The sequence below is a fragment of the Synechococcus sp. W55.1 genome, from assembly GCF_047461655.1.
In the GTDB taxonomy this organism is placed as follows: domain Bacteria; phylum Cyanobacteriota; class Cyanobacteriia; order Thermostichales; family Thermostichaceae; genus Thermostichus.
Genome location: NZ_JANSHN010000027.1, coordinates 1 through 40,920 on the forward strand (window position 1 = coordinate 1; position 40,920 = coordinate 40,920).

Annotated in this window: 40 protein-coding genes and 1 CRISPR repeat array; of the genes, 17 read left to right on the forward strand and 23 right to left on the reverse strand. The window is 58.1% G+C overall.

Annotated elements, in window-relative coordinates; translation table 11 throughout:
• The first annotated feature begins 42 nt into the window (after positions 1-42).
• Positions 43-3,740: direct repeats of the CRISPR family, unit length 36 nt; unit sequence GTTCCCCCTTCGGGGGGATCCCTAGAAATTGGAAAC.
• A gap of 9 nt (positions 3,741-3,749) precedes the next feature.
• Together nadD and ruvA are read right to left on the reverse strand one after the other, a co-directional pair.
• Positions 3,750-4,358, reverse strand: a complete 609-nt coding sequence (nadD, locus tag NW816_RS12165) for a nicotinate-nucleotide adenylyltransferase (RefSeq protein WP_414409330.1) — start codon at positions 4,356-4,358, stop codon at positions 3,750-3,752.
• On the reverse strand, positions 4,355-4,969 hold the full coding sequence (gene ruvA / locus NW816_RS12170; protein ID WP_011432196.1) for a Holliday junction branch migration protein RuvA: 615 nt from the start codon (positions 4,967-4,969) through the stop codon (positions 4,355-4,357). Before ruvA ends, nadD begins: the two co-directional genes overlap by 4 nt.
• 166 nt (positions 4,970-5,135) lie before the next feature.
• On the opposite strand from ruvA, the gene NW816_RS12175 reads away from it, so the two are divergent.
• The 3 genes from NW816_RS12175 to lspA all read left to right on the forward strand — a co-directional run bounded on the left by NW816_RS12175 (position 5,136) and on the right by lspA (position 7,106).
• Positions 5,136-5,939 (forward strand): ABC transporter permease, encoded by an 804-nt coding sequence (locus NW816_RS12175; RefSeq protein WP_414409331.1) that lies wholly within the window; start codon positions 5,136-5,138, stop codon positions 5,937-5,939.
• Positions 5,940-6,095: 156 nt separating this feature from the next.
• Entirely contained in the window at positions 6,096-6,320 is a 225-nt protein-coding gene (locus tag NW816_RS12180; protein WP_148202686.1) for a hypothetical protein, read from the forward strand.
• A gap of 261 nt (positions 6,321-6,581) precedes the next feature.
• On the forward strand, positions 6,582-7,106 hold the full coding sequence (gene lspA / locus NW816_RS12185; RefSeq protein WP_414409332.1) for a signal peptidase II: 525 nt from the start codon (positions 6,582-6,584) through the stop codon (positions 7,104-7,106).
• A 107-nt stretch (positions 7,107-7,213) separates the two neighbouring features.
• Here lspA and NW816_RS12190 read toward each other — a convergent pair whose 3' ends face one another.
• Together NW816_RS12190 and NW816_RS12195 are read right to left on the reverse strand one after the other, a co-directional pair.
• Positions 7,214-8,260 carry a threonine aldolase family protein gene (locus NW816_RS12190; RefSeq protein WP_414409333.1) on the reverse strand — a complete coding sequence of 349 codons (1,047 nt, stop codon included), beginning with the start codon at positions 8,258-8,260 and terminating at the stop codon, positions 7,214-7,216.
• 47 nt (positions 8,261-8,307) lie between these two features.
• Positions 8,308-9,354 (reverse strand): carotenoid biosynthesis protein, encoded by a 1,047-nt coding sequence (locus NW816_RS12195; RefSeq protein WP_414409334.1) that lies wholly within the window; start codon positions 9,352-9,354, stop codon positions 8,308-8,310.
• Between the two features lie 277 nt (positions 9,355-9,631).
• Here NW816_RS12195 and NW816_RS12200 point away from each other — a divergent pair, with 277 nt between their 5' ends.
• Positions 9,632-10,480 (forward strand): M23 family metallopeptidase, encoded by an 849-nt coding sequence (locus NW816_RS12200; RefSeq protein ID WP_414409335.1) that lies wholly within the window; start codon positions 9,632-9,634, stop codon positions 10,478-10,480.
• A 101-nt stretch (positions 10,481-10,581) separates the two neighbouring features.
• Here NW816_RS12200 and NW816_RS12205 read toward each other — a convergent pair whose 3' ends face one another.
• Both NW816_RS12205 and NW816_RS12210 read right to left on the reverse strand, forming a co-directional pair.
• Complete coding sequence (locus NW816_RS12205) at positions 10,582-11,247, reverse strand: hypothetical protein (RefSeq protein WP_414409336.1); 666 nt, start codon at positions 11,245-11,247, stop codon at positions 10,582-10,584.
• Positions 11,248-11,504: 257 nt separating this feature from the next.
• Positions 11,505-12,053, reverse strand: a complete 549-nt coding sequence (locus NW816_RS12210; protein ID WP_011432186.1) for an NUDIX hydrolase — start codon at positions 12,051-12,053, stop codon at positions 11,505-11,507.
• Positions 12,054-12,193: 140 nt separating this feature from the next.
• On the opposite strand from NW816_RS12210, the gene trpE reads away from it, so the two are divergent.
• From trpE to NW816_RS12230, 4 genes are all read left to right on the forward strand, one after another.
• A complete protein-coding gene (trpE, locus tag NW816_RS12215; RefSeq protein WP_414409337.1) occupies positions 12,194-13,714 on the forward strand; it encodes an anthranilate synthase component I in 1,521 nt (506 codons plus the stop codon).
• A 3-nt stretch (positions 13,715-13,717) separates the two neighbouring features.
• Entirely contained in the window at positions 13,718-14,548 is an 831-nt protein-coding gene (locus NW816_RS12220) for a phytanoyl-CoA dioxygenase family protein (protein ID WP_414409338.1), read from the forward strand.
• Positions 14,549-15,087: 539 nt separating this feature from the next.
• Positions 15,088-16,251 (forward strand): chlorophyll synthase ChlG, encoded by a 1,164-nt coding sequence (gene chlG, locus NW816_RS12225; protein WP_414409339.1) that lies wholly within the window; start codon positions 15,088-15,090, stop codon positions 16,249-16,251.
• Between the two features lie 185 nt (positions 16,252-16,436).
• On the forward strand, positions 16,437-16,898 hold the full coding sequence (locus tag NW816_RS12230; protein WP_414409340.1) for a hypothetical protein: 462 nt from the start codon (positions 16,437-16,439) through the stop codon (positions 16,896-16,898).
• A gap of 385 nt (positions 16,899-17,283) precedes the next feature.
• Here the strand turns inward: NW816_RS12230 and NW816_RS12235 are convergent, their stop codons facing one another.
• From NW816_RS12235 to NW816_RS12250, 4 genes are all read right to left on the reverse strand, one after another.
• Entirely contained in the window at positions 17,284-18,672 is a 1,389-nt protein-coding gene (locus NW816_RS12235; RefSeq protein WP_414409355.1) for an MFS transporter, read from the reverse strand.
• A gap of 79 nt (positions 18,673-18,751) precedes the next feature.
• On the reverse strand, positions 18,752-19,492 hold the full coding sequence (locus NW816_RS12240) for a Uma2 family endonuclease (protein WP_414409341.1): 741 nt from the start codon (positions 19,490-19,492) through the stop codon (positions 18,752-18,754).
• Positions 19,493-19,532: 40 nt separating this feature from the next.
• Positions 19,533-20,927 (reverse strand): aspartate ammonia-lyase, encoded by a 1,395-nt coding sequence (locus NW816_RS12245; protein WP_414357182.1) that lies wholly within the window; start codon positions 20,925-20,927, stop codon positions 19,533-19,535.
• Between the two features lie 33 nt (positions 20,928-20,960).
• A complete protein-coding gene (locus NW816_RS12250) occupies positions 20,961-21,281 on the reverse strand; it encodes a hypothetical protein (protein WP_414357184.1) in 321 nt (106 codons plus the stop codon).
• A gap of 261 nt (positions 21,282-21,542) precedes the next feature.
• On the opposite strand from NW816_RS12250, the gene infC reads away from it, so the two are divergent.
• From infC to raf1, 4 genes are all read left to right on the forward strand, one after another.
• Positions 21,543-22,100: a translation initiation factor IF-3 gene (gene infC, locus NW816_RS12255; protein ID WP_414409342.1), complete on the forward strand. Its 558-nt coding sequence runs from the start codon at positions 21,543-21,545 to the stop codon at positions 22,098-22,100.
• 15 nt (positions 22,101-22,115) lie between these two features.
• Positions 22,116-22,580, forward strand: coding sequence for a thioredoxin-dependent thiol peroxidase (gene bcp, locus NW816_RS12260; RefSeq protein WP_011432174.1), 465 nt, complete (start codon positions 22,116-22,118; stop codon positions 22,578-22,580).
• Between the two features lie 126 nt (positions 22,581-22,706).
• Positions 22,707-24,644 (forward strand): serine/threonine-protein kinase, encoded by a 1,938-nt coding sequence (locus NW816_RS12265; protein WP_414409343.1) that lies wholly within the window; start codon positions 22,707-22,709, stop codon positions 24,642-24,644.
• A 164-nt stretch (positions 24,645-24,808) separates the two neighbouring features.
• Entirely contained in the window at positions 24,809-25,936 is a 1,128-nt protein-coding gene (gene raf1, locus NW816_RS12270; protein WP_414409344.1) for a RuBisCO accumulation factor 1, read from the forward strand.
• A gap of 86 nt (positions 25,937-26,022) precedes the next feature.
• Here the strand turns inward: raf1 and proB are convergent, their stop codons facing one another.
• Positions 26,023-27,138, reverse strand: coding sequence for a glutamate 5-kinase (proB, locus tag NW816_RS12275; protein WP_414409345.1), 1,116 nt, complete (start codon positions 27,136-27,138; stop codon positions 26,023-26,025).
• Between the two features lie 52 nt (positions 27,139-27,190).
• Here proB and psb29 point away from each other — a divergent pair, with 52 nt between their 5' ends.
• Positions 27,191-28,006 carry a photosystem II biogenesis protein Psp29 gene (gene psb29 / locus NW816_RS12280; RefSeq protein WP_414374951.1) on the forward strand — a complete coding sequence of 272 codons (816 nt, stop codon included), beginning with the start codon at positions 27,191-27,193 and terminating at the stop codon, positions 28,004-28,006.
• Between the two features lie 9 nt (positions 28,007-28,015).
• On the opposite strand, the gene NW816_RS12285 is transcribed toward psb29, so the two are convergent.
• The gene (locus NW816_RS12285) at positions 28,016-28,720 is read right to left on the reverse strand and encodes an esterase/lipase family protein (protein ID WP_414357197.1); all 705 of its coding nucleotides are present in this window, start codon (positions 28,718-28,720) and stop codon (positions 28,016-28,018) included.
• Positions 28,721-28,723: 3 nt separating this feature from the next.
• Positions 28,724-29,278, reverse strand: a complete 555-nt coding sequence (locus NW816_RS12290; protein ID WP_414357199.1) for a GNAT family N-acetyltransferase — start codon at positions 29,276-29,278, stop codon at positions 28,724-28,726.
• 167 nt (positions 29,279-29,445) lie between these two features.
• On the opposite strand from NW816_RS12290, the gene NW816_RS12295 reads away from it, so the two are divergent.
• A complete protein-coding gene (locus NW816_RS12295; RefSeq protein ID WP_414409346.1) occupies positions 29,446-30,165 on the forward strand; it encodes a DUF554 domain-containing protein in 720 nt (239 codons plus the stop codon).
• Positions 30,166-30,620: 455 nt separating this feature from the next.
• Here NW816_RS12295 and psaC read toward each other — a convergent pair whose 3' ends face one another.
• Complete coding sequence (gene psaC / locus NW816_RS12300) at positions 30,621-30,869, reverse strand: photosystem I iron-sulfur center protein PsaC (protein WP_414350136.1); 249 nt, start codon at positions 30,867-30,869, stop codon at positions 30,621-30,623.
• A gap of 236 nt (positions 30,870-31,105) precedes the next feature.
• On the opposite strand from psaC, the gene NW816_RS12305 reads away from it, so the two are divergent.
• On the forward strand, positions 31,106-31,474 hold the full coding sequence (locus tag NW816_RS12305; protein WP_414357203.1) for a hypothetical protein: 369 nt from the start codon (positions 31,106-31,108) through the stop codon (positions 31,472-31,474).
• A gap of 26 nt (positions 31,475-31,500) precedes the next feature.
• Here the strand turns inward: NW816_RS12305 and NW816_RS12310 are convergent, their stop codons facing one another.
• The 6 genes from NW816_RS12310 to NW816_RS12335 all read right to left on the reverse strand — a co-directional run bounded on the left by NW816_RS12310 (position 31,501) and on the right by NW816_RS12335 (position 37,323).
• Positions 31,501-31,863: a DUF3493 domain-containing protein gene (locus NW816_RS12310; RefSeq protein ID WP_414374954.1), complete on the reverse strand. Its 363-nt coding sequence runs from the start codon at positions 31,861-31,863 to the stop codon at positions 31,501-31,503.
• A gap of 3 nt (positions 31,864-31,866) precedes the next feature.
• Positions 31,867-32,508 carry a hypothetical protein gene (locus tag NW816_RS12315; RefSeq protein WP_414409347.1) on the reverse strand — a complete coding sequence of 214 codons (642 nt, stop codon included), beginning with the start codon at positions 32,506-32,508 and terminating at the stop codon, positions 31,867-31,869.
• A 125-nt stretch (positions 32,509-32,633) separates the two neighbouring features.
• On the reverse strand, positions 32,634-33,935 hold the full coding sequence (locus NW816_RS12320) for a gamma-glutamyl phosphate reductase (protein ID WP_414409348.1): 1,302 nt from the start codon (positions 33,933-33,935) through the stop codon (positions 32,634-32,636).
• A 137-nt stretch (positions 33,936-34,072) separates the two neighbouring features.
• Positions 34,073-34,525, reverse strand: a complete 453-nt coding sequence (locus NW816_RS12325; RefSeq protein ID WP_414409349.1) for a hypothetical protein — start codon at positions 34,523-34,525, stop codon at positions 34,073-34,075.
• 57 nt (positions 34,526-34,582) lie between these two features.
• Positions 34,583-35,887, reverse strand: a complete 1,305-nt coding sequence (locus NW816_RS12330) for a mannosyltransferase family protein (RefSeq protein WP_414409350.1) — start codon at positions 35,885-35,887, stop codon at positions 34,583-34,585.
• Positions 35,884-37,323 carry an NAD(P)/FAD-dependent oxidoreductase gene (locus tag NW816_RS12335; protein ID WP_414409351.1) on the reverse strand — a complete coding sequence of 480 codons (1,440 nt, stop codon included), beginning with the start codon at positions 37,321-37,323 and terminating at the stop codon, positions 35,884-35,886. Before NW816_RS12335 ends, NW816_RS12330 begins: the two co-directional genes overlap by 4 nt.
• Before the next feature lie 148 nt (positions 37,324-37,471).
• Here NW816_RS12335 and gshA point away from each other — a divergent pair, with 148 nt between their 5' ends.
• Positions 37,472-38,608 carry a glutamate--cysteine ligase gene (gene gshA / locus NW816_RS12340; protein WP_414409352.1) on the forward strand — a complete coding sequence of 379 codons (1,137 nt, stop codon included), beginning with the start codon at positions 37,472-37,474 and terminating at the stop codon, positions 38,606-38,608.
• Positions 38,609-38,681: 73 nt separating this feature from the next.
• Here the strand turns inward: gshA and NW816_RS12345 are convergent, their stop codons facing one another.
• Together NW816_RS12345 and NW816_RS12350 are read right to left on the reverse strand one after the other, a co-directional pair.
• Positions 38,682-39,428, reverse strand: coding sequence for a TVP38/TMEM64 family protein (locus NW816_RS12345; protein WP_414409353.1), 747 nt, complete (start codon positions 39,426-39,428; stop codon positions 38,682-38,684).
• Between the two features lie 81 nt (positions 39,429-39,509).
• Complete coding sequence (locus NW816_RS12350; RefSeq protein ID WP_414357213.1) at positions 39,510-39,860, reverse strand: phenylpyruvate tautomerase MIF-related protein; 351 nt, start codon at positions 39,858-39,860, stop codon at positions 39,510-39,512.
• Positions 39,861-40,031: 171 nt separating this feature from the next.
• Here NW816_RS12350 and NW816_RS12355 point away from each other — a divergent pair, with 171 nt between their 5' ends.
• A complete protein-coding gene (locus tag NW816_RS12355; protein ID WP_414357217.1) occupies positions 40,032-40,415 on the forward strand; it encodes a RidA family protein in 384 nt (127 codons plus the stop codon).
• A gap of 17 nt (positions 40,416-40,432) precedes the next feature.
• On the opposite strand, the gene yidD is transcribed toward NW816_RS12355, so the two are convergent.
• Positions 40,433-40,702, reverse strand: coding sequence for a membrane protein insertion efficiency factor YidD (yidD, locus tag NW816_RS12360; protein ID WP_414409354.1), 270 nt, complete (start codon positions 40,700-40,702; stop codon positions 40,433-40,435).
• Positions 40,703-40,920: the final 218 nt, after the last annotated feature.

A 40,920-nucleotide genomic window follows, 5' to 3' on the forward strand; every position in this document is an offset into this window, starting at 1 on the left:
GGTCTTGCATTCCTTGCCCTGCTTGGGTTTAATAGGGGTGGAGTTCCCCCTTCGGGGGGATCCCTAGAAATTGGAAACTCGAGGCTGAGATTGACGGTCAGCACTTTACCACTGGCCAGGTTCCCCCTTCGGGGGGATCCCTAGAAATTGGAAACTGCGTTGCCGCAGAGCCTCCAACCGTAGCCATTCACGTTCCCCCTTCGGGGGGATCCCTAGAAATTGGAAACCCGCAAGCAGGTGGAAGCCATGCGGCAGTGGCTGAAACTCGAGGTTCCCCCTTCGGGGGGATCCCTAGAAATTGGAAACGATGTCTTAATGAAGCAGCTTAATGAGTTGAAGAAAAGTTCCCCCTTCGGGGGGATCCCTAGAAATTGGAAACTCAGCGTAGCCCTCCTCAATGGTCAACCACTTGTTGCGTTCCCCCTTCGGGGGGATCCCTAGAAATTGGAAACCTTTAGCCTTGTTGAGGCTAATAACCGAAGGCCCAAGTTCCCCCTTCGGGGGGATCCCTAGAAATTGGAAACTGTAAGTAGTACTCCCCTATATACACTCTCGGATTACTCAAGGTTCCCCCTTCGGGGGGATCCCTAGAAATTGGAAACTTCACAATAAAATGTGACTAGAATGTAACCTTGACCAGTTCCCCCTTCGGGGGGATCCCTAGAAATTGGAAACCATCCCGGATGTATTCACACCGGGATGCACGTATAATGTTCCCCCTTCGGGGGGATCCCTAGAAATTGGAAACAACCGCTGGATTGAACAGATTGAGTCTGTAATTCGTGCCAGTTCCCCCTTCGGGGGGATCCCTAGAAATTGGAAACTGGCTGTTAACAACCCAGCCTTGGAAGCAAATGCGAGTGCGTTCCCCCTTCGGGGGGATCCCTAGAAATTGGAAACTCGAAGGTCAATTTACGCCCGCCAACACCATCGCTGGTCCAGTTCCCCCTTCGGGGGGATCCCTAGAAATTGGAAACTCGAGATAGCCGGTTGGCTGCTTGCTCCCCCGGATGCAGTTCCCCCTTCGGGGGGATCCCTAGAAATTGGAAACATCTCTCAGGTAATCTTCCCTTCCAATAAGCCCTAATGGGGTTCCCCCTTCGGGGGGATCCCTAGAAATTGGAAACTTCTTTGGCTGCCGCCAGGATGGCCTGGGTGGTCTCGTTCCCCCTTCGGGGGGATCCCTAGAAATTGGAAACGTCCAGGGCTTGGCTGAGGTGGGCTCCTGGGTCATTGTTCCCCCTTCGGGGGGATCCCTAGAAATTGGAAACGTCGCTGTTTCAATCTCTCTCGATACCTCCGCGTTCCCCCTTCGGGGGGATCCCTAGAAATTGGAAACTACGCCTGGTTCTGGTTGGCAAACTCAACTCGGTCAATCTCGTTCCCCCTTCGGGGGGATCCCTAGAAATTGGAAACTATAAACAAGTGCAATCAGTAGATTCTTAACTGCTGTTCCCCCTTCGGGGGGATCCCTAGAAATTGGAAACTTTAGGTATAAAAGGACAGGTATTTTTAGGATCTTTATGGGAGTTCCCCCTTCGGGGGGATCCCTAGAAATTGGAAACGACCAGTAAGTTTTGTTGATCCCTTTACTGGCCTACCACACCGTTCCCCCTTCGGGGGGATCCCTAGAAATTGGAAACAATAGGCTGCATATGAATTTTCTTGCTGAAACCCGGGGTTCCCCCTTCGGGGGGATCCCTAGAAATTGGAAACCTTCTCGTTGTGAGCTTCTCCGTGATCTTACTCGGATCGTTCCCCCTTCGGGGGGATCCCTAGAAATTGGAAACTATTTCCTGGGTGTCTTGGTGGGGGAGGTTAAATCGTGCTGGTTCCCCCTTCGGGGGGATCCCTAGAAATTGGAAACCAACACCATCCAACGCCCCTTGTAGAAGAACGTCTTCATGTTCCCCCTTCGGGGGGATCCCTAGAAATTGGAAACCTGAAAAATCACCCAGCGCCCCCTGTAATAGAACGTTCCCCCTTCGGGGGGATCCCTAGAAATTGGAAACTTTTGTTAAAAGTGTAGACAGTGTACGAATACCATACTGACTGTACAGTTCCCCCTTCGGGGGGATCCCTAGAAATTGGAAACTTGCTACTAAATTAGGACCAGCAATTTGATTTTTATAAAGGTTCCCCCTTCGGGGGGATCCCTAGAAATTGGAAACACTAAGGGTTTTGGTTCATAGTGGGGTTTAGGCAGTGTTCCCCCTTCGGGGGGATCCCTAGAAATTGGAAACTAGTTAGCCGAGTCCATCGTTGGGTATGGTAATTCCAGTAAGTTCCCCCTTCGGGGGGATCCCTAGAAATTGGAAACAATCTCCAAGAGTTTTGTAGTTATCCTTCATGACGATGGTGTTCCCCCTTCGGGGGGATCCCTAGAAATTGGAAACAACTTGGGTGGTTCAACAACCGGTTTGGAACCAGGAAGTTCCCCCTTCGGGGGGATCCCTAGAAATTGGAAACACCTAAAGGTCTGGAGTTTAGTTTCACAGACGCAGATGGTTCCCCCTTCGGGGGGATCCCTAGAAATTGGAAACAAGTTGATCTACCACGCGTACTGCGCGACAGATCCGGTTGTTCCCCCTTCGGGGGGATCCCTAGAAATTGGAAACGATTTCACTCTCAGTGTAGAACGTGACGCTGACATAAGTTCCCCCTTCGGGGGGATCCCTAGAAATTGGAAACAAGCTTCATTAGTCTTTATCATTCTAGGTGAGATAAGTTCCCCCTTCGGGGGGATCCCTAGAAATTGGAAACTTTTTCGGTAATAACCTTAGCGGGAATACGGGAGTAAAGTTCCCCCTTCGGGGGGATCCCTAGAAATTGGAAACCCTAATGCAAGACTAACCCCCTAACCCCCAAGCACCCAGGTGCAGTTCCCCCTTCGGGGGGATCCCTAGAAATTGGAAACAGGAGAGGTTAGATTATTCTTCTAAAAAGAAGGTAACGTTCCCCCTTCGGGGGGATTCCTAGAAATTGGAAACCATCAAGAAAGAACACGACACTAATATACCCAGTACCGGTTCCCCCTTCGGGGGGATCCCTAGAAATTGGAAACTGAGATATACAACTGAATATACAACCAATCCCAATGTTCCCCCTTCGGGGGGATCCCTAGAAATTGGAAACCGCCGTGTTAGGCGTACCCACTTTTGTTTGCTGTGGTTGTTCCCCCTTCGGGGGGATCCCTAGAAATTGGAAACTTCGCCTTGGCCCGAATCACTCCTTCGATTTGCTCGATGTTCCCCCTTCGGGGGGATCCCTAGAAATTGGAAACCTCGTGAATGGTTGCACGCGGAGCAGCGCCGGCAACGCCGTTCCCCCTTCGGGGGGATCCCTAGAAATTGGAAACGGAGTCGAAATATGCCCGCCCGAGAGGGGGGCTTGTTGGACAGGTTCCCCCTTCGGGGGGATCCCTAGAAATTGGAAACAGTGTCCATCGAGTAGTGGAGGTTGCCAATCTCCCTGTTCCCCCTTCGGGGGGATCCCTAGAAATTGGAAACTGCAGGTGTACCAGATGGTGGACGACCCGAATGTACATGCGCAGGTTCCCCCTTCGGGGGGATCCCTAGAAATTGGAAACACTCCTCTGTAAATACCTTCACTCCCTTGAATAGAGAAGGTTCCCCCTTCGGGGGGATCCCTAGAAATTGGAAACTGGGTGGTTCGTAATGAGGGCGGGGCAGCGGACTAAACACGTTCCCCCTTCGGGGGGATCCCTAGAAATTGGAAGAAATTGGAAACTAGGGCTGCAGATAGAGGCGGTGCTGCCGGATGTAGTGCTCCACGGCAGGGGGCACCAGGTAGCGGATAGACCTTCCCTTTTGGATTTGCTGCCTTAGGTAAGTGGAAGAGAGCGTCAGGGTGGGAGCTTCCAGGATTTGGGCTTGGATAGGCAACTTTTCGGCTACCGCCTGCAACACCTGGGCAGCATCGCCGGCATCCACCCGTGGGGCAACGATCCAATGGCAGAGGCGGGCCAGTTCTTCCGCTTGATACCACTGGGGCAGATCCCGCAGAGCATCCACGCCGATGATCCAGTACCACTGGGTATTGGGTTGCTCCTGGATGAGGGTGCGCAGCGTCTCGATGGTGTAGGAGCGCCCCGGACGGCAGATCTCCAGCTCTGAGCAGGCGAAGCGCTCGTGGTCGGCAATGGCCAACTTGACCATGGCCAGGCGGTCGGCTTTGCTGGCACCAGGGGCCAGAGGCTTGTGGGGGGGATCCCCTGCCGGCATCCACAGCACCTGATCCAGGTCAAACTGCCAAAGGGCTTGTTCTGCCATGATCAAATGGCCGTGGTGTACAGGGTTGAAGGTTCCACCCAGAATGGCAATGCGGCGGTGCTTCATGGCTGCTGGCTCAGGTAGGTGATGGCATCCCGCAGCCAGTCTTCCGTTGGGCGGGGGTGAGTGGGCAGAGCTTGCAAGGCAGCCTGAATTTCCTGAGTGCTGTAGCCCAGGGCCAGTAAGGCCATTTCCACCTCTTCCCGGATAGGCATGGGCGGCCCCCCAGCCAAGGGTTGATCCGCAACCCCCATCCCCTGTCGCCAGTGGGCCAGCTTGGTTTTCAGCTCCAAGGCCAGCCGCTGGGCCGTTTTATGACCTACCCCCGGCGTGAGGGAGAGCAGGCGCACGTTTTCGGTCACCACCGCCTGCACCAGCTCCGGCAGGCCGAAGGTATTCAGCAGGGCCAAGCCCAAAGCCGGCCCCACCCCCGAGACTTTGATGAGTTCCACAAACAAGTCCCGCTCGGCTGGCGAGCCAAACCCGTACAACACCAGCTCGGTCTCTCGCACCACCAAATGGGTGAACACCCGGACGGGCTCCCCCACTGCGGGCAGTTGCTTGAGAAAACGTCCTGGGGCCTTGACGCGATAGCCGATCCCCTGCACCTCAACGGTGAGGCTGCTGCGCTCTCCCCATTCGATGGCCACAAGGTGGCCGCTTAAAAACGCGATCATGCTGCGAGTTTAATCTGGGTTTGGGATGCTCTGCTCGACTGGAGCTCCAAAGTCGGCCAAGCAATCTAAAGTCCTTGCCAAAGGCTGCTTCCCTACAAGGCTATTTCACAGACCATTTCTCTACCTGTAGACTGTTCCCCATCCAGCTCTGTATTCTCCCTCATCCATGCCGATTCGCCCTTTTCCCATCGGCCAATGGCTTTGGATCCTGTTCTCGCTGGGGGTGCTGCTCTTTCTCCATCTTCCTCTGCTGGTGATCGTCCTTTATGCCTTCAGCCCCGATGAGGCGACCTTGCGCTTCCCTTTGCCGGGGCTGACCTGGCGCTGGTTTGCCGTGGCTTGGGGGCGGGCCGATATTTGGCGGGCCTTGTTTTTGTCTTTGCGGGTGGCTTTGCTGGCTACCGGAGTGGCAGTGGTGCTGGGATCCCTGGCGGCAGCAGCAGTCTATCGCAGCCGATTTTTTGGCCGCGAGACGATCTCGTTTTTGGTGTTGCTGCCCATCGCCTTGCCGGGCATTGTCTCCGGGATCGCCTTGCGCTCGGCGATCCATTTGCTGCATATCCCTTTCAGCTTTTGGACAATTGTTATCGGCCATGCCACCTTTTGCCTGGTGGTGGTGTACAACAACGTGCTGGCCCGGTTTCGCCGCATGGGACGCTCTCAACTGGAGGCTTCTGCCGACTTGGGGGCCAATCCTCTGCAAACCTTTCGGTACATCCTTCTGCCCGAACTGGCCTCGGCCCTATTGGCGGGATCCCTGCTCGCGTTCGCGCTGTCTTTCGATGAGATTATCGTCACCACCTTCACCGCCGGCCAGCAGCAAACCTTGCCGATTTGGGTGTTTAGCCAGCTCACCAAGCCTCGGCAGCGTCCGGTGATCAGCGTGGTGGCCCTGGGGGTGATCGGCCTGACGGTGCTCCCCATTTGGCTGATCCATCACTTGACCCAAGAGAAAACCACGACTCGCTGATGGCTCTTTCCAGCCTCATGCAAGGTTTGCACTTGGAGGGATCCCTAAGTATTGGCCGGAGTCGCTGTAACAGCAAGGAAACGCTGGCCCTGGTTGATCGCAGAGCCCTTGTGAGAAAATGTAACAAGCATTTCATTTGTGAAAATTGAGGTATCTATGGCTGTCACTCGTGCCGGACGCGCCCCTCTCGTGCGGGGCAGCAGCGAGGGAAATCCTGCCAAGTTCATGGAAATGGCCAGCGCTTTGCTCAACACCCGCACCCGCCAAGGCAGCGGCAAAAAGGTTCAGGATCGCTCTTCCTACGGCAAGGCGGGCAACCCGCAAGAGTTCATGCAGATGGCCAGCGAATTGCGCCGCTCCCTGGAGCAGCAGGGTCGGTAGCCAATCCTGTCCACCCCCAGGGGATCCCCGTCCAGTTGCCTAAGCTGGACGGTTTTCTTGCTGCTCCTCTCAAGCCAGAGGCGGCCAGTCGCTTCTGAGGCCGCTCACCTACAGTTGGATCCCGCCGCAGGCCCAACCTTGGATCCAAGGCTCCGCCCTTGAGCTTCTGGGCAATGAGCCGACAGAAGAGCGGCATGTCAGGATGGGAAAAGTGCTCATCCGGGCGCTCTTGCCGGTGGACGTGATTGAGGCCAAGACGACATGAAAAACAAAGGCTTTTGGCTGGCCGGGATCCTGGGGGTGATCTTGGATCAGGCGACCAAGCGCTGGGCGGTAGAACGGCTGCTGCCGGGGCTAGAGATTGAGCTGTGGCCAGGGGTGTTTCACCTCACCTACGTGGAGAATACCGGCGCTGCTTGGAGCCTGTTTGAAGATTCGGCAGAGCTCTTGAAGTGGATCTCGTTGGGGGTAGCGCTGGCATTGGGGCTGCTGGCCATCCGCGGCGGGATCCTGAGCCGTTGGGAACAGGCGGGCTATGGCTTGGTGTGGGCAGGAGCCGTGGGGAACGGCATCGACCGCTTCGTCAACGGCTATGTCGTGGACTTTTTCAATTTGATCTGGATTCGCTTTCCGGTATTCAACGTGGCGGATGTGGCCATCAACCTTGGGGTGGCCTGTCTGCTGATTGGTCTGCTACAGGACAACTCGAAGAAAACGGGATCGACTGCTACCTCGCCTCGCTTGGAGAAAAAGCCCAGTCGCGACAGCACCAACTTTAAGGATTGACCAGCCGATGAACAGCCTTCAGGGATCCCTCGGGATGCTCATGTCCTTGGCAAGGGGGATCCCTGGTCAGCTTGAAGGACTCCGTCCCGCTAAAGTGCTCCGCACTGCTATCGCGAGCGCGAATGGCTGGCTTGCTGGGCCACCTGGCAGAGGCGCTCGACATCTTCGGGCAAAGTGTTAAAAGCCGTCACCAGGCGGATTAAGTTGTGACCTTCCCCCAGCCAGCGGTAAAACCGAAACCCCGCCTGCTCCAGGGCCTGGAGAACCGGCTCCGGCAGCTCGATAAAAACCTCATTGGCCTCGGTGGGATATACCAACCTGGCTCCCGGCAGGGATCCCAGTCCCTGCGCCAACCGTTGGGCCATCGCGTTGGCATGGCGAGCATTGCGCAGCCACACCCCCTCCTGGAGATAAGCCTGCAATTGGGCAGACAAAAAGCGCATCTTCGAAACCAGATGGCCACTGCGCTTGCGACGAAACTCAAAATCGCCCACCTGATCTGGATGAAAAAACACCACCGCTTCCGCAGCCCAGGCCCCATTTTTGGTGGCCCCAAAGGACAGCACATCCACCCCCGCTTTCCAGGTCATCTCGGCAGGGGTGCAGCCCAAACCGACCAAGGCGTTGGCGAAGCGAGCCCCATCCATATGCACCTTGAGGCCAAAGTGATGGGCCAAATCCGCCAAGGATCTGAGCTGCTCCAAGGAGTAGAGGGTGCCAGCCTCGGTGGCTTGGGTCAGGCTGAGGCAGGCAGGTTGTACGTGATGAACCACCCCAAACCCCGCCCGCTCCAGGGCCGTTTTTAAGTTGCCCCAGTCGATACGGCCTTGTTCCCCTGGGATCCCCACCAACTTGGCCCCACCTGTAAACAGCTCCGGCGCTCCACATTCGTCCAGATTGATATGAGCTTCGGGATGGCAATAAATGGCCCCGTAGGGCGGGGTGAGCACCGAAAGGGCCAAGGCGTTGGCAGCAGATCCCGTTGCCACCGGAAACACCGCCACTTCATGCTCAAAGATCTCGGCGAAGAGCCTCTGCACCTGCGCTGTGCATTCGTCTCCTCCATAGGGCATGGCGGATCCCCGGTTGAGGGCCAACAGGGCTTCCATCACCTCAGGACAAGCGCCTGTAACATTGTCGCTGCAAAAGTTCATGGCATGGACAACCCAAGGGATCTCGCCGAGGAAGGGTTAGGGCCGGCTTACTTCGCGCCAACCCAACCGGGATCCTCCAAAGTATCCCAGTCCCGACCTGCCTCTCCCTCGACCGCTTGCAATGGCGGGATGGAGTCCTGTTCAGGATGGGAAGGCGGCACAGGCTGGTCGCGATAGGGGGATGGGGTCTTTGCACTCCACCACAACCCCAAAGCGGGCCCCAACCCCAACAACAGGCCCAGCCCCGCTGGCGCAACAATGCCGGATCCCAGGCTCATCAACAGGGCAAAAGCAAAATTAGCTACATAGAGCACCAGCGGCCCCACCAACTGGCGGCGGTCAAGGATGGGTTGATCCTCCCCCCACAGCAGATTGGCCACCGTCATAAAGGCAGCCCCGGTCAGCATCCAACCCCCGAAGTTTTGCAACGGCATGCCGAAGAAGGGCCCCGGCTGAAACCACGTCCAGAAGGGAATCGAGCCGCGGGTCATGGCCGGATCCAGCACGAAGTCCCAAGCGGTGAGCAGCAACGCCCCCAACATAATGGCCTCGAAGTGAATCAGCCAGTGGCGCTGGGTTCGCAGAGCCACACGCGCCAACAAGTAGGATGACAACCCCACATAAAACCAAGACAGAGGGATGGTAAAAGGCACCAAACCGGCAATCTTGTAGCCCAGCCCACTCAGGTAGCCGTAGTTGCCAAAAGGGATCCCGGTGCTGGTGCCCAACAGCTCACTGCCCAAGGAAATGCCCACCGCCGGGATCAAAAACATCAATAGGCGCCGCACCCCCAACAGCCGGGATCCCATCAGAGCTGCTGCCAGCGCGCCGAACACCATGTAGGCCACGCCGCCGTTGCCCATGCTCAAGGAGAAGGCTTGAAGGCCAATGGGGGGCAAACTGGCCACCCACTCGGGATGCGGTACAACCCAGAGCAACCCTGCCAACCCGAAGAACAAAGACAGAATGTGCAAACCCAGAGCTAAGGCCTCCAGCCGCTGCCAAATCGAGCCAGACAGGGGCAGAACACTTCGCCCAACAGAAGACTGGAAAGGCAGGCTGACGAGAACACCAGAGGACGAGAACCAACGCATGAGAAACTCCCGAAGAGTGGTTAAGCGAAGCCGCTCTGTCTCCTTGCAACCCATACGGCGGCTGAGGGAAAAAGCGGATGGCCCCAAGAGAGAGCCCGAAGCCAAGAACAAGCCCGCTTGCTTGCAGGCCGGCCTACTTGGGATGGCCCTCTGGGCAGGGATGTCACCACCGCTAACGGTGACACTGCTGATATTTTGCTGTCTATTGTATCAATTCGTAAACATATCGCCCGTTTTTCCTCAGGTCTCCTCCCCATCTTCGCCGCAGGGATCCCTGGTGGGGGTTTACGCCCAACTGGCTCGTGCTGTAGAGCGCCAGGACTGGGTGCAAGCCCTGCGGCTGGTGGATCTCTTACGAGAGCACACGGAAGATCCCGCCCAGCGTCGGGATCTGGAAAACTACCGGCTGGAGCTGGAGCGACGCTTTCATCCGGGGGATCCGCCACCGACCCCACTGCCACCCTACCGGCCTTTTTTGCACAAGCCCTTTGTCGGAGAATTTCCCGTCACCAATCTCTTCGACCATGATCTGCCTTTGGGGGAGAGGGATGGCAACGGACGGTTTGTGAGTGGGCAAGGCCAGGTTTGGATCCCCGACCCGCTGCACCCGTGTGGCAAAAGCGATGGCCATGCCGGTTATGACTGGGAGATGCCGGTGGGAACCCCGATTTTGGCTGCTGCCGCAGGACGGGTCACCTTGGCCCGCGAGGAGCCGGAGTTTTTTTGCCCCAGCTTGGGCCGGCTGGTCAGGGGGTTGCGGGTGCGCCTTCTGCACGAGCCAGAATTCTCCGATGGGGAGAGAGCAGACAGAAGAACCCTTCCCCGCTGGGAAACCCTCTACGCCCACCTCAGCCAAGTTGGGGTGCAGGAGGGGCAAGTGGTGGCCCCAGGAGAAATCATCGGCCTATCGGGAGATAGCGGCTGTGCCAGCGGGCCCCATCTTCATTTCGAGGTACGTCGCTTCGACAACACCAACTCGGGCCAACCGGCTGCCGTCGATCCCTATGGGTGGTTTGGGTCTGGCCTGGATCCCTGGAGCATTCATCCCCTTGGGGCCGAAAGCCTGTTCCTTTGGCAGGTGGGACAAGCCCCCAGTTTGGGAGCTTGCTGGCAAGGGCAGCGATAGCCGAGACGGACATCCGCTCCGCGCGAGACCTCGCTGACAAAGATGGATATTGACAGGCAGATTCACAACAGTCACAACAGATGATGGACTTGATGATGGACTTATAGATCTCGACGGACAAAGCCATCCCCCTCCCATTGGTAGAGGGTAGCCCTCAAGTCACGGCTGGCACCGGGCGGGCTTGAGATGACCAGGATCCCTTGCGGGCTGACCCGCAGGCTGGCATTGCTCAGATCCGTCACGCTCAGCAGCGGCACAAGTCCCTCAGGCCGGTGTTCCAAGACCAAGACAGAGCGCAGCAGGCTGATGCCCCCTCGCTCGGTAAGGAGCACCAACTTGGGCTGTGGGCTGGAGGTGATGTCCGTGCGCAGGTGAGCCTCCACCAACCGCCCTGGGATCGGCTCAGCCGTGTGGAGCAGACGAAAGCTATACCCCCCCTGATGCTCGAAGCTGAGAACGCGCACCACCGGCTCTACGGTGGGCTGCCGCTGAATCTGAAACACAGCCACCACATCCTGGCGAGATGGAGAGGTTAGGCTGGCCGGGAACAGGCGCAGGTTTTCACCGCGATTGCCGCGAATAAAATCCCACCAAATGGATTGATTGAATAAAGCCACAACCCCACCTCGAGCAGCGCCGCCCTCAGAAGGAACCGGCAGCAGCGGAAGCACAGGCTGGGGATAGGCAGGAACAGCAGCAACCGGTAGAGTGGCAGCCAAGGCCGCTCCCCAGGCTATTCGACCACAGGAATACAGCAGTTTCCGCATATTTCCTCACTCCTCGCCCCTAAAATTCTAAAGGACTCCAAGGTTCTCCCAGTCAACCAAACAGCCGGGATACAGGGATCCCTTTTATGTCGAACGCAACCTCGATCTCACCTTGATCTCGCCTGGCAATGGGCTACCAAGTTAGGGTGAAAAGCCTGGAGCTTCCTCTGTAGCCAACAAAGTCGGCTTGGAACGACGCCCCGCCAATTTGAAAGGGATCCCCCAGGAGCAAGGGGCAGCCCCCCCGACGGAGGGCTCTATTTTTCGGCAGCCAAAAACAATTGGGCCCGCCAAAAGCAGGCAATGGACTTGCTGTCCAAATCCATTCCCAAACGGGCCATTTCTGTAAGCTCAGAAGCAGAAAACTCCACTACGGTAATATCTTCATCCTCATCCTTATCGGGAGGGGAATCCAGCACTTCCAGCTCCCGCGCCAAATAGGCATACATAATCTCGCTGGAATAGCCGGGGCACAAATAAAATTGGCCAAGGGGATCCCAGCGATGGGCACGCAGGCCCGTTTCTTCTTCCAGCTCGCGGCGAATGGTGTCATCGGGATGCTCCCCTGGCTCGACTGTGCCTGCCGGAAATTCATAAAGGTAGGAGGCAACCGCAAAGCGATATTGACGAATGCAGACGAACTTGCCTGCTGCAGTGACGGGCACTGCCACCACCCCGCCAGGATGGATGAGGTACTCCCGCTCTCCCTCTTTGCCGTTGGGAAAACGCAAACGCTGGCTGACGAAGGTGTATTTGTGGCCTTGATAGCGGAGGCGCTCACGAATCACCTGAGATGGGTTTTGCATGGCAAGGGATCCCGAGAGTAGAGCCGCTCTCAGCTTAATGGTTTTCGGCGCTGTTGCAACCGGGCAATCCAGAGGGATCCACACGCCCTTGGGATCCCGTGTCTGGGGTAGAGTCAGGAAAAGCACAAAAGTTGCAGGCCATGATTTACCCTCCCTTGAAGGAGTTTCTTGCCCTCACCAAGCAGGGCAACTTTATCCCGGTGTACCAGGAATGGGTGGCGGATTTGGAAACGCCGGTTTCTGCCTGGTATCGGGTTTGTGCTGGCCAGCCCTACAACTTTCTCCTGGAGTCGGTGGAGGGGGGGGAACAGGTGGCCCGCTACAGCTTCTTGGGCTGCGATCCCCTGTGGGTTTTGGAAATACGCGGGGATCAGGCGCTACAGCGATACCGCGATGGCCGACAGGAGCACCACCAAGGGGATCCCTTCGCAATTTTGGCCCGCTGTTTGCAGCCTTATGAGCCGGTGCATTTGTCGGAACTGCCCAGCAGCATTGGCGGGCTATTTGGCTACTGGGGCTATGAGCTGATTCGCTGGGTCGAACCCAAGGTGCCCATCCACCCCCTGCAGCCGGGGGATCCTCCTGACGCCGTTTTTATGCAGGTGGACAGCATTTTGCTCTTTGACCAGGTAAAGCGCAAGATTTGGGTGGTGGCCTTCGCCGATACCCGTCACCACGCTCCTGAGGAAGCCTATGCCCAAGCCTGCCGGCGGGTGGAAAAGCTGATGCAGCAGCTCAGCGCTCCTCTTTCTCTGGCCCATCTGCACCTCAACTGGAAGCCTCACCTGCCAGAAAGGACTCCGTCCCGCTGGCGCGAACAAATCCCTCCCAGCACCCTGAGCCGCCCGGCCTACTGCCAAGCGGTGGAACGGGCTAAGGACTACATCCGCGCCGGAGATATCTTCCAGGTAGTGCTCTCGCAGCGGTTTACCATCTCCTTTGCGGGGGATCCCTTTTGCCTCTACCGCTCGTTGCGGCTGATTAACCCTTCCCCTTATATGGCGTTTTTGCAGTTTGGGAATCTCTGCCTCATCGGCTCCAGCCCAGAGGTGATGGTCAAACTCAGCCGGGTGGGAGAAGACCGCATCGCCACCGTGCGCCCCATTGCCGGCACCCGCCCCCGTGGCACCACCCCTCAGGAAGACCGGCAGTTAGAGCAAGAGCTGTTGGCAGATCCGAAAGAACGGGCCGAACATGTGATGTTGGTGGATCTGGCCCGCAACGACCTGGGACGGGTCTGCCAACTGGGATCTGTGCAGGTGGATGACCTGATGCAGATCGAGCGCTACAGCCATGTGATGCACATTGTCAGCAACGTGGTGGGGCGGCTGGATCCCCAGTACAGCGCCTGGGATCTGCTGCGGGCCACCTTCCCTGCCGGCACTGTTACCGGCGCCCCCAAAATCCGCGCCATGCAGATTATTCATGAGCTGGAAGGATGCCGCCGCGGGCCCTATGCCGGCGCCTATGGCTACTACGACTTTTCTGGCCAACTGAACACCGCCATCACCATCCGCACTCTGCTGGTTCATCAGGGCCAGGTGAGCTTGCAGGCCGGGGCAGGTATTGTAGCCGACTCGGATCCGGAGCGGGAATATCAAGAATGTCTGAACAAAGCGCGGGGCATGTTAATGGCTGTGGCCAGTTTGCAGGAGACCTAGCCGATGTTGGCCCAGTTGCGCTTCAGCCCTGCGGTTCGCGTCAGCGGGACGGAGTCCTTACAGGAGCTCCAGCAGCCGGATCCAGAGACCGTAGAGCAGGCTTTTGAACTGTTTTCCACAGAGGGCTATCTGGTGTTGCCGGAGATCTTTCCCCCCGAGCTCATCGACAAGTTGCACAGCAGCTTTCTGGCCACCTACAGCCACTACTGCACCCACGAAAACCACGCCGATGCCCTGTTAGTGGGCAATAGACGGGTGATGGTAACGGTTCGCCTGGAGGGCCCCTTCAACGATCCCCTCATCTATGCCCATCCTCTGATCTTGCCCATCCTGAAGCGGATTTTGGGGCCGGAGTTGATCTTGGGCGGGCTGGGGGCGGTGGTCTCTCTGCCGGGATCCGCCGATCAACAAGTTCACCGGGATCTGTCTCATCTGTTTGGCGACGAGACCTTGGATGCGATCATTCCTTGCTATGCCCTGAATTTGCTTATTCCTCTGGTGGAGGTCAACGAAGAGAACGGCATGACCCGTCTCTGGCCCGGCAGCCATGTAGTCTTCGATGCCCACTATACCGAGCTGGCCCAGCAGATGCCCTTTATCGATCCACCCTTGGCCAAGGGATCCTGCCTCCTGTTCGACTACCGCCTGATTCATCTGGGTCGGGCCAATCGCTCGCCCGCTCCCCGTCCTCTTCTCTACAACACCTACAGCCGCGCTTGGTTTCGGGATCCTGTCAACTACACTCGGCAACCTCCCCTGGTGATCCCGGCCCAAGAGAAAGAGCGGATCCCAGCCGAGCATCAGCGCCTATTCGTGACGGCACAGATTGTGTAGACGGCCCGGAACTGCGAGCTGACCGAAAACTCGGCGGCTCAGGCCCCGGCATTTATGCCTAGGGATAAGCTACCGTCTCCTGATAGGATGTGAGTATCGCTCCACCCATTTATAGAAAGGTGCAGTGCTGAAGGTGAAGTAGAAGTATCTGGGGTGTTTCCACATCCCAGTAGCTGGTGCGTTCGCCTTGGCGGCGCGAAGCGCTTTGGCGTCCCCCACGGTGCTGCGGTATAAGCCACATGCTCGGTGTAGCTCAGTCAGTGGGAGTTGTTTTGCTGGCTGAGAACGGATCCTCTGGCTTTAGCCGTGGGGAGAACGTCAACCTCTCCTCTTGTTTGAGGAATCCGGTCAGCTAGACCGCCGAGAAGCGACGCCCTCTATGTATCAGCATGAGGGTCAGGATGAAAGGCGGAAACCCTTGCTATGGTAAACACAGAGCGGTGGGGCATCCCGTTCTTAAAGCTCAGGAAATGTCCTTAACAGGAGTCACTGAGAAGCTCGTACTCTATGCATCAGCATGAGTGCGGGAGTATGTCACGATGTCTCTGAATGGGGGTGGTTATCCCCGTTATCGCAGTTGGATTGCGCACCTCACCATGAGCGAAAAGATCCCTCAAGATCCCTCCTCGCCGGAAATGGCGGCTGAGATGGCCTTTGCTGCAGAGCCCAGTTTAGAGGAGGTAGGAGCTACTGCGGAAGAAACCACCCCAGACTCGGATCCCGGCAAGGGATCCCCTGGCACCGGCGGGTCGAATGCGCAGCGTGTCCGCCAACTGCTGGGCATGAAAGGGGCAGAGGTGGAGTCTCGCTCCATTTGGCAGTTGCACCTGCAGCTGATGAAACCGGTTACCTGGATTCCTTTGGTGTGGGGCCTGATTCCAGGAGCGGCTTCCTCGGGTCACTTCACCTGGACTTGGGAGAATGTGGCTCTCATTTTGGTGGGCATGATTCTGGCGGGCCCCCTGATGACGGGCTATACCCAAACGGTGAACGAATACTACGACCGCGAGATCGACGCCATCAACGAGCCCTACCGCCCCATTCCCTCCGGCGCTATTTCTCTGCAGCGGGTGGTTATCCAGATCTGGGTGCTGCTGATCTTGGGGTTGGGCTTGGCCTATGCCCTGGACTGGTACACCGGCCATGACTTCCCGGTGATCACCTGCATTGCGCTGGCAGGAGCCCTGATTGCCTACATCTACTCGGCGCCGCCCCTGAAGCTCAAGCGCAACGGCTGGCTGGGCAACTACGCCCTGGGCGCCAGCTACATCGCCCTGCCCTGGTGGACGGGTCACGCCTTGTTTGGCGAGCTGAACTGGACGGTCTGCATCCTGACGCTGATCTACAGCTTGGCCGGGCTGGGGATTGCCGTGGTCAACGATTTCAAAAGCATCGAAGGGGACAGGCAGTTTGGCTTGGCCTCTTTGCCGGTGATGTTTGGGGCAATGGGGGCCGCTTGGATCTCGGTGCTGATGATCGACCTATTTCAGTTCGGCATGGCCTCATTTTTGCTGGGGGCGGGCCTAAAACGTTACGCGGCCATTTTGGTGCTGCTGATCATCCCCCAAATAACCTTCCAAGATATGTACCTCCTGCGGGATCCTTTGAACAACGATGTGAAATACCAAGCCAGCGCGCAGCCCTTTTTGGTGTTGGGCATGTTGGTGGTCGGGCTGGCGTTGGGCCGCTCGGGGCTGTGGTAGTCGAGCCGACGGCAAAGTGCCCATCTTGGCAACAGAGGTGACGGCTTCCGCCCTGGGTTCGGCCCGACATCTGGGCCAAGATCAAGATCAAGATCAAGTTAAGTTGAGCCAGGGATCCATCCCCTGCAAGGATCGTTGGCGGATCCCTGGAAGCTGTTATGGCCCTGGGCCAAAGGAGATATCCAATGAAGCTGTTGTTTCCCCTCCAACTCGGCCTAAGCCTGGCTTTGCTCTTGGGGCCGCTGGCCGTCTCTCCCGCCCAAGCGCAGCGGATCGTCATCGACGGGCGGGGGATCGTGGTAGAACCCAGCACAGGTGGCTCGGTGATCCTCAATCCCGAACAGCCGGTCTTTTCTCCAATCTTGCCCTCTGCAGTTCCTTTTTCCATCGATGAAGAAGGCAAGATCGTCTCTGCCCCTGGCTACCGCTGCAGTGCGGCTACTGCTGCCGACAACTCCCCCATCATCTGTCGCTCCCAGTTCAACCGCAACGACGTGGTGGTGTATGAGCGGGACGGCCAATCCAACACCTTCCTTGTGAACATCGACAACACGGTGACCCGGCCCTCCGGCAGTGGGCTGCGGATTGTGCCCAACCCTGAACCGGCGACTCCCTCGGGTAGCGGCCTGCGCATCATCCTAGACTGAGGGCAGGGATCCCTTCACCTCTTGTCCAGTTGCAACCGCAGCATTTGCTCTGCATCCTAGAGAGGTTTGGCGAAGAAATAGCCCTGGCCATACTCGCAGTTCAACAGCCTCATTGGTGCAGTCGCTGTAGGGTTTCGATCCCTTCGGCAGTGACATCCATTCCCAGGCTGCGGGCCAAGGTGATGATCAGGCAATGGTCTCGGCATTTTCTTCATTCGGCCCCCAGCGCGAGATGAAGGAGTGATCGATTTTCAGGCCATTTTTTCAGGCCATTGATGAGGTAATCCTGCAGGCCCCTGAGAGAGGAGTAGCCTGGGCCGAAGATCAAAACCCCCGCAATTGCGCCAGTTGCTCTGCCGCTAGAAACCGTAGCCTATTTTGCGGTCTAAGGAGATCTTTCGGTGCTGGGGTGGTATTGTTGCCGTCTTTCTTCCAATTCCATCAGGATCTGCTGATGACGCTGCCGGGTGATTGGGTAGAACCACACCAGCAAGATCCCGCCGATCAAAGCCACTCCCGGTAAGGGGCCAATGGCAACGCGAATGGCCAACAAAGCCGATTCCGGCTGGATGGGCAGGGTCTCTCCGGCCACCGAAGGCACGAAGCCGGCCCAATCCAGAGCTTGCCCCACGAAAAACAGCCCCAGTGCCAAGCCCACCTTTTGTAAGAAGACCATAAAAGCGTAGAAGATCCCCTCCCGCCGCTCCCCGGTTTGTAGTTCATCCAGATCGATCACATCCGGCAACATGGACCAAGGGCCGAGATAGGCCGTAGCAGAAACCCCAATGCCGGCCAACAGAGCCAGCCCAATCATGATCCCCTGCTGCCCGGGCTGGAGGAAAAACAGGCCTGCCTGCGAGATCAGCCAAAACCCCGCCCCAATGAGGTACATGGTGCGCTTGTCCAGATGAGTGCTCAGTTGGGTCCAACCGAACAGCGTCAGCACTGCGATCCCCTGTACCGCCAGTACCACCAAGGAAATCCACACCTCCGGCAGGCCCATCCAGAAGACGATGAAATAAGGGATGATTGTGGCTGTGAACTGAAACGCTAGCCAAGAACACAGGTAGATGCCGCTGACAAACAGGTAGGGGCGGTTGCTGAAGGCCACCCGCAGTTGTTGAACCAGGGGCATGGGATCCCGTTGGGATGGATACCGTTCTCGCACCCCCCAAAAACAGATCAGCAAGGGCACAGCCGAGATCACTCCAAAACAGGCTCCGGCCAGCAGATGGCCGGCAGCCCGATCCGGCAGCAGGTTGACCAAGAGCGGAAAGGTAACCACCGCAACCATGCTGCCCCCTACAGAGAAGGCAAAGCGGAATTGGTTGAGCTGGGTGCGCTCGTCGTAATCCTGGGTCAGCTCCGCTGTCAGGGAGGCGTAGGGAATATTGGCCGCAGAGTAGAAGGTATTGAACAAGAGCGACACCGCCAGGTAGTAGGCAAACAGGGGGCCAATCCGACCGGGAAAAGGGATCCACCACTGGGCCAGGAACGTGAGGCCAAAGGGGAGGGCTGCAAACAGCAGCCAGGGACGGCGACGGCCCCAACGGGTGCGGGTGCGGTCGCTGAGAATGCCGATGATGGGATCGTTGATGGCATCCCAAAAGCGAGTGATGGCGTAGATGCTGCCGGCTAGGCCTGCCGACATGCCAACGGTATTGGTGAGAAAGGGCAGCAGGAAAAAGATGAGGATGTTGGCCGTCATGCCTGTGCCCAGATCCCCCACCCCATAGGCCAGCTTCGTCCACAAACTGAGTCGCTGTCTGGTCATCATGTCCCCCTGGAATGCCAGGATTCCAGTGTAGGGGGTAGGTGGAGATTTCTTTTTTGGGGATCCCTGGAAAAGCTGATCAAAATTCAGGGTCTTCTCCCAGTTCCCGTAGCCGCTGGGCCAGTCGTTCGGCTCGGGAGCGTTCCAATTCTGCCCGCTGCCGTTCCAATTCTGCCCGTTGCCGTTCCAATTCAGCCCGCTGCCGTTCTAGTTCAGCTCCCGTAGGCAACAATTGCCCTGCCCTATCATACCAGCGCACCCAAAAGCGTTCTCGCCCCTCGTAGGATCCCCACCACCGACCGATACTCAAGTCCAAATCGGGCAACAGAATTGGGGGATGTTCTCCAGCGCCTGAGCCGGGGAGCAGCTCATAGTGTCCGCCCTGGAGTTGATAAACATTCAGCTCATCGGTCTCTAGCTCGAAGGTGACGTAGTAGGGGATCCGTAGCCGCCTTTCGTAGAGCTGGAATTTGGCTTGTCCGGGTTTTTCTTCCCCTTGGTCGTTGCAGATGATCTCCAAGATGAGAACAGGCAAGATATTCCCTTCATCCCAAACCACATAGCTTTTGCGAGCGGTGCCATCCCGCCAACGAGGAACCCCCAGCACCAGAAACAAATCCGGAACAATGACCTGCCGGGGTAGGGCGTAGTAAAGGCCCATATTGCAAGCCACAAAAAAGTCTTGCCGATCCGACCAGTGCAGCAGCAGCGGCTCCCGGAGGAGGGGGTATTGGCGGCCTTGATCCTCGTTGTCCAAGGGGGTGTCGTCTGTATCGGGCAAGTCGTGCTGGGTGGGCCAGCGATAGGGGGTAATGGTCATGGCCGGGCAGGAGCAGTATGCCTCCACTGTAGCGAATGGGTTAGGACTGCATTTGGCTCATGGCTTCCAGATCCAGCACTTCCGCCACCTGCTCTGGGGTCATGAGGTTGCGCTCCAAAACAATCTGTCGAATGGGCTGGCCGGTTTCCAGAGAAGCCTTGGCCACCTCTGCCGCTTGTAAGTAGCCGATGTAGGGGTTGAGAGCAGTCACCAAAGCCAGCGTCCCTTCCGCGTAGCCGCGGCATCGCTGCGGTTGGGGGGTGATGCCTTGAATGCAGCGCTCGGTGAAGACCCGCAGGCTGTTGTTTAGGATCTGTAGGCTGTGCAGGAGGTCATAAGCAATGAGGGGCATCATCACGTTCAGCTCAAATTGCCCCGCCTGAGCACAGAGGGTGATGGCGGTATCCAGCCCGATCACCTGAAAGCAGACCATGTTCAGCATCTCGGCCATTACCGGGTTATACTTTCCGGGCATGATGGAAGAGCCGGGCTGAACCGGGGGGAGTTGGATCTCCTTGAGGCCGGTCTTGGGGCCGGAATCCATCAGCCGCAGGTCGTTGGCCAACTTGATGCCATCTTGGGCCAAGTTGCGCAGGGATCCCGACAGATGCACAAAGGGGGCCATGCTCTGCATCGCCGCCATCAGGTGGGGGGCAGGGGTCAGGGGTAGCTGAGTATATTCCGCCAGCCGTTGCACCACCCGCTGCCGATACTGGGGATGGGTGTTGAGGCCGGTGCCGACAGCGCTTCCCCCCAACCCCAAGCTGCACAGGGCCTGGCTGGCCTCCTCAATCCAGCGACGGTGTTGGGCAAAGATGGCCGCGTAGGCGCCAAAGCTGTCCCCCAGCCGCACCGGCACCGCATCCTGCAAATGGGTGCGACCGGCCTTGAGGATCCCGTGAAAGTCTTTTGCCTTCTGCTCGAGGGCTGCCACCAAATTGTCTAGAGTGCCCAGCAGATCCCGCCGCACCCGCAGCAGGGCAGCCAGGCGAATGGCGGTAGGAATGACATCGTTGGTGGATTGGCCGTAGTTGACGTGATCGTTGGGGCTGACCCGCTGGTAGCAGCCTTTGGGCTCCCCCAGGATCTCCAAGGCGCGGTTGGCCAACACTTCGTTGACATTCATGTGGTGAGAGGTGCCTGCCCCTGCTTGGTAGATATCCACCACAAATTGATCCCGCAGGGATCCCTGTAGGATCTCATCCGCCGCCTGCACAATCGCCTTGGCCACCTCTGCCGGAATGCACCCCAACTCCCCATTGACCTCTGCCGCCGCTTTTTTGATCAGCACGCAGGCTTCTACATACTCCGGCAGGGGCTTGAGGCCGCTGATGGGAAAGTTCTCTAGGGCGCGGACGGTTTGAATGCCGTAATAAACCGACTGCGGCAGTTGCCGCTCCCCCATCGAGTCCCGCTCGCTGCGTACCTCGGCCAAGGCGTTCTCCTCTCCCGTTTGCGGATCCCTGGGCTAACTTCCGGTAGTCCCCTCCGAGGGTGTCTCGAGGGCCGGGGATCCTTTCTGTAAGTTCTGTAAAGTGGCCAGCAACTGTTGGCCGAGGCGCTCGTTGTTCTCGGCCAAGACCAACACCATGGCCGCACAGGCCAGGTGCACCCCTGCTCGAAATTCCGCCGAAGACTTGTACTGGATCAGCGCCTCGCTATCTCCTTCCCGCGGGCTCAGGATGAGCTGAACCGACTTTTGGGCCAACTCTGTCAGTTCCCGTTCCGTTAAACCGAGCTGCACCGCTTCTGCCCTCCCTGCTGGCCGACAAACAACCTTTGATCCCATCAGGATCGCCACTTTGGTATCCTACCGCGGTTGTTGCCCCAATCTGGCAGGATCCCCAAGTGAGCGGGCCTTGACAACTCTTGATAGCTCTAGAAGGAGGTAGAAAATGCCGGTTAGTATAGGTGCAGCATGCCTTAGCCTGCGGGCCGATAGCCGACTTTGATTGGATAAGTTCAAATCCACGGGTCGGCACTGCTCCTAGGGGGCTTGCTTCTACTTAGCATGGGTTTTGTGCTGTTCATTTCGTTCAGAGAGGAAAACTTGACCGTAGAGCGTCCACTTGACCGCTTCCCCCGCAAGCAGCGTGCAGAGCTGCCGGCCATCAACGAGCGCATCCGCTTCCCCAAAATCCGCCTCATCGATACCGACGGCACCCAGTTGGGGATCATGAGCCCGCGCGAGGCCCTGCGCCTGGCAGAAGAAAAAGATCTGGATTTGGTCTTGGTGAGCGAAAAGGCCGATCCGCCCGTCTGCCGCATCATGGACTACGGCAAGTTCAAGTTTGAGAAGGAGAAAAAAGAACGGGAGGCCCGCAAGAAGCAACACACCGCCGAGATCAAGGAAGTGAAGTTTCGCTACAACATCGGCGAGCACGACTACAACGTGCGCCTGCGCAGCGCCCAGCAGTTCTTGGGGGATGGAGACAAGGTGAAAGCCACCGTGATGTTCCGCGGTCGCGAGGCCCAGCACGCCGAGCTGGGGGAAGAATTGCTGCAGCGCTTGTTCAAAGACCTGGAGGGCGTGGCGGAAATGCAGCAGCCTCCCCAAAAGGAAGGGCGAAACATCACGATGATTCTCTCTCCCAAAAAATCGGTCTGAGGAGGGATCCCACCTATGCCCCTTGCGGTTGGGGATCCGGCTCCGGAGTTCACCCTGCCCGATGCCGAGGGCAATCCCATCAGCTTGAGCCAGTTGCGGGGACAGCGGGTGGTGCTCTATTTTTACCCGCGGGACAACACCCCCGGCTGCACCCAAGAAGCCTGCGGCTTTCGGGATGCCTACGCTGACTATCAAGCCCACGGCATCGCCATCTTGGGGGTGAGCGCCGACGATGCCCGTTCCCACCAAAAATTTGCCCAGAAGCTGCAACTGCCCTTCCCCCTGTTGGTGGATGAGGGGGCCAAGGTGGCCAGGGCTTACGGGGTCTATGGGCCGAAAAAGTTCATGGGCAAAGAGTATAACGGCATTCACCGCACCACTTTTGTTATTGATCCGGAGGGGAAGATCGAGGCCGTTATCACCAAGGTCAAGGTGGAAACCCACGCAGCGGAGCTGCTCAAGCAGTTGACCGGCTCTTAGGCTTTCCGGTGGGAGTTCGGCAGACCTGCTGCTGGGCTCGTTGTTCTGGAACCTGAGCCAAGACGGGAACGAAAAGAGCAAAAAAAGATGTAAAGTGCCGGTATTGATTCCTCGTGGGCTAGGGCCGTGTCCCGACGCAGCCGTACCCTCAAGTCGATTCACGACAGCTACCAAATGTTGGGTTTGGCCGGCCAAGGGCAGTACGGGCGTGTATTCTGTGCCCGTCCCCGTCAAGGAGGAGACCTGGTGGCCCTGAAGGAGCTGCCGGCGGAGCGCTTTCCCACCCAAAATCTGCTGCGGGAGCTGCGCCATCTGCTCACCCTCAACCACCCCAACATTACCCGCTGCTACGCCCTCGAACATGCCCGCGAAGGTCGCTACCTGGTGTTGGAGTACTGCGAGGGAGGCACGCTGCGGGAGCTGATCGACCAGGTGGAGCAAGGGCTGTGGCTGCCGGTCAAGCAGGTTTTGGGCTTTGTGGATCAGATTTTGGCCGGGTTAGATCATGCCCACCGGCAGGGGGTGATCCACTGCGATGTCAAGCCCGAGAACATCCTGCTCAAGCCCACGCCCCAAGGCTGGCAACTGAAGTTGACGGATTTTGGCATCGCCCGTCGCCTGCAGCCTGCTGCCGGCGAGATCACCGCCACCGGATCCCCTGCCTACATGGCCCCGGAGCGGTTTTATGGCCAGTTCAGTCCCGCTTCCGATCTCTACGCGGTGGGGATCATCCTGGTGGAGCTGCTGACGGGCCGACGGCCTTTTTCCGGATCTCCCGGCCAGTTGATGCACGCCCACCTCAACCAGCCGTTTGTCTGTCCAGAAGGGATCCCTGCCCCGCTGCGGGAGGTGCTGGAGATAGCCCTACGCAAGTTGCCCTTGCGGCGGTTCCGCACTGCTGCCCAAATGCGGTCGGCTTTGGCGGTGGTTGCCCAAGAGTGGCAAGAGCCGGCCAGTTGTTGGGTTGGCCCTCGCCTGCCCAGATGGCCGCCCCCTGGGGTACAGGTTTGGGATCTGCCGGATCTGGGCTCTGTTGACACTGGCGGGATGGAGTTCCTGGCCGAGCAAAAGTTCTGCATCTGCGAGGATCCCAGCGGCTCCAGATCCCCGCTGCTGTTGCGGGTGACCCCCCAGAGGCTGGAATGGCTGGAGCTCCAGAACCTTGCCCTGGGATCCCCTGCTTTGGCCCGTTTCCCCCTGGATGAGCCGATTCGGGCGGTGCTGCCCTTGAACACCTTCCCGGAAGCCCTGGCCTTCTCCCGAAGCAGCCTTTTGCACCTCAGCCCCAGCCGCATCCGCACCTTGCTCAGCTTTGAGGAGGATTGGCAGGCCACCTGGCTGGCAGAGCGACAGGAGCTGTTCTGGGCCACCGCCCAAGAGTTGGGGGCAGTACAATGGCAGCCGACAGGAACACAGCCTTTCCCCGATTCCCGCTGCTATTTTCGTTGGCCTTGGCAGGGATCCCTGTCCCGCTTGCTGGCCCTCTCGGAGCATCTGGTTTTGTTGACAGGTGTGGGGCAGCAGTGGGTGGAGATGAGCCTCTTGCCCTATCCCAAGGGACACCATCCCACTGTCGCGACCGGTTGGTCTCTGCAGACGGGATCCCAGCCCGTTCGCCATCGCCTGCCCTTGGATCCCGAAGGGATGGTGATCAGCCTGGGGGAACGGTTGCTCTTCGCGGCAACAGATGGGGGCAAGGAAGGCCAGCAGGATTTCTGCCCCTATCTCGACTCGGTGCAGGTGAATCCGCTGCGGGTGCGCCGCTGGTTTTTGAAAGGTTGGCCTGTCCAGATGGCCAAGGCTCCTTGGGGAGTGCTGCTGTTGTGTCGAGATGGGGAACAATCCACTTCCCTCTGGCTGTATGGTGAAAAAGGGGATCCCTTGGCCCAAGTAGCTGTGCCTAACGGCTCACAGGTGTTGCAGGTGGGCCAAAGGGGCAAGATTTGGCTGCAGGTGCCCAAAGCAGAGAAATCTCACCTGTCTCAGCTTTGGCAATTGGATCTGAACTGCTTGCCGGTGAGTGGACAGCCTTCCCAGGTGATGCTGTGCGACCCAGCGATCTAGAGTTTCGCCAAGGACTCCGTCCCGCTGTCGCGACCGGACTCGGCCAGAACCGCTATCAGCCCTAAGATCAAGTTTGAAGATCAAGTTTGGCCAGATGCCCGGCCAGCTCTGCTGGGCTGTGGACCAGGGGAGTGGTGATCTGTCCAGCCTGTTGGAGAACAAGCATGAGTCAGTATCTGCCGGAACCTGCTGCTGTGGAGGAGGATCCCAGCTTGTTGGTAGAGCGGCTGCGCCGCAAAGAGGGCCGTTGGTTGGATTGGGCCAAAGCATGCCAAACCTTGCAACAACAGAAAATGACCCCGCAGGCCATCTTCGAGGCGACGGGGTTTGAGCCCATTCACCAAAACCAGATCATCGTTGCGGCCCAAGTTTACGAAGGGATAGCCAAAGCAGGAGCCAGCCCAGCAGTTCTGGAGCATTTTGCCCACAAAGGTAGCGATATCCTCTACGAGTTGCGCATTCTCTCTCCACAGGATCGGGTTCGGGTGGCGGAATTTATCTTCAGTCGCCATTTGAATGCCGCTGATGCTCATGAGATCGCCCGCGCCGTGAAAAATTATGCCCAGCTCCAACAGCTTCCGGAAGGGTTTACGGATCACCCCGGCGATGCGGTAGCCTATCAAGCCTGGAGAACGGCCCAGCAAACCCGCGATCTGCAGGAGCGAACTCGCGCTATCGGTCGAGCATTTCAGTATGTCCACAGCGATACAGCCCGCCGGCAGGTGGAGCAGCTTTTGTCTGCAGTTACTGCTGGCTCCCGATCCCAACGTAGCGTTTTGCCCAAGCTGTCGGTGTTTCGCCTGGAAGAAGATCTGCCGCGCCTGCTGCCGGTGGCCGGCTCCCTGCCTCTTGCAACTGCCGCCTGGGAAGGGATCCCCCCCAGCGAGCCGCAAGGGCCCTTTGGCTGGGTCAACAGCCCGGCGGAGCAGACTTGGATGGCCTTGCCTGCTTGGCCGGTGATTCAAAAGGCCGGGGATCCGGTGATCCTTCAGGTGGAAAACCGGCTTTTGGGATCCCTGTTGGGTTTGCCGGTGCCTGCCGGTGAAGAACAGGATCCGGTTTTGCTGGTGGTCGATCGCGCCGCTCGGGTTTGGGAGGGAGCTCAGATGGCGGGATTTTTCCTGGTGGATCGGGCCGGATCCCTGGCGGTGGAGTGGATAGAAGACTCGCCCTCCTCTCCCCTGTTGGGCCAGGTGCTGATGGCCGTGCGCCCCCCGCGGGTTTTCGTTGGCGCTGGCGGTGCGGAGCACTTTGAGGTGCTGGCTCAGGATCCCTGGCAGTTGGAAGAATAGGCGTTGGGATCCCGCCGTTGTAGCCATTCGTGCTAGTGGTGCAGAGCACCGCGCCTGGACTCGCCCCCATGGCCTCACCCATGGCCTCAATTGAGCAAGGCCAAGTTATCCCGGTGGACGGCAGTATCAACCCCTTCGTAGCCCAGGATGCGGGGAATCTCGGCGGTTTTTTTGCCCTTAATCTGCCGCAGCTCCTCGGCGCTGTAGTTCACCAGGCCCCGCGCCACCTCCTGGCCGCTGGGATCGCACAGGCGCACGGCAGCCCCCGCCTCAAACTCCCCAGAAATGGCTGTGATCCCTGCCGGCAACAGCGAGCGCCCTTGCTCGCACACCGCTCGTACCGCCCCCTCATCCAAAGTCAAAGATCCCTCGGGGATGAGGCCGTAGGCAATCCATCGCTTGCGGGCGCTGGCGGGCTGAGGAGCCGGATCAAAGCGGGTGCCGATGGCCTCGCCGGCCAGAATTGCCGGGATCTGCTCAGGCCGTTTGCCATTGGTGATCACCACCGTTACCCCTGCAGCTGTAGCAATTTGAGCAGCGGTCAGTTTGGTGGCCATGCCGCCGGTGCCCCAGCCGCTTTTCCCCTGGGCTTCGGCCTTCACCTGTAGCGGGATCCCGGGCAACACCCGCTCGATGGGCTCAGCGGAAGGATCTCGGTTGGGGTCAGCCGAATAGAGCTTGTCCACATCGGTGAGCAGGATGAGCCACTTGGCCTGCACCATGCTGGCCACCAACGCCGAAAGCGAGTCGTTGTCACCAAACTTCAACTCTTCCACCGCCACCGTGTCGTTTTCGTTGACGATGGGAATAACCCCCATCTGCAGCAATTGGGCAAACGTGCGATTGGCGTTCACGTAGCGGTTGCGCTCCACCAGATCGCCACGGGTGAGCAGCACTTGGGCAATCGGCTGGTTCAGAGCCGAGAAGAGGTCATCGTAAAGGCGGATCAGCCGCCCCTGTCCCACCGCAGCCACCGCCTGCTTTTCGGCAATGGCCGTCGGTCGTTGCCGCCAGCCAAGGCGAGCACAGCCCACCCCCACCGCCCCGGAGGAGACCAAGATCACCGCGTATCCCTGCCGGCGCAGGTGAGTCAGCACCTCCACCAGCGGCCCCAATACGGAAAGACGCAACGAGCCGGTCTGAGTATCTGTCAGGCTAGAGGTGCCGATCTTCACCACCACCGTCACGTCTGTTGTTGCCATCGCCTCCCTCAACCCATCTTCCCACCCATCTATTCACCATAGCGGAGCCAAGATGCGGCTGTATTGGTCGTCGCTTGCCCTCAGGGTCACCACAGGCGAGAATAGAACAGAGAAAGCCGTCCTCAAGCTCACCTTTTTTTGTCTGCCTGTGAATCCTGTTCGCACCCTCTCCGCCACCAAAGCGGCCTTTTTCAGCGCCTACCCTCGCCCGATCAACGCCGTCTATCGCCGGGTGGTGGAGGAGTTGTTGGTCGAGCTGCACCTGACCACCGTCAACAGCACCTTCATCTACGATCCGTTTTTTGCCTTGGGGATGGTCACCCTCTACGACGGGCTGATGGAAGCCTACCAACCCCCCGAACAGCGAGAAGCCATTTTCAACGCCCTCTGTAAGGCTTTGCACCTCAAGCCGGAGGTGTTGCGCAAGAATGCCCGCGATCTGCTGGAGTTGATGCGCAGCGGGGATCCCCGTCAGAGACTGGATCTCCTTTGCCTCAAGCCAGAGGCGGAAGATGTGGGCGGGTTGAAAGCCATTTTGGAGCGCATGACTCAGCCGCCCTATGCCTACAGCCGGGTCTTGGCTGTTGGCCTTTATACAGCCTATGAAGCCGTGGCCAAGTCCCTTTACAAAGAAGCGGAAGAGCGCACCCGCCGCTTTTTGGAGGATGTGGTGGGCAAGCTGCCCTTTTCGGCAGAGCGGGTGAAAAAGGATCTGGAGCTCTATCGGAGTAGTTTGGATCGCATGAAGCAGGCGCGGGCTGTGGTCGAGGAGATGGTGAAAGCCGCCCGACGCCAGCAGGAACGCCGCCAATCCGCCGCCTCTTTGCCCGAGACTTCCCTTGCCGACCCGAGCGAGCCCAGCAGCTAAAGGCAGGCCCTAAGCCAAATACCGAGCCCAGGTTTCCACCACCTCGGGGGATCCATACCAGCGCCGTCCACCCCGACCGGAATGGTAACAGTCGGGCAGGGTGAGATTGACAGCCCCCTGCAAGTGGGCAGCCTCGATGGGGATAATGCCATCGCCCCACAATTCCCCCTGTCCAGCCGTGAGCCAATAGCTGTTGTAGGCCAGCCAAGCCAGATAATCCTCCTGTCGCCACAGGGATCCCAGGCCCAAGCGCCGCCCCTGAATGGCTCTGCCCGCCACGCACACATAGTTCACCTCGGGCCAAAAGGCCCCCGGATAGTGGGTGTTGACAAAGTCCAAATTGCGCTTCGTCCAGCGCTCCCGGCTGATGTGAGGGGATCCCAGGCTGATCAGCGTAGCGACGTGCTCCCGCCCCTGCCACACCTGTCCCCCGTAAGGCACGGATCCCAGGTAGATGCGGGCAATCCAGCCGCCGGCGGAGTGGGCCACCAGGTTAACCCGGTCAACCCCAAACTCAGCGCAGGTCTTTTGGATGGCCTCTCGCAGCGCCCACAGGATGGGAGTGACGGGCCTTCCCCCCAGCGTGGGAAACCAACTGCGCACCCGTAACGGCACCACCCGTGCCGCATAGCCGCGGGCTTCCAGCTCTTGACGCAAGGGCTCATACTCCGACGCGCCCGCCAGATAACCGGGCAAAATCACCAGAGGAGCCATACGCTAGCGGGGATACCAGAACATGCCTTTGATCCCCTCGGGGTCGGGGGTGAAGCCCAGCCGCTCGTAAAAGCTGACCACCCCTTGATCGGCAAAAAGGGTGATGTTGCTGATGTCTTGGGCGCGCAGCTCTTGGATCACCTTTTCCATCAGCCGCTTGCCCAGACCCTTGCCCTGGAAATCGGGATGAACCACCACGTCCCAAATGGTGGCATTGAAGGCGTGGTCGGACGTTGCCCGGGCAAAGCCGATGAGGCGACGATAGCTGCCCCGCTGCTGCCACATCGACACCACCAAAAAGCTGTGCTGCAGGGCTTTTCTCACCTTGGGAATGGGACGACGCGACCATCCCACCGCATCGCAGAGCTCCTCCAGCTCGTACAGATCCAAGTTGGGATCCAAGCTGAACAGGATGGACTCGCCCTGTACCGCCACCACTTCCTGACGGTCGCGACTGCGCTGCGCGGCAACATGACCAGCTTTGGCCGTCGTTTTTTGCGCCAACTCTTTCGTCGAAGCGGCCCCTGCTGCCCCGAACAGGCCCTTCCAAAAGCTCATCGGATGTCTTCGTGGAGTGAAAGCCCCCATCTGATCAGGTAGGCGTGTCCTCAGTATAGCCAGGATTGGCAGCGGGAATAGCTGAATCTGCATAGGTGCTTCCGCGCAGGCTTGGGACAGGTCTTTATCGGAAACTGAGAGTGGAAAGTCTGGGCGCTAAAAAGTCTATGGCTCCTCCCGGCACCGGCACTCTCGTCAATACCCTCGCCATCTTGGCGGGGAGCGGCCTTGGTTGGGGAGTAGGTAGCCGCCTGCCCCAGCGAATGAGCCAAACCCTTTTGCAAGCCATGGGATCCCTGGTGCTGGTCTTAGGGATCCAAATGGCCCTCACCCTCGGCAGTGCCGCCCAAGCGGTAACGGTTTTGGTTGCTCTGATGTCAGGAGCTGTGCTGGGGGAGTGGATTGACATCGAGGCTGCTTTTGAGCGGATTGGCCAGGCCCTGGAAAAGCAGGTAAGCCGTTGGCTGGGCCCCAACCCGATTACCCATGCCTTCGTCACCACCAGCATCCTGTTTGTGGTCGGCCCCATGACCCTGCTGGGATCCATCCAGGATGGATTGGGGGATCCCTCGCTGTTGTTGGTGAAAGCCGCTTTGGACGGGATCGCCACCCTCGCCTTCACCGCCAGCCTTGGCTGGGGCACCCTATTTTCTGCGGTGCCGGTGCTCCTGGTTCAGGGGGGAGTGGCTTTGTTGGCGCGGCAGTTGCAGCCTCTGTTGCGCCCAGACCTGATCGCTGCCTTGGAGGCCACCGGTGGGATCCTGATCTTGGGCATTGGCCTCAACCTGCTCGGCCTGGCCCGCCTGCGGGTGGCCAACTTGCTACCGGCTTTGGTGATCGTGGAGCTGCTGGTGGGGTTTTTCCCCGTTTGGGATCTCCACTTCTAGGTTTCCAGGTCGGTTGGGAGGTAGAAAGGGTCAGAAACCGCTTAATGGCCGGCGGTTAACTGGGATCCAATCTCTGATGACCCCCGATAGTCTGAAAGAGCTACTCAACCACACCACCAGAGAACAGTTGGTGCAGGAAGCCCTACGAGCGGAACGTTCCAAAAGCTACTTGGCTTTTCAAATGCTTTCGAATTTGCTTTCTATGAATCCCCCCGAAGGGGGGACTTGCGGACAGCAGGCGTTAGGCAAGAGCGGTTGACTACCCCGCCGCTACAGGCAGCATAGTGCAAAGCCGCCCTGGAAGGACGGGGCTTTAAACCCAGTTTTTTGGTTAAGCTTGATGACGACTCTTTCCCAGGCATCAATGCCGGGGCTTGCACGCCAAACTCTCGGTGAAGCTTTTGCCAGTAATTTATAGGCAATTGCAAATCAGGATGCAACCAGCCCCCAGCAACTCAGTAGGCCAAGCCCATGCTGCGGGTGGTTTCGGGGCCAAGGTAGACCCGGATGCTCAGGAAGTCGGTAGGGCAAGCGGTTTCACAGCGTTTGCAGCCAACACAGTCTTCGGTGCGGGGGGCAGCCGCGATCATCCCAGCTTTGTTTTTTCCCTTCCAGGGCACCATCTCCAACACGTCGGTGGGACAAGCCCGCACACACTGAGTGCAGCCGATGCAGGTGTCGTAGATCTTGACCGAGTGAGCCATTAGCGTTCTCCAGTCGAGCAGGTTGAAAAGTTAAAAAAGGTTTACCGAATCGGCATGGCAGCAACATCGCTGCGCCAGTGCCCTCAGTGTACTGTAGTCCTGGGAAGCCTCCAAAATCTCCGATCCAAATGTTCAAACAAATTTACATCCGGTGGGGTCGTCCTCTGAGCTGATGGGAAGGTTGCTAGGGTTGGGCTAGGATCGGCCTGAAGATCACAGGACAAGGGATCCTGAACATGGGGCGTTCGGTGCAGGATTGGCGAAGGCAAACTCAGGGCAATCTGCGTCGTCTGGGGCCGATTTTGCTGGAGATCTTCGAGGAGAACAGGCCTCGCCTGCGCCAATGGGATCAGCAGCTCACCGATTGGGTGCGCAGCCGCCGCTGGGGGGTGGATCCGTCTCTGCCCAAGGTGGCTATCTATGTCCTGGGCGCAGTGGTGATCCTGGCGATCCCACTTCTCACGTTTGTGGCTTTGGGGGCCTTTCTGACCTTTCTGGGTGTCCAAATTGTCCAAAAGTGGTCACAAGGGGATCCCGCTCGCCAAACTCAGCGCCGCTATCTGCGCAGTGCTGACGCGGATGATGATGACTTTGATCTGGATTGAGAAAGGGGCTGCGGGGAATGGGCGGGCTAACTGTCCGCCGACCGTTGGGGCTCCTGGGAGTCTTGCTGCATGCCCAAGCGTTGTTTGACCTGTCTGATCACCTTCTGGTGAGAGCGGTTTTCCAGCCTGTTTAGGCCGATGGCGCCGGCCAGGATCCCCAACTGCAAGGCCAAGCTGGGCAAGGTGGTGCTTAAGTCTCGCCCCGCCAGGGCCTGAAAGAAAAACACAAACGCCCCAATGGTGGCCGAGAAGCCCGCTGCCAGGTAGATGAAGCGCCGCAAGCTGCGATAGGGAGCGGCCAGCTCCGTCAAGAGCCTCACTTGCTCCGCTGAAGAGGGATCCCGCCGCTGCGACAGGGGCGATCTTGGCTTGGGATCGGAGTCTGCCATTGGCTACACCTCCTCAGGCAACAAGAGGGGCTCCCGACCGGAAACCCCCGCCAAGACGGCTTCAGCAGCACGGCAGGCGGCCAGAATATCTCGCTCTTCCCCTCCCAAGTACACGCGGCCAAAGCTACCGAAAGGCATCACCTCCAGGATGTTGATCTGGGCAGATTTTTCTGCCTCGTTGGCAGCCAGGGGGGCATAGCCTGCCGGTTGCACCTCCAGGATATAGAGGGTTTGGCCGGCCAGGAGCATTTGGCCACGGCGGGAACGGTTAATCAACTGGGTTTGGTGGGGATCAATGTTGCGGATGATCTGGCTGGAGATGATGCGTGGTTTGAGGCGCTCCTGTTCGCTCACCCCCAAGGCAGACAAAATGGCGCGGCCAGCCGTGCGGGTGTCCCCTTGGTTGCTGGAGTGTACCTCCAAAAGGCCGTAGAGCCGCTCCACCACCTGCAGCCCCGGCCTAACGGAAGTGGCCTTGAGCGCCACATCCATGACGCGGTTGATCTCAATGCCGGGAGAGATCTCGATCCACAGGGAAGTGTCCCCGGGCAGGGGCAAAAAGCCGTAGGCCACTGTGCCCAGATAAGCGGCATACTGGGGCTGCAGCCGATCCAAAAACACGTAACTGCGAAGGTCGATCCCCAAAAAAGTCCTCCCTTTGGGCTCGGTTGGATGGTGAGCTGATGTCGATCTATTCTTTACTATTCTTATTCTTCTCCAGCCTCATCGCAGCTCTTGGGTCCTTGGGCGGGCCGACCAACCTTCCAGCTCTACAGGTCACCCTGAGCCACCACCTTCACCGTTGTCAAAGCTTCCACGTCGATGGGCCCGCGCACGTGCAGCCGCTGAGTAGAAATGCCCAAAGACAGGTCGCGAAACGCTCCCAACGTGGGGATCCCAGCTCCCCGACCTGCTGAGAGGGGGGAAGTGTTGATGTGGATCAGGGCGGCATCCACCTCTTGGAGAAAGCGTTGGGCCGCCGATTGGCTATCGGTGAGGATCGTCTCCGATTGACGGCAACCATTTTTGTTGATCCAGGCGATCGCCTCCGTCAGGTCGGCAATGGGCTGCAGGCGCAGATGAGGTCGTTCTGTCGAGTCAAAGCCTTCCCCAAGCGGCTGGAGCTGCGGGAACTGCTCTAGGATGGGTGCTGCTGCCTGTACAGCGATCCCGTGACCCAGCAAGTCCTCCACCAAGGCGGTCAGATGGTTGGCGGCCCAATCGGTGTGGATCAGCAGCCAAAGGGTGAGGGGCTGATAGATAGGGATCCCTTCTGAGCCGTACTGGGCCAGGGGATCCAACAAAGCCGATTTGACCAAGGGCCAAGGGGCAGTGCGATCCAGATAGATGTGGCCGTAGCCCAAATGGGTGGCCAGAGTCGGCACTTTGCTGGCCTGCAACAGGAACTCCACCCATCCGGGGCGACCGCAGGGAATCACCAGGTCTAGGTAGCGGGTTTGCTGTAACAACGGCAATAGTGGGGAATCTACTTGGGGATCTGCGGTTCGGTCTTGGGCGGGCAAGGTTTGAATGGCCCCTTCCGGGATCCCGTGCTCATAAGCCGTCTCTGCCAACAGGTTGACCATAGCCTGGTGAGTTTTCTGGATGGGACCGCTGCTGGCCAAAATCACGCCGTTTCCCGCTTTTAAGCACATGCCAATGCCATTTAGGGCAAACTCGGGGTAGATTTCATAGACCAGAGCGATCAACCCCAATGGAACGCGGTAGCGGCCAATAAACAGGCCGTTCTCCTGGCGGTACCCCTTCTCCAGCTTGCCAATGGGATCCGGCTGCTGGGCCAGGAGAGTCAGCAACTGGGCGGATCGCTGTAGGCGCTCGGGGGTGAGCTTCAGGCCGTTGAGGATCCACTCCGGTACGGTTTGCTCGCGGCAACTTTCCAGGTCAAGGGTATTGGCTTCCAGCAGCAGATCGGAGCGCTCCAGCAAACACCGCGAGAGAGCCAGCAGGGCCTGGCGCTTGATTTGGCTGCTCAACCGCTGCAGTTGGGGTAGCAAACGGCGTACCTGTCGCAGAGTGGTACCTAAGTCAAAGTCTGAACCGAAATCTGTCACTTGAACTTCTCCCGCCTAGCCCATTAGAGACAGACCCGCTGCGTTCTCCAGACCACTGCTAACAAGAAATGGTTGGATCCACAAGTGCTGGGGCTGCCAATTCTGGAGACCAGTCGCTGGAGAAAATCTCACTCACCTCAGGGCCGCCGCAGCAGCAGGATCGCCGTTACCATCAGCAGCGTTAGCAACAAGCCGAGAATCATGAACCAACTGAGCAACTGGGTTTGGGTCGGGAAGAGCACCGCGCCGATAAACCCAATCACCAAAACGATGCCCAAGCTGAGGGTGAGGCCCAAGAGCGCGGATCCCTGTAGGGTGTTTTCCCGCCGCAACACCCATTGGTAGCCGTTCCAGAACCACATTTTGCGATAGGGATAAGAAACGGCCAGTTGCTCGATGTACAGGCGGTCGGGGGTAATGGCAAAAATATGCTGGCAACGGCTACACCCAAAGGCTTCGGTTAGGGTGATCAGGCGCAACTGACCTTGATGGCAGCACGGGCAGGGGTAAATTTTGGCGGGCTCAAGGGTCTGAGCGACACGCGGGGCTGAGTTTTGACGGGGAGACTTGCGGGGAGAAGAGAAGGCCACAGCTCTCAGCCGGTGAGAAGTTGGGATCCCTCACATCCTATCCCCAGCCAAGCCGGTTCAAGCTACCCAAAGATGTTGGGCGTAGCGCCAAGTGAGGATTTGGTTTAGGGCAAAAAAAATGAAAGCCAGCAGCCCATATCCCAGCTTCAAGGCGACACCAAGATAGGGCCGCATCCGCTGGGGGATGAAGCTGAAATCGGTGTGTTTGGCCCAATGCACCAACGCCAGCACCTGCACGATGTGAACCGGCAGGCAATAGCGGCTCATGCTTCGCTGGCCCAGGGAACTCATGGCAGCCGCAGCGATGTAAAACATGGCCCAAGCAGCCAGGTGAAATCCCAACCGCTCCCGCCAACATTGGCTTTTACCCACCATAACTCCTGCCGCATCCATCAAGTCTGTAACAAGCAGGGATCCCAAGGTGAGAGGGACAAACAGTTGACTGGCAGAAATTCCCCATCCTCCATCTCTCAAAGCAGCAGAAGAAGAGAATAGGGACTGCCAATAGCCAGGGGAAAAGAGGTGGGTATAAGTGTGAGCTTGAAGAATGGCCAGGTAATTGGGAGAACTGGGGCCAAGATAGGACTGCATTTCCATGTAGAGATCCCAGCGGCCAAAGCGAAGCTGACAATAGAGGAAAAAGCCCAGGCCACCCAACAGAGCCAAGCTCACTACAATACCTGTCCAAAACCAACAGCGGAATCCAGCTCTCTTCACCGGATTCAAAAGATTCAGAAAAGGGATCAATGCCAGCGGCAAACCCAAAATACGAGTAGCACTCATAGCGAGGCCGTGGATCCCAGCTAAGAGCATTCGCCGAGGGGAGTCCAAATAAACTGACCAGTAGAAAAAGCCCAACAGGCTGGCCATAAACAAAGATTCGCTGTAGCCTACGCACAGATAGAAGCTGGTGGGATAGATGAAAATAATCAAGCTCGCCAAAATTTGCCAGAGCGGGGAGACTTGCCACCTGCGGTAAAACAGGAAAAGGTAAACCCACATCAGCCAGCAAAAGAGCTGAGCAGTTAGGTAAAGCCCCAGTTCAGGGTCAACTCTCAAAAGGCGGCTGATTCCGGCCACCGCCAGGGGATAGCCGGGGAAAAAAGCCACGTTGCTCTGCTCATAGGCAATCTTGTCAAAGCCCACAAACTGGTACCCTCGCCGCGTGATGCCGAGATACCAATGGCTATCCCACTGAGTTAGGCCCTTGAAGATGGAAACATAATCGCTCTCCTCACTCCAGAGGGAGATCATAAAGATCTGCAGCACTGTCAAGGCCAAACTGGGCAACAAGATTTGCCCTAAGAAAGGGGCAAGGTACTGCCGACCTCGCTGCAACAGATGACTGAGAGGAAAGCTCATCGCTGAATCGTTAAGGGTGAAGATGGCACTTTGATTTCTTCTTGGTAATCGTCGTCGGAGTTCACCTGCCAGAGATTGTGACTACCGGGTCGGAGAATGTTCTCAGCCGCCAGCAAGCCCATCAGTAAACTGTGATCTTGGTTGTTGTATTTAAATGAGCCGTAGCGGCCCACCACTTGTAGATTTTCAAACTGGCTGAGATACTCCTGCAAAATGGCTAAATCTTCTTTATAGCTACCGGTATAGATGGGATAAGTGCGGGGCAGGCGCACCACAAAGCCACTGTAGATCTTTTGATCGTGAAGCAGGCCAATTTGACGCAGCTCCTTCTCGGCCAAAGCCAGCAATTCCTCCTCAGGAGCTTGCCACAAGGGATCCCCAAAGTTGCACCAATACTCACAGCACAAGGGGGTTTGCTCTTGGTTGGGCAACATGGCCGGAGACCAATTGGCGAAGTTGGTCACCCGTCCCACCCCCACCGTTGGATCGTTGATATACAGCCAGTTATCGGGGAAGAGCTGGGATCCCTGCACAATCAAGTAAACCAAGACAGTATTGCGAAATCTGAGATTGCGGGCTGCCTGCAGCACTTGGGGGGGAGGCAATTTCCGCAGGCTCTGCACCAACACCGTCAGAGGGATCGAGGAAATGACGTGGGAGGGGGAGACCCAAGTTTCACTTCCATCCTGAAGATTGCGCAGTTGCAGCTCGACAACTTGGGATCCCCGATGTCTGAGGGTGACTACTTCTGTGTTGAGCAGGACTTTTTGTCCCTCGGCAAGCAAATACTCCTGCATTTTTTCATAGAGCTGCCCGGATCCCAGACGAGGAAACTGAAACTGGTCGATCAGAGACTTGGCCAAGCTTCGATTCCACCCCAAGGCCTTTTGGATGGCTTGCCCAAGGCTGAGACCTTTGATGCGCTGGGCAGCCCAATCAGCACTGATCTCGGTACAAGGGATCCCCCAAAGCTTTTCCGTATATCCTTCAAAGAACATTTGAAAGAGTCGGGTGCCGAACTTGCCTTTGACCCAGTCGGCAAAGTTCTGGGGAGCTGGTCGCGGAATTAATTGTGCCCAGAGATAGGAAAGGACAATGTGCAGGCTTTCCCACCAACCCACTTTGCGCAGGACTTCCCAGGCCTGAATGGGGTACTGAAAATACTGCTTGCGGTAATAGATGCGGGTGAGCCGTCGGACGGTTACTTGCTCGGATTCCAAAACCTGATTCCACAACTCTCGCACCGGCAGGATTTTAGTGAAAAAACGGTGCGGGCCATAGTCCAAGATAAACCCCTGATACTGAATACTTTTGGCCAAACCCCCGACCTTCTCCTCTCGTTCTACCACCACTACGGAAAAACCCAGTTGGTTCAAGCGATAGGCAGCCGCCATGCCTGCCGGCCCCGCTCCCAGGATGTAGATGGGATCCCCCACTCTGTCTCTTCCCGAAACTGCTTTACAGGGACATCCTAAAACAGGTCGAGAAACTTCCCTACCATCGGCCAATTCCCTGCCAAACCCCAGGACAATGAGGGGAGAAGAGAAAGGTTAGACTGGTGAGGCTGCGGCTGGAGGCTGGCCTGTGCTGTTGACCAAGGGCTTTGAGGTGGAAATGTACACCGGCACCGCCGCCGGGGAAGTGGTGGGTCTATCGGATCGCATTTGCCAAGCTTTGCCGGGGTTTGTGCGGGAGCCGGATCGGCGCAATGTGGAGTACATCACCCCCCCTCTCCGCCGCTACGAAGACCTGCTCTGCGCTCTGCTGCGACCTCGCCTGCAGTTGCGGCAATTTTTGCGCCGTCTTGGCCCTTACACCCTTCTGCCGGGGAGTACGCTGGCTTTGGGCGGCAGCGATCACTTCGAGCGGTCGGATCCCGGCAACCCCTACCACGACTACATCGAACGCACCTACGGCACGCGGGTGGTAACCGCCAGCATTCACATCAATGTCGGCCTGCCGGATACCGAGGCTATCTTCCGGGCTTGCCGACTGTTGCGGGTGGAAGCATCTCTCTACCTGGCCCTGAGCGCTTCCTCCCCTTTTCTGGACGGACGGGTGACGGGATCCCACTCCAGCCGTTGGCAGGTGTTCCCCAAAACGCCGGCCCAGGTGCCCTTCTTCCGGGATCATGCCCACTACATCGCCTGGATCCAGGAGCAGCTAGCCCTGGGCACCATGCAGAATGTGCGCCACCTCTGGGCTTCGGTACGGCCCAACGGCCCGGATCGGCCCTACCATCTCAACCGGGTGGAGCTGCGCATTTGCGATCTGGTGGGGGATCCGGTGATGGTTCTGGCGATTACCGCCTTGGTGGAAGCCCGTCTCTGGCAGTTGCTGGCCCAGCCGGAAGCGCTGGATCCCTTGCGGGGGCCCTTTACCCCGACAGAGCTGGAGAGCCTTTGCGAGGCCAACGAGCAGGCTGCTGCCCGAGAATCGCTGCAATCTCGTTTGGTCGATTGGCAGACAGGCCGGGAACGGGCGGCCCAAGAGTGGATCGAAGAGCTGCTGACCGAAGCTTGGCGCATTGGCCAACCTCAAGGCTTAGGCTGTTTTCTAGCTCCCTTGCAAACCCTGCTCCACCAGGGCAATGAGGCCCAACGCTGGCTGAAACAAGTCAACCAGGGATCCACGCCTGCCCAAGTGTACCAACAGGCCATCCAGGAGCTGGCCGAACAAGACCGAGAGAGGCAGGAAACCCTCTGCCAAGTTGTTGGCTAAGCCTCTGCCCAACGGTGAGTGTTCTCAACCCGGTGCCTTCCACACGCTGAATCTTCGACCCAACTTAAATCCCCTAAACAGGCTCCACCGCTTCTTGTAGGGCTTGGCGGGCAACGCGAGTGACGTAGAGGGTAGCAGCTACGGTGGCGATGAGCCCCACGAGGCGAACGACCCATTGGGCGGTTTGAGCCTGAGGATCCAACTCCCTGCCTTCCATGTTGGCCAGGGATCCCGCCAATGAGCCGATGTACACATACATAAAAGTGCCCGGCACGATCCCGGCAGTGCCCAACAAGTTATCCAGAAAAGAAATTCGGGTCAGCCCTAGGGCGTAGTTGAGCACATTGAAGGGAAACGCAGGCGACAGCCGAATCAGGCTGACTATTTTCCATCCCTCACGTCCCACTGCTCGGTCGATGGCCGCAAACTTGGCATTTCCCTCAATCCATTTCGCCACCTGTTCCCGCGCCAAGTAGCGCCCGATGAAAAAGGCCAAATTCGCTCCAATGGTTGCCCCGATTAGCACATACACAGTTCCGGCCACCACCCCGAACACAGCTCCTGCCCCCAAGGTCAGCACCGAAGCCGGTAAAAGCAGCACCGTCGCCACAATGTAAATGGCAATGAAGAGGATCGGCCCCAGCGGCCCCAAGCTTTCCATCCAAGCCAGAGCCCCGGTGAGCCAGTCTTGAATAACCCCAAAAAATCCCAATCGATGTGCTGCCCAAAAGATAAAGATGGCCGAGCCCAAAACCGCAGCAAGCTTGAGCAAAATCCGCTGCTTTTGAGGGTTTGTGCTGGGTTGAGGCAGCTCTTCCATTGGCCAAACTCCTAGTAAAGTGCCTGTGAGGTGAGCTGGAGCAAGCTGGAGTAAACAGCTCTCAGAGTGGGGGAAGCATCTTTACCCGAAAGTCGTGCCATTCCATCCCCAAAGATAGCCTTTGGCATCGCTGAACTCAATGTAAATCCTCTTCTTGGGGATCCCCAATCGGGCCTCGATGGTGCCACAAAAAAACTCGCTCATGGCCCGGGTTTGTTGGGCGGAAAATTGCCCGATACTCTTGATTTCCACGTAGCAACAGGGATCCCCACTGCCGGCAAAGGTCATCGGGATCCCACCTTCAAAGGCAGTCATCACGTAGGCTTCCGACTTGCCCAACTGTTCAGATAGAGCAGCAGACAGCACCTTGAGCAGTTCCCCTACCGCGGCGGCTTCTGGTTGCACAGACGTTTGCAGCTTGATCAACGGCATGGATCCCTCTCCCTCTCAACGAGTTCATCTTGGCATTCTTGGCCCCGCTTTTTGGCGATCCACCTGTGGTAGCGTAGCGACAGAGTTGGGCAAACCTCTATGGAGCAGACGAAGCCGGCCCAGCCAGAGATCGGCCACTACCGGGATCGGCCTGGGCCATGTCTTTGTGGCGTGCAAACCGAAGCTGCCCCCGCTCCTGTCGGCCCCTACAGCCAGGGTGTTGCTGCTCTGGGGCCATTCCTGTTTACTGCCGGGCAGGTGGGCCTGGATCCCAAAACCGGCAAACTGGTGGGGGAGGACATTGTTTCTCAAACTCGGCAGGCATTGCTGAACGTGCAGGCGGTGCTGGAAGCGGGGGGCACCACTCTCTCCCAGGTGGTGAAGACAACGGTTTTCCTGGCCGATATGGAGGATTTTGCGGCCATGAACGAGGTTTATCGAGAGTTTTTTGCCACCGATCCGGCTCCGGCCCGCTCTTGCGTGCAGGTGGCTCGCCTGCCCCTCAATGCCCGAGTAGAAATCGAGGTTGTGGCCTGCTACCCACAATCGACCTAAATGTCTCCTGAGTCCGGCTAGCGGAATGGTTTCTGGGTCGGCGCGGATCCCGGCAAATCGGGAACCGGATCGTAGCCCCCTGGGTGCCAGGGATGACAGCGACAGAGGCGACGGATCCCCAGCCAACCCCCTCGTAGGGCACCGTAGCGCCGCACCGCTTCCAAGGTGTACTGAGAGCAGGTGGGGTAATAGCGACAAGCAGGTGGCAGCCAAGGAGAAATGCCGACCTGGTAACCCCGGATCAGGGCAATCAAGCTGCGGGTGAGGGGATCCGATTGTTCGGGCATGGGTCGGAGTCCAAAAAGCGCATCGCTACTTCAAGGTCATCTGGAACGTACCGGCGATCTCTATTGTCAATCCTTGCAGTTACCAAGAAAACTGGGTTTAAAGCCCCGCCCTAAGGCCTACGGCCCGCTGACGCGACAAGAGCGGCTTTTATCTTGCTAGACCTTTGATAAAGTAGGCTCATGCGCGTCCTCGAAGCCAAGCTCCTCAACGGCACAGC

Bases quoted from the DNA above. Each gene is read 5' to 3' on its own strand.
- NW816_RS12290 (WP_414357199.1), bottom strand. From the start codon at position 29,278: ATGAGCTTTTGGAAGGGCCTGTTCGGGGCAGCAGGGGCCGCTTCGACG.
- NW816_RS12205 (WP_414409336.1), bottom strand. From the start codon at position 11,247: ATGCGGAAACTGCTGTATTCCTGTGGTCGAATAGCCTGGGGAGCGGCC.
- ruvA (WP_011432196.1), bottom strand. From the start codon at position 4,969: ATGATCGCGTTTTTAAGCGGCCACCTTGTGGCCATCGAATGGGGAGAG.
- psaC (WP_414350136.1), bottom strand. From the start codon at position 30,869: ATGGCTCACTCGGTCAAGATCTACGACACCTGCATCGGCTGCACTCAG.
- NW816_RS12240 (WP_414409341.1), bottom strand. From the start codon at position 19,492: ATGACCATTACCCCCTATCGCTGGCCCACCCAGCACGACTTGCCCGAT.
- NW816_RS12345 (WP_414409353.1), bottom strand. From the start codon at position 39,428: ATGGAAGAGCTGCCTCAACCCAGCACAAACCCTCAAAAGCAGCGGATT.
- NW816_RS12295 (WP_414409346.1), top strand. From the start codon at position 29,446: ATGGCTCCTCCCGGCACCGGCACTCTCGTCAATACCCTCGCCATCTTG.
- NW816_RS12210 (WP_011432186.1), bottom strand. From the start codon at position 12,053: ATGCAAAACCCATCTCAGGTGATTCGTGAGCGCCTCCGCTATCAAGGC.
- NW816_RS12175 (WP_414409331.1), top strand. From the start codon at position 5,136: ATGCCGATTCGCCCTTTTCCCATCGGCCAATGGCTTTGGATCCTGTTC.
- yidD (WP_414409354.1), bottom strand. From the start codon at position 40,702: ATGCCCGAACAATCGGATCCCCTCACCCGCAGCTTGATTGCCCTGATC.
- trpE (WP_414409337.1), top strand. From the start codon at position 12,194: ATGATTTACCCTCCCTTGAAGGAGTTTCTTGCCCTCACCAAGCAGGGC.
- NW816_RS12230 (WP_414409340.1), top strand. From the start codon at position 16,437: ATGAAGCTGTTGTTTCCCCTCCAACTCGGCCTAAGCCTGGCTTTGCTC.
- chlG (WP_414409339.1), top strand. From the start codon at position 15,088: ATGTCTCTGAATGGGGGTGGTTATCCCCGTTATCGCAGTTGGATTGCG.
- bcp (WP_011432174.1), top strand. From the start codon at position 22,116: ATGCCCCTTGCGGTTGGGGATCCGGCTCCGGAGTTCACCCTGCCCGAT.
- proB (WP_414409345.1), bottom strand. From the start codon at position 27,138: ATGGCAACAACAGACGTGACGGTGGTGGTGAAGATCGGCACCTCTAGC.
- NW816_RS12195 (WP_414409334.1), bottom strand. From the start codon at position 9,354: ATGCGTTGGTTCTCGTCCTCTGGTGTTCTCGTCAGCCTGCCTTTCCAG.
- NW816_RS12235 (WP_414409355.1), bottom strand. From the start codon at position 18,672: ATGACCAGACAGCGACTCAGTTTGTGGACGAAGCTGGCCTATGGGGTG.
- NW816_RS12180 (WP_148202686.1), top strand. From the start codon at position 6,096: ATGGCTGTCACTCGTGCCGGACGCGCCCCTCTCGTGCGGGGCAGCAGC.
- nadD (WP_414409330.1), bottom strand. From the start codon at position 4,358: ATGAAGCACCGCCGCATTGCCATTCTGGGTGGAACCTTCAACCCTGTA.
- NW816_RS12250 (WP_414357184.1), bottom strand. From the start codon at position 21,281: ATGGGATCAAAGGTTGTTTGTCGGCCAGCAGGGAGGGCAGAAGCGGTG.
- psb29 (WP_414374951.1), top strand. From the start codon at position 27,191: ATGCGGCTGTATTGGTCGTCGCTTGCCCTCAGGGTCACCACAGGCGAG.
- raf1 (WP_414409344.1), top strand. From the start codon at position 24,809: ATGAGTCAGTATCTGCCGGAACCTGCTGCTGTGGAGGAGGATCCCAGC.
- NW816_RS12310 (WP_414374954.1), bottom strand. From the start codon at position 31,863: ATGGCAGACTCCGATCCCAAGCCAAGATCGCCCCTGTCGCAGCGGCGG.
- NW816_RS12220 (WP_414409338.1), top strand. From the start codon at position 13,718: ATGTTGGCCCAGTTGCGCTTCAGCCCTGCGGTTCGCGTCAGCGGGACG.
- NW816_RS12285 (WP_414357197.1), bottom strand. From the start codon at position 28,720: ATGGCTCCTCTGGTGATTTTGCCCGGTTATCTGGCGGGCGCGTCGGAG.
- NW816_RS12350 (WP_414357213.1), bottom strand. From the start codon at position 39,860: ATGCCGTTGATCAAGCTGCAAACGTCTGTGCAACCAGAAGCCGCCGCG.
- NW816_RS12190 (WP_414409333.1), bottom strand. From the start codon at position 8,260: ATGAACTTTTGCAGCGACAATGTTACAGGCGCTTGTCCTGAGGTGATG.
- lspA (WP_414409332.1), top strand. From the start codon at position 6,582: ATGAAAAACAAAGGCTTTTGGCTGGCCGGGATCCTGGGGGTGATCTTG.
- NW816_RS12330 (WP_414409350.1), bottom strand. From the start codon at position 35,887: ATGAGCTTTCCTCTCAGTCATCTGTTGCAGCGAGGTCGGCAGTACCTT.
- NW816_RS12305 (WP_414357203.1), top strand. From the start codon at position 31,106: ATGGGGCGTTCGGTGCAGGATTGGCGAAGGCAAACTCAGGGCAATCTG.